This is a genomic window from Pseudomonas sp. FeS53a (genome assembly GCF_000931385.1).
Classification (GTDB): domain Bacteria; phylum Pseudomonadota; class Gammaproteobacteria; order Pseudomonadales; family Pseudomonadaceae; genus Metapseudomonas; species Metapseudomonas otitidis.
This window is the reverse complement of record NZ_JYFT01000005.1, coordinates 55,580-110,468: the sequence shown is the minus strand read 5'-3', so window position 1 is coordinate 110,468 and position 54,889 is coordinate 55,580. Positions and strand designations below refer to the sequence as shown.

The 54,889-nt window shown below is 67.3% G+C and carries 54 protein-coding genes, 1 pseudogene and 1 riboswitch (1 of these 56 only partly in view); of the genes and pseudogenes, 34 read left to right on the top strand and 21 right to left on the bottom strand.

Annotated features, from left to right (window positions below):
- The first annotated feature begins 75 nt into the window (after positions 1–75).
- Positions 76–546 (top strand): Lrp/AsnC family transcriptional regulator, encoded by a 471-nt coding sequence (locus SZ55_RS01995; protein WP_044400452.1) that lies wholly within the window; start codon positions 76–78, stop codon positions 544–546.
- Positions 547–561: 15 nt separating this feature from the next.
- Here the strand turns inward: SZ55_RS01995 and SZ55_RS01990 are convergent, their stop codons facing one another.
- Positions 562–1,179 (bottom strand): alpha/beta family hydrolase, encoded by a 618-nt coding sequence (locus SZ55_RS01990; RefSeq protein ID WP_044400450.1) that lies wholly within the window; start codon positions 1,177–1,179, stop codon positions 562–564.
- 112 nt (positions 1,180–1,291) lie between these two features.
- Between SZ55_RS01990 and ccoN (SZ55_RS01985) the strand changes: the two genes are divergently transcribed.
- From ccoN (SZ55_RS01985) to hemN, 14 genes are all read left to right on the top strand, one after another.
- The gene (gene ccoN / locus SZ55_RS01985; protein ID WP_044400448.1) at positions 1,292–2,716 is read left to right on the top strand and encodes a cytochrome-c oxidase, cbb3-type subunit I; all 1,425 of its coding nucleotides are present in this window, start codon (positions 1,292–1,294) and stop codon (positions 2,714–2,716) included.
- A gap of 11 nt (positions 2,717–2,727) precedes the next feature.
- On the top strand, positions 2,728–3,339 hold the full coding sequence (gene ccoO / locus SZ55_RS01980) for a cytochrome-c oxidase, cbb3-type subunit II (RefSeq protein ID WP_044400446.1): 612 nt from the start codon (positions 2,728–2,730) through the stop codon (positions 3,337–3,339).
- Positions 3,340–3,342: 3 nt separating this feature from the next.
- Entirely contained in the window at positions 3,343–3,525 is a 183-nt protein-coding gene (locus SZ55_RS01975) for a CcoQ/FixQ family Cbb3-type cytochrome c oxidase assembly chaperone (RefSeq protein WP_044400444.1), read from the top strand.
- Positions 3,522–4,460: a cytochrome-c oxidase, cbb3-type subunit III gene (gene ccoP, locus SZ55_RS01970; protein WP_044400442.1), complete on the top strand. Its 939-nt coding sequence runs from the start codon at positions 3,522–3,524 to the stop codon at positions 4,458–4,460. The genes SZ55_RS01975 and ccoP (SZ55_RS01970) overlap by 4 nt, the downstream gene beginning before the upstream one ends.
- 436 nt (positions 4,461–4,896) lie before the next feature.
- The gene (gene ccoN, locus SZ55_RS01965) at positions 4,897–6,336 is read left to right on the top strand and encodes a cytochrome-c oxidase, cbb3-type subunit I (protein ID WP_044400440.1); all 1,440 of its coding nucleotides are present in this window, start codon (positions 4,897–4,899) and stop codon (positions 6,334–6,336) included.
- Entirely contained in the window at positions 6,336–6,947 is a 612-nt protein-coding gene (gene ccoO, locus SZ55_RS01960) for a cytochrome-c oxidase, cbb3-type subunit II (protein WP_044400438.1), read from the top strand. The genes ccoN (SZ55_RS01965) and ccoO (SZ55_RS01960) overlap by 1 nt, the downstream gene beginning before the upstream one ends.
- 5 nt (positions 6,948–6,952) lie before the next feature.
- Positions 6,953–7,141 (top strand): CcoQ/FixQ family Cbb3-type cytochrome c oxidase assembly chaperone, encoded by a 189-nt coding sequence (locus SZ55_RS01955; RefSeq protein WP_044400436.1) that lies wholly within the window; start codon positions 6,953–6,955, stop codon positions 7,139–7,141.
- The gene (gene ccoP, locus SZ55_RS01950) at positions 7,138–8,112 is read left to right on the top strand and encodes a cytochrome-c oxidase, cbb3-type subunit III (protein ID WP_044400434.1); all 975 of its coding nucleotides are present in this window, start codon (positions 7,138–7,140) and stop codon (positions 8,110–8,112) included. The genes SZ55_RS01955 and ccoP (SZ55_RS01950) overlap by 4 nt, the downstream gene beginning before the upstream one ends.
- A gap of 139 nt (positions 8,113–8,251) precedes the next feature.
- Positions 8,252–9,667, top strand: a complete 1,416-nt coding sequence (gene ccoG / locus SZ55_RS01945) for a cytochrome c oxidase accessory protein CcoG (RefSeq protein ID WP_044400433.1) — start codon at positions 8,252–8,254, stop codon at positions 9,665–9,667.
- Between the two features lie 12 nt (positions 9,668–9,679).
- On the top strand, positions 9,680–10,177 hold the full coding sequence (locus SZ55_RS01940; protein ID WP_044400431.1) for a FixH family protein: 498 nt from the start codon (positions 9,680–9,682) through the stop codon (positions 10,175–10,177).
- Positions 10,178–10,186: 9 nt separating this feature from the next.
- Entirely contained in the window at positions 10,187–12,586 is a 2,400-nt protein-coding gene (locus SZ55_RS01935) for a heavy metal translocating P-type ATPase (protein ID WP_044400429.1), read from the top strand.
- 46 nt (positions 12,587–12,632) lie between these two features.
- Positions 12,633–12,851: a cbb3-type cytochrome oxidase assembly protein CcoS gene (gene ccoS, locus SZ55_RS01930; RefSeq protein ID WP_044400426.1), complete on the top strand. Its 219-nt coding sequence runs from the start codon at positions 12,633–12,635 to the stop codon at positions 12,849–12,851.
- Positions 12,844–13,527, top strand: a complete 684-nt coding sequence (locus SZ55_RS01925) for a sulfite exporter TauE/SafE family protein (RefSeq protein WP_044400423.1) — start codon at positions 12,844–12,846, stop codon at positions 13,525–13,527. The genes ccoS and SZ55_RS01925 overlap by 8 nt, the downstream gene beginning before the upstream one ends.
- 123 nt (positions 13,528–13,650) lie before the next feature.
- Positions 13,651–15,033: an oxygen-independent coproporphyrinogen III oxidase gene (hemN, locus tag SZ55_RS01920; protein ID WP_044400420.1), complete on the top strand. Its 1,383-nt coding sequence runs from the start codon at positions 13,651–13,653 to the stop codon at positions 15,031–15,033.
- Positions 15,034–15,066: 33 nt separating this feature from the next.
- On the opposite strand, the gene SZ55_RS01915 is transcribed toward hemN, so the two are convergent.
- Entirely contained in the window at positions 15,067–15,555 is a 489-nt protein-coding gene (locus tag SZ55_RS01915; RefSeq protein ID WP_044400417.1) for a hypothetical protein, read from the bottom strand.
- 146 nt (positions 15,556–15,701) lie between these two features.
- On the opposite strand from SZ55_RS01915, the gene fnr reads away from it, so the two are divergent.
- The 3 genes from fnr to SZ55_RS01900 all read left to right on the top strand — a co-directional run bounded on the left by fnr (position 15,702) and on the right by SZ55_RS01900 (position 18,094).
- On the top strand, positions 15,702–16,436 hold the full coding sequence (gene fnr, locus SZ55_RS01910) for a fumarate/nitrate reduction transcriptional regulator Fnr (RefSeq protein ID WP_044400414.1): 735 nt from the start codon (positions 15,702–15,704) through the stop codon (positions 16,434–16,436).
- Between the two features lie 61 nt (positions 16,437–16,497).
- Entirely contained in the window at positions 16,498–17,046 is a 549-nt protein-coding gene (locus SZ55_RS01905; RefSeq protein WP_044400411.1) for an adenine phosphoribosyltransferase, read from the top strand.
- Between the two features lie 214 nt (positions 17,047–17,260).
- Positions 17,261–18,094, top strand: a complete 834-nt coding sequence (locus SZ55_RS01900; protein WP_044400408.1) for a metal-dependent hydrolase — start codon at positions 17,261–17,263, stop codon at positions 18,092–18,094.
- Between the two features lie 62 nt (positions 18,095–18,156).
- Here SZ55_RS01900 and SZ55_RS01895 read toward each other — a convergent pair whose 3' ends face one another.
- Positions 18,157–18,870, bottom strand: a complete 714-nt coding sequence (locus SZ55_RS01895; RefSeq protein ID WP_152644421.1) for a TetR family transcriptional regulator — start codon at positions 18,868–18,870, stop codon at positions 18,157–18,159.
- 112 nt (positions 18,871–18,982) lie between these two features.
- On the opposite strand from SZ55_RS01895, the gene SZ55_RS01890 reads away from it, so the two are divergent.
- Together SZ55_RS01890 and SZ55_RS01885 are read left to right on the top strand one after the other, a co-directional pair.
- On the top strand, positions 18,983–20,542 hold the full coding sequence (locus tag SZ55_RS01890; protein WP_044400405.1) for a flavin-containing monooxygenase: 1,560 nt from the start codon (positions 18,983–18,985) through the stop codon (positions 20,540–20,542).
- The gene (locus tag SZ55_RS01885; protein ID WP_044400402.1) at positions 20,539–21,429 is read left to right on the top strand and encodes an SDR family NAD(P)-dependent oxidoreductase; all 891 of its coding nucleotides are present in this window, start codon (positions 20,539–20,541) and stop codon (positions 21,427–21,429) included. Before SZ55_RS01890 ends, SZ55_RS01885 begins: the two co-directional genes overlap by 4 nt.
- 96 nt (positions 21,430–21,525) lie before the next feature.
- On the opposite strand, the gene tpx is transcribed toward SZ55_RS01885, so the two are convergent.
- Together tpx and SZ55_RS01875 are read right to left on the bottom strand one after the other, a co-directional pair.
- A complete protein-coding gene (tpx, locus tag SZ55_RS01880) occupies positions 21,526–22,023 on the bottom strand; it encodes a thiol peroxidase (protein ID WP_044400399.1) in 498 nt (165 codons plus the stop codon).
- Positions 22,024–22,147: 124 nt separating this feature from the next.
- Complete coding sequence (locus SZ55_RS01875; protein ID WP_044400397.1) at positions 22,148–22,894, bottom strand: spermidine synthase; 747 nt, start codon at positions 22,892–22,894, stop codon at positions 22,148–22,150.
- A 157-nt stretch (positions 22,895–23,051) separates the two neighbouring features.
- Between SZ55_RS01875 and SZ55_RS01870 the strand changes: the two genes are divergently transcribed.
- Positions 23,052–24,380 carry a flavin-containing monooxygenase gene (locus tag SZ55_RS01870; RefSeq protein ID WP_044400394.1) on the top strand — a complete coding sequence of 443 codons (1,329 nt, stop codon included), beginning with the start codon at positions 23,052–23,054 and terminating at the stop codon, positions 24,378–24,380.
- Positions 24,381–24,445: 65 nt separating this feature from the next.
- Positions 24,446–25,807 carry a class II 3-deoxy-7-phosphoheptulonate synthase gene (locus SZ55_RS01865; RefSeq protein ID WP_044400391.1) on the top strand — a complete coding sequence of 454 codons (1,362 nt, stop codon included), beginning with the start codon at positions 24,446–24,448 and terminating at the stop codon, positions 25,805–25,807.
- Positions 25,808–25,876: 69 nt separating this feature from the next.
- Here the strand turns inward: SZ55_RS01865 and pyrF are convergent, their stop codons facing one another.
- On the bottom strand, positions 25,877–26,575 hold the full coding sequence (gene pyrF / locus SZ55_RS01860) for an orotidine-5'-phosphate decarboxylase (protein ID WP_044400388.1): 699 nt from the start codon (positions 26,573–26,575) through the stop codon (positions 25,877–25,879).
- Between the two features lie 81 nt (positions 26,576–26,656).
- Positions 26,657–27,394, bottom strand: a complete 738-nt coding sequence (locus SZ55_RS01855) for a ZIP family metal transporter (RefSeq protein ID WP_044400385.1) — start codon at positions 27,392–27,394, stop codon at positions 26,657–26,659.
- Positions 27,395–27,681: 287 nt separating this feature from the next.
- On the opposite strand from SZ55_RS01855, the gene SZ55_RS01850 reads away from it, so the two are divergent.
- The 3 genes from SZ55_RS01850 to xopAW all read left to right on the top strand — a co-directional run bounded on the left by SZ55_RS01850 (position 27,682) and on the right by xopAW (position 30,407).
- Positions 27,682–28,431 carry a response regulator gene (locus tag SZ55_RS01850; RefSeq protein ID WP_044400382.1) on the top strand — a complete coding sequence of 250 codons (750 nt, stop codon included), beginning with the start codon at positions 27,682–27,684 and terminating at the stop codon, positions 28,429–28,431.
- Positions 28,428–29,462, top strand: coding sequence for an ATP-binding protein (locus SZ55_RS01845; protein ID WP_152644420.1), 1,035 nt, complete (start codon positions 28,428–28,430; stop codon positions 29,460–29,462). The genes SZ55_RS01850 and SZ55_RS01845 overlap by 4 nt, the downstream gene beginning before the upstream one ends.
- A 114-nt stretch (positions 29,463–29,576) precedes the next feature.
- A complete protein-coding gene (xopAW, locus tag SZ55_RS01840; RefSeq protein WP_044400376.1) occupies positions 29,577–30,407 on the top strand; it encodes a XopAW family type III secretion system calcium-binding effector in 831 nt (276 codons plus the stop codon).
- Positions 30,408–30,467: 60 nt separating this feature from the next.
- On the opposite strand, the gene SZ55_RS01835 is transcribed toward xopAW, so the two are convergent.
- The 9 genes from SZ55_RS01835 to SZ55_RS01795 all read right to left on the bottom strand — a co-directional run bounded on the left by SZ55_RS01835 (position 30,468) and on the right by SZ55_RS01795 (position 39,649).
- A complete protein-coding gene (locus SZ55_RS01835) occupies positions 30,468–32,021 on the bottom strand; it encodes a YdgA family protein (RefSeq protein WP_052807509.1) in 1,554 nt (517 codons plus the stop codon).
- Positions 32,022–32,169: 148 nt separating this feature from the next.
- Positions 32,170–33,231 (bottom strand): AI-2E family transporter, encoded by a 1,062-nt coding sequence (locus SZ55_RS01830; RefSeq protein WP_044400372.1) that lies wholly within the window; start codon positions 33,229–33,231, stop codon positions 32,170–32,172.
- Between the two features lie 73 nt (positions 33,232–33,304).
- Positions 33,305–34,111, bottom strand: a complete 807-nt coding sequence (locus SZ55_RS01825) for a DUF4892 domain-containing protein (protein ID WP_044400369.1) — start codon at positions 34,109–34,111, stop codon at positions 33,305–33,307.
- Between the two features lie 8 nt (positions 34,112–34,119).
- Positions 34,120–34,782 carry a glutathione S-transferase family protein gene (locus tag SZ55_RS01820; protein ID WP_044400367.1) on the bottom strand — a complete coding sequence of 221 codons (663 nt, stop codon included), beginning with the start codon at positions 34,780–34,782 and terminating at the stop codon, positions 34,120–34,122.
- A gap of 51 nt (positions 34,783–34,833) precedes the next feature.
- Positions 34,834–35,697 (bottom strand): alpha/beta fold hydrolase, encoded by an 864-nt coding sequence (locus tag SZ55_RS01815; protein ID WP_044400365.1) that lies wholly within the window; start codon positions 35,695–35,697, stop codon positions 34,834–34,836.
- The gene (locus SZ55_RS01810) at positions 35,694–36,503 is read right to left on the bottom strand and encodes an alpha/beta fold hydrolase (protein WP_044400362.1); all 810 of its coding nucleotides are present in this window, start codon (positions 36,501–36,503) and stop codon (positions 35,694–35,696) included. Before SZ55_RS01810 ends, SZ55_RS01815 begins: the two co-directional genes overlap by 4 nt.
- 108 nt (positions 36,504–36,611) lie before the next feature.
- On the bottom strand, positions 36,612–37,418 hold the full coding sequence (locus tag SZ55_RS01805; protein ID WP_044400359.1) for an AraC family transcriptional regulator: 807 nt from the start codon (positions 37,416–37,418) through the stop codon (positions 36,612–36,614).
- A gap of 57 nt (positions 37,419–37,475) precedes the next feature.
- Complete coding sequence (locus SZ55_RS01800; protein WP_044400356.1) at positions 37,476–38,102, bottom strand: LysE family translocator; 627 nt, start codon at positions 38,100–38,102, stop codon at positions 37,476–37,478.
- Positions 38,103–38,242: 140 nt separating this feature from the next.
- Positions 38,243–39,649 (bottom strand): purine-cytosine permease family protein, encoded by a 1,407-nt coding sequence (locus SZ55_RS01795; protein WP_044400353.1) that lies wholly within the window; start codon positions 39,647–39,649, stop codon positions 38,243–38,245.
- A gap of 320 nt (positions 39,650–39,969) precedes the next feature.
- Between SZ55_RS01795 and SZ55_RS01790 the strand changes: the two genes are divergently transcribed.
- On the top strand, positions 39,970–40,455 hold the full coding sequence (locus SZ55_RS01790; RefSeq protein WP_044400350.1) for a flavin reductase family protein: 486 nt from the start codon (positions 39,970–39,972) through the stop codon (positions 40,453–40,455).
- Between the two features lie 483 nt (positions 40,456–40,938).
- On the opposite strand, the gene SZ55_RS01785 is transcribed toward SZ55_RS01790, so the two are convergent.
- Positions 40,939–41,568, bottom strand: coding sequence for a class I SAM-dependent methyltransferase (locus SZ55_RS01785; protein ID WP_044400347.1), 630 nt, complete (start codon positions 41,566–41,568; stop codon positions 40,939–40,941).
- Between the two features lie 118 nt (positions 41,569–41,686).
- Positions 41,687–41,890, top strand: a riboswitch (cobalamin riboswitch).
- Positions 41,891–41,998: 108 nt separating this feature from the next.
- Here SZ55_RS01785 and SZ55_RS01780 point away from each other — a divergent pair.
- From SZ55_RS01780 to SZ55_RS01765, 4 genes are read left to right on the top strand one after another with little or no spacing between them, the layout of a single operon-like run.
- The gene (locus tag SZ55_RS01780; RefSeq protein ID WP_044400344.1) at positions 41,999–44,137 is read left to right on the top strand and encodes a TonB-dependent receptor; all 2,139 of its coding nucleotides are present in this window, start codon (positions 41,999–42,001) and stop codon (positions 44,135–44,137) included.
- Positions 44,138–44,147: 10 nt separating this feature from the next.
- On the top strand, positions 44,148–44,927 hold the full coding sequence (locus SZ55_RS01775; protein ID WP_044400340.1) for an ABC transporter ATP-binding protein: 780 nt from the start codon (positions 44,148–44,150) through the stop codon (positions 44,925–44,927).
- Positions 44,924–45,889, top strand: a complete 966-nt coding sequence (locus tag SZ55_RS01770) for an ABC transporter substrate-binding protein (protein WP_044400338.1) — start codon at positions 44,924–44,926, stop codon at positions 45,887–45,889. The genes SZ55_RS01775 and SZ55_RS01770 overlap by 4 nt, the downstream gene beginning before the upstream one ends.
- Positions 45,886–46,908 carry a FecCD family ABC transporter permease gene (locus tag SZ55_RS01765; protein WP_152644419.1) on the top strand — a complete coding sequence of 341 codons (1,023 nt, stop codon included), beginning with the start codon at positions 45,886–45,888 and terminating at the stop codon, positions 46,906–46,908. Before SZ55_RS01770 ends, SZ55_RS01765 begins: the two co-directional genes overlap by 4 nt.
- A 459-nt stretch (positions 46,909–47,367) precedes the next feature.
- Here the strand turns inward: SZ55_RS01765 and SZ55_RS01760 are convergent, their stop codons facing one another.
- Positions 47,368–48,642, bottom strand: a complete 1,275-nt coding sequence (locus SZ55_RS01760) for a CynX/NimT family MFS transporter (RefSeq protein ID WP_044400332.1) — start codon at positions 48,640–48,642, stop codon at positions 47,368–47,370.
- A gap of 29 nt (positions 48,643–48,671) precedes the next feature.
- Positions 48,672–49,322, bottom strand: coding sequence for a FadR/GntR family transcriptional regulator (locus SZ55_RS01755; protein ID WP_044400329.1), 651 nt, complete (start codon positions 49,320–49,322; stop codon positions 48,672–48,674).
- Positions 49,323–49,504: 182 nt separating this feature from the next.
- On the opposite strand from SZ55_RS01755, the gene SZ55_RS01750 reads away from it, so the two are divergent.
- A complete protein-coding gene (locus SZ55_RS01750) occupies positions 49,505–49,759 on the top strand; it encodes a hypothetical protein (RefSeq protein ID WP_044400326.1) in 255 nt (84 codons plus the stop codon).
- A gap of 5 nt (positions 49,760–49,764) precedes the next feature.
- On the opposite strand, the gene SZ55_RS01745 is transcribed toward SZ55_RS01750, so the two are convergent.
- Positions 49,765–50,733 (bottom strand): GlxA family transcriptional regulator, encoded by a 969-nt coding sequence (locus SZ55_RS01745; protein WP_044400324.1) that lies wholly within the window; start codon positions 50,731–50,733, stop codon positions 49,765–49,767.
- Between the two features lie 107 nt (positions 50,734–50,840).
- Between SZ55_RS01745 and SZ55_RS01740 the strand changes: the two genes are divergently transcribed.
- Positions 50,841–51,389: a thioesterase family protein gene (locus SZ55_RS01740; protein ID WP_044400321.1), complete on the top strand. Its 549-nt coding sequence runs from the start codon at positions 50,841–50,843 to the stop codon at positions 51,387–51,389.
- A 57-nt stretch (positions 51,390–51,446) separates the two neighbouring features.
- Here SZ55_RS01740 and SZ55_RS01735 read toward each other — a convergent pair whose 3' ends face one another.
- On the bottom strand, positions 51,447–52,073 hold the full coding sequence (locus SZ55_RS01735) for a TetR/AcrR family transcriptional regulator (RefSeq protein WP_044400317.1): 627 nt from the start codon (positions 52,071–52,073) through the stop codon (positions 51,447–51,449).
- A 463-nt stretch (positions 52,074–52,536) separates the two neighbouring features.
- Here SZ55_RS01735 and SZ55_RS01730 point away from each other — a divergent pair, with 463 nt between their 5' ends.
- Together SZ55_RS01730 and SZ55_RS28945 are read left to right on the top strand one after the other, a co-directional pair.
- The gene (locus SZ55_RS01730) at positions 52,537–54,159 is read left to right on the top strand and encodes a methyl-accepting chemotaxis protein (RefSeq protein WP_044400314.1); all 1,623 of its coding nucleotides are present in this window, start codon (positions 52,537–52,539) and stop codon (positions 54,157–54,159) included.
- 262 nt (positions 54,160–54,421) lie between these two features.
- Positions 54,422–54,889, top strand: a pseudogene (locus tag SZ55_RS28945) (PAS domain-containing protein) (its annotated part continues 345 nt past the right edge of the window); the annotation flags it as partial.

Genomic DNA, 54,889 nt, shown 5'->3' with positions numbered 1-54,889 from the left:
GCTATCTTTGCGACGCTTGCGTCATCCAGCCGCAGTAAATTCTATCAATCTTCATTTTCCTGAAATTTTATTCTCATGACCCTGGACAGCACCGATATCCGCATCCTCCACTGCCTGCAATACGACGGCCGGATCAGCAACCAGGAGCTGGCGGAACGGGTCTCGCTGTCACCGTCGGCCTGCCTGCGGCGTCTGCGCAACCTGGAGGACAGCGGCATCGTGCGGGGGTATCGACCGGTGCTGGACGCGGAGCGCCTGGGGGTGGAGCTGGAGGCGCTGGTGCATGTGTCCATGCGCCAGGACGAGGCGGACTGGCACGAGCGCTTCGTGGAGCAGCTGCAGGGCTGGCCGGAGGTGGTCAGCGCCTACATCGTGACCGGGGCGAGCAACTATGTGCTGCGGGTGCAGGCGCGCAACCTGAAGCAGTTCTCCGACTTCATCGTCACGCGCCTGAACCGGGCCCACGGGGTGACCGACATCCGTTCGGAAATCATCCTGCAGACGGTGAAGGAAGGCGGCGGCGCATTGGACCTGCTGCGCCGCTGACCCGCCCTACTCCGCTCACCCTTTGAGGAAGTGGGCGATCTGCTCGGCGGCAGCTTGAAGGTGCTCGGCGTGGGTATGACCGGACGCCTTGAGGGGCTTCAGGTCATGGTCCGCGGCTTCCAGCCAGTGCAGCTGGATGGCGTCGGAAAGGCAGTAGCCGGCGACGGTTTCGCGGTCGCCGAGGGCATCCCGCTCGCCCTGGACGATGAGGGTGCGGGTGCGCAGATCCGCCAGGTGCGCCACCCGGGGCTTCTCGGGTTTGCCGGCGGCGTAGAAGGGATAACCGAGGCAGACCAGGGCGTCGGCCTTCAGCTCATCAGCCAGCAGACTGGCCATCCTCCCGCCCATGGACTTGCCACCGATGGCCAATTGCCCCGTGACCTGCTGTCGCACCTGGGCATGCACATCCCGCCAGCAATCGAGCAATACGGCCTGCGGATTGGGGGGACGGCGACGCCCGTCTTCGCGCCTCGCAGCCATGTAGGGAAACTCGAAGCGCACGGTCGCAATGCCGCTCTGCGCAAGCCTCCGCGCCATTTCATCCATGAACGGACTGTCCATCGGCGCGCCTGCGCCGTGGGCCAGGATCAGGGTGCTATCAGTCGGGCCTGACGGCCTCTCCCACAGGAACATTCGGACTTCTCCGCTAGCTGTTGGCTGTTGATCCAGATCAATGGGGCAAAACAGGTGTTTAACCATGCTTTCGCGGCAATTCCTAAAAAACCGTGTACGGAAGCCCAAGCACATGAACACAGAAGTCAGTACCGCCTACAACTACAAGGTGGTCCGCCAGTTCGCCATCATGACGGTGGTCTGGGGAATCGTCGGGATGGGGCTCGGCGTTCTCATTGCCGCTCAGCTGGCCTGGCCGGAGCTCAATTTCAACCTTCCCTGGACCAGCTTTGGCCGCTTGCGCCCGCTGCACACCAACGCGGTGATCTTCGCCTTCGGTGGCTGCGCGCTGTTCGCGACCTCTTACTACGCCGTCCAGCGTACCTGCCAGACCCGCCTGGTGTCCGATGGCCTCGCGGCCTTCACCTTCTGGGGTTGGCAACTGGTGATCGTGCTCGCCGCGATCAGCCTGCCGATGGGCTGGACCAGCTCGAAGGAATACGCCGAGCTGGAATGGCCGATCGACCTGCTCATCACCGTCGTCTGGGTGGCCTACGCCATGGTGTTCTTCGGCACCGTGATGAAGCGCCGCACCAAGCACATCTACGTGGGCAACTGGTTCTTCGGCGGGTTCATCCTGACCGTGGCCATTCTGCACATCGTCAACAACCTGGAAATCCCGGTCACCCTGACCAAGTCCTACTCGCTGTATGCCGGTGCGACCGACGCCATGATCCAGTGGTGGTACGGCCACAACGCGGTGGGCTTCTTCCTGACCGCTGGCTTCCTGGGGATGATGTACTACTTCGTGCCGAAGCAGGCGGGCCGTCCGGTCTATTCCTATCGCCTGTCCATCGTGCACTTCTGGGCGCTGATCGCCGTCTACATCTGGGCCGGTCCGCACCACCTGCACTACACCGCGCTGCCGGACTGGGCCCAGTCCCTGGGCATGGTGATGTCCCTGATCCTGCTGGCTCCGAGCTGGGGCGGCATGATCAACGGCATGATGACCCTGTCGGGCGCCTGGCATAAGCTGCGCGACGATCCGATCCTGCGCTTCCTGGTGGTCTCCCTGGCCTTCTACGGCATGAGCACCTTCGAAGGCCCGATGATGGCCATCAAGACCGTCAACGCCCTCTCCCACTACACCGACTGGACCATCGGCCACGTACACGCCGGCGCCCTCGGCTGGGTTGCCATGGTGTCCATCGGCTCCCTGTACCACCTGATCCCGAAGGTGTTCGGTCGCGAGCAGATGCACAGCGTCGGCCTGATCAACGCGCACTTCTGGCTGGCCACCATCGGCACCGTGCTCTACATCGCCTCGATGTGGGTCAACGGCATCGCCCAGGGCCTGATGTGGCGTGCAGTCAACGAAGACGGCACCCTCACCTACTCCTTCGTCGAAGCGCTGGAAGCCAGCCACCCCGGCTTCGTGGTGCGCATGATCGGCGGCGCGATCTTCCTCTCCGGCATGCTGCTGATGGCCTACAACACCTACCGCACCGTCAAGGCCGCCAAGCCGGCCGAGTACGACGCCATCGCCCAGATCGCCTGAGGAGCCGATAGATGAAAAAGCATGAAGTCATCGAGAAGAACGTCGGCCTGATGGCGTTGTTCATGATCCTGGCCGTCAGCATCGGCGGCCTGGTTCAGATCGTCCCGCTGTTCTTCCAGGACGTGACCAACACCCCGGTCGAAGGCATGAAGCCCTACACCGCCCTGCAGCTGGAAGGCCGCGACATCTACATCCGCGAAGGCTGCGTCGGCTGCCACTCGCAGATGGTCCGTCCCTTCCGCGCCGAGACCGAGCGCTACGGCCACTACTCCGTTGCCGGTGAAAGCGTGTGGGACCACCCCTTCCTGTGGGGCTCCAAGCGGACCGGCCCGGACCTGGCCCGCGTAGGCGGCCGCTACTCCGACGACTGGCACCGTGCGCACCTGTACAACCCGCGCAACGTGGTGCCCGAGTCGAAGATGCCCGCCTACCCCTGGCTGGTCGAGCACACCCTGGACGGCAAGGACACCGCCGCCAAGCTCTCGGCCATGCGCACGCTGGGCGTTCCCTACACCGCAGAAGACATCGCCGGTGCCTCCGATGCCGTGAAGGGCAAGACCGAGATGGACGCCCTGGTGGCCTACCTGCAGGTGCTCGGCACCAGCCTGAAGAACAAGAGGTAAGTCATGGACATCGGAACGCTTCGCGGCCTGGGCACCCTGATGGTGCTGGTCGCGATGATCGGGGTTATCTGCTGGGCCTACAGCGGGCGCCGCAAGGCCGATTTCGACCAGGCCGCCCTGCTGCCCTTCGGCGACGACCTGCCAAGCCCGCAAGACCGGAATGATTCTAGGAGCACATTCGAATGAGCACTTTCTGGAGCTGGTACATCTCCCTGCTCACCCTGTTCACCCTGGTGGCGCTGCTCTGGCTGGTTTTCGCCACCCGCAAGGGCGAAGCCAAGGGCACGGTCGACAAGACCATGGGCCACAGCTTCGACGGCATCGAGGAGTACGACAACCCGCTGCCCAAGTGGTGGTTCATGCTGTTCGTCGGCACCATCATCTTCACCTTCGGCTACCTGGCGCTCTACCCGGGCCTGGGCAACTGGAAGGGCGTGCTGCCGGGCTATGACGACGGCTGGACCCAGGACAAGCAATGGCAGCGCGAAGTGGACAAGGCCAATGCGATGTACGGCCCGATCTTCGCCAAGTATTCGGCCATGCCGGTCGAAGCCGTTGCCCAGGATCCGCAGGCCCTGAAGATGGGCGGCCGCCTGTTCGCCACCTACTGCTCCATCTGCCACGGCTCGGACGCCAAGGGCGCCGTCGGCTTCCCGAACCTGGCCGACGACAGCTGGCGCTGGGGCGGCGACGCCGAGACCATCAAGACCACCATCCTCCACGGTCGCATGGCTGCCATGCCGGCCTGGGGCGAGGTACTCGGTGAGGATGGCGTCAAGAACGTGGCCGCCTATGTCCGCCAGGACCTGGCCGGCCTGAAGCTGCCGGAAGACGCCAAGGCCGACGTGGCCGCCGGCAAGGCCCTGTTCGCCAGCACCTGCGTGGCCTGCCACGGCCCCGAAGGCCATGGCACCCCGGCCATGGGCGCTCCGGACCTGACCAAGCCCGCCGCCTGGATCTACGGCTCCAGCCTGGCCCAACTGCAACAGACCATCCGTTACGGTCGTAACGGCCAGATGCCCGCCCAGGACCAGTACCTGGGTCAGGACAAGGTCCACATCCTGGCCGCCTACGTGTACAGCCTGTCCCGCAAGGGCGGCGACAAAGTCGCAGCGGAGTAACCCGAGACCGGCGACGCAAGGAGGCGTCGCCACACCGCCCGGCCCGAGAGGCGCCTGACGGAAGCCGCGCAAAGGCAGCCCGACGCAAGAAGGGCAAACCGGACACAGGGAGGTGTCCACCCCTCCTTATATATAGTGCGACGCGATGTCGCACCCGTTCCGACCAGTAGCCTTTCGCGAGTTGGACCTTGCACTAATATGGTCCGTAGTCGCCGCCCGGCATAACCACGAGGCGACTTTCCCCTCTCGAAAGCACTGGAACCGATCACTGGGAAACCACGGTCGGGACACCTGGCAAACAGGTTGGAAACCCTTTCCAGAGGGCTTGGAAAGCGGGTTTGTGACGGCATGTGTCGTTGCATTGCATACCCTCTTTCTCCATACTTGCCGCCGCTTTTTTGTCCCGAAAAACTCCATTAACCGTGGAACCCCTAGCATGAGCACAGCAATCAGTCAGACTGCTTATAACTATAAGGTGGTCCGCCAGTTCGCCATTATGACGGTGATCTGGGGGGTCATTGGGATGGGTCTAGGCGTGTTCATTGCCGCACAACTCGTGTGGCCGGAACTCAACCTGAACCTTCCGTGGACCAGCTTCGGCCGTCTGCGTCCCTTGCATACCAACGCGGTGATCTTCGCCTTCGGTGGTTGCGCCCTGTTCGCCACGTCCTACTACGTGGTACAGCGCACCTGCCAGACTCGCCTGATCTCCGACACTCTCGCCGCGTTCACCTTCTGGGGTTGGCAAGCGGTGATCGTGCTGGCGGTCATCACCCTGCCGCTGGGCTACACCTCCTCCAAGGAGTACGCCGAGCTGGAATGGCCGATCGACATCCTGCTGGCAGTGGTCTGGATCACCTACGCGCTCGTGTTCTTCGGCACCGTGATCAAGCGCAAGACCAAGCACATCTATGTCGGTAACTGGTTCTTCGGGGCCTTCATCCTGGTTACCGCGATGCTGCACATCGTCAACAGCATGGAAATCCCGGTCACCCTGACCAAATCCTACTCGCTGTATGCCGGTGCGACCGACGCCATGATCCAGTGGTGGTACGGCCACAACGCGGTGGGCTTCTTCCTGACCACCGGCTTCCTGGGGATGATGTACTACTTCGTTCCGAAGCAGGCCGAGCGTCCGATCTACTCCTACCGCCTGTCCATCGTGCACTTCTGGGCGCTGATCACCCTGTACATCTGGGCCGGTCCGCACCACCTGCACTACACCGCACTGCCGGACTGGGCGCAGTCCCTGGGCATGGCCATGTCCCTGATCCTGCTGGCTCCGAGCTGGGGCGGCATGATTAACGGCATGATGAGCCTGTCCGGTGCCTGGCATAAGCTGCGCTCCGACCCCATCCTGCGCTTCCTCGTGGTGTCCCTGGCGTTCTACGGCATGTCGACCTTCGAAGGCCCGATGATGGCCATCAAGACCGTCAACGCCCTCTCCCACTACACCGACTGGACCATCGGCCACGTACACGCTGGTGCCCTCGGCTGGGTGGCGATGATCTCCATCGGCTCGCTCTACCACCTGATCCCGAAGGTGTTCGGTCGCGAGCAGATGCACAGCGTCGGCCTGATCAACGCCCACTTCTGGCTGGCTACCATCGGTACCGTGCTGTACATCGCCTCCATGTGGGTCAACGGCATCACCCAGGGTCTGATGTGGCGCGCAGTCAACGAAGACGGCACCCTCACCTACTCCTTCGTCGAAGCCCTTGAGGCCAGCCACCCGGGCTACCTGGTGCGCATGATCGGCGGTGCCTTCTTCGTGACCGGCATGCTGCTGATGGCCTACAACACCTTCCGTACCGTACGCGCCGCCAAGCCGGCCGAGTACGATGCGGCTGCCCAGATTCCGCAAGGAGCTCACTAATGAAGCAACACGAATTAGTCGAGAAGAACGTCGGTCTGCTGGCACTGTTCATGGTGATCGCCGTTAGCATCGGCGGTCTCGTGCAGATCGTCCCGCTGTTCTTCCAGGACGTGACCAACACCCCGGTCGAAGGCATGAAGCCTCGCACCGCGCTGGAGCTGGAAGGCCGCGACATCTACATCCGCGAAGGCTGCGTTGGCTGCCACTCGCAGATGGTTCGCCCCTTCCGCGCCGAGACCGAGCGCTACGGCCACTACTCCGTTGCCGGTGAAAGCGTATGGGACCACCCCTTCCTGTGGGGCTCCAAGCGGACCGGCCCGGACCTGGCCCGCGTAGGCGGCCGCTACTCCGACGACTGGCACCGTGCGCACCTGTACAACCCGCGCAACGTAGTGCCCGAGTCGAAGATGCCTGCCTACCCCTGGCTGGTTGAGAACAAGCTCGACGGCAAAGACACCGCTGCCAAGATGCAAGCGCTTCGTACCCTCGGCGTCCCCTACACCGACGATGACATCGCCGGCGCACGTGACGCGGTCAAGGGCAAGACCGAGATGGACGCACTGGTGGCGTTCCTTCAGGGTCTGGGCACCTCGATCAAGAACAAACGGTAAGCACGATGGATATCCAGACTCTCCGCGGGCTGGGAACCATCCTGGTGTTCGTCGCCTTCATCGGCGTCGTCCTCTGGGCCTACAACGGCAAGCGCAAGAGCAGCTTCGACGAAGCTGCCAACTTGCCCTTCGCCGATGACAAGCCGGCGGACACCAAGCGCGACGACGAAGCTTCTAGGAGTAAGAGCGAATGACCACGTTCTGGAGTTGGTACGTAACCCTCCTGACCAGCGCCACCCTGGTGGCACTGGCGGTGCTGATCTTTGCCACCCGCAAGGGCCAGCGCCAGGAAACCACCGAAGAAACCCTCGGCCATGCCTTCGACGGCATCGAGGAATACGACAACCCGCTGCCCAAGTGGTGGTTCATGCTGTTCGTCGGCACCCTCGTGTTCGCCGTCGGCTACCTGGTCCTGTACCCGGGCATGGGCAACTGGAAAGGCATCTTCCCCGGCTATAACGAAGTTGCCGAAGGCAAGCCCTTCGCCAACGGCGAAAGCGGCTGGACCGGTGTCCACCAGTGGGAAAAGGAAATGGACAAGGCCGATCAGCAATACGGCCCGCTGTTCAAGAAATACGCCGCCATGCCCATCGAGGAAGTGGCCAAGGACGAGAAAGCCCTGAAAATGGGTGGTCGTCTCTTCGCCTCCAACTGCTCGGTGTGCCACGGCTCCGACGCCAAGGGCTCCTACGGCTTCCCGAACCTGACCGACGCCGACTGGCGCTGGGGTGGCGAGCCCGAAACCATCAAGGCCACCATCCTCGGTGGTCGTCACGGCGTGATGCCGGCCTGGGGCGAAGTGATCGGCGAGCAAGGCGTTCGTGACGTCGCTGCGTTCGTGCGCAAGACCCTGGATGGACGCGACCTGCCGAAGGACGCCAACGCCAACCCGGAAAACGGCAAAGCCATCTTTGCTGCCAACTGCGTGGCCTGCCACGGTCCGGAAGGCAAGGGCACCCCGGCCATGGGCGCTCCGAACCTGACCCACCCCAACGCGTTCATCTACGGCAGCAGCTTTGCCCAACTGCAGCAGACCATCCGCTATGGTCGCCAGGGCATGATGCCGGCGCAGGAAGAACACCTGGGCAACGACAAGGTCCACCTGCTGGCCGCCTACGTGTACAGTCTCTCCCACAAGGGTGCGACCGAAGCCGAAGGCAAATAAGCAGTACCTATGCCCGCCATGCGCGACGCACTGTCGCACATGGCGGGCAGCTATCAGGCGTACCATATGTGATGTGGCACTAAGATCCCGTTCGGCAAGCACTGATCGGGGCAAGCCAAACAGCCGTGGTACGAGATAGATGAGCGAACAGATCCCCGTCCAGAACATTACCCCTCCCCCGGCAAAAGGCGGTCAAAGCACCGACCTCTACGCCAGCCGCGAAAAGATCTACACCCGAGCCTTCACCGGCCTCTTCCGCAACCTGCGAATGGCAGGGGGCGCCTTCCTCTTCCTGCTCTACTTCGGCACCGTCTGGCTGACCTGGAACGACCGACAGGCCGTCTGGTGGAACCTGCCGGAACGCAAGTTCTACATCTTCGGCGCCACCTTCTGGCCCCAGGACTTCGTCCTCCTGTCCTGGCTGCTGATCATCTGCGCCTTCGGCCTGTTCTTCATCACCGTGTTCGCCGGCCGTGTCTGGTGCGGCTACACCTGCCCGCAGAGCGTGTGGACCTGGATCTTCATGTGGTGCGAGAAAGTCACCGAGGGTGACCGCAACCAGCGCATGAAGCTCGACAAGGCCCCCGCCAGCGCCAACAAATTCCTACGCAAGTCGGCCAAGCACAGCCTCTGGCTGCTGATCGGCTTCGTCACCGGCCTGACCTTCGTCGGCTACTTCACCCCCATCCGCGACCTGATGACCGACCTCTTCACCGGCAACGCGGACGGCTGGGCCTACTTCTGGGTCGGCTTCTTCACCCTGGCCACCTACGGCAACGCCGGGTGGTTGCGCGAGCAGGTGTGCATCTACATGTGCCCCTACGCCCGCTTCCAGAGCGTGATGTTCGACAAGGACACCCTGATCGTTTCCTACGACCCGCGTCGCGGCGAATCCCGCGGTCCGCGCAAGAAGAACGTCGACTACAAGGCCCAGGGCCTGGGCGACTGCATCGACTGCACCATGTGCGTGCAGGTCTGCCCCACCGGCATCGACATCCGTGACGGCCTGCAGATCGAGTGCATCGGCTGCGCCGCCTGCATCGACGCCTGCGACAGCATCATGGAGAAGATGAACTATCCCAAGGGGCTGATCAGCTACACCACTGAACACAACCTGAACGGCCAGCAGACGCACCTACTGCGTCCCCGCCTGATCGGTTACGCTGCCGCCCTCGTCGCGATGATCAGCCTGTTCGGCTATGCCGTCAGCGCTCGTTCCCTGGTGGAACTGGACGTCATCAAGGACCGGGTGCTCTATCGCGAAAACGAGCAAGGCCGCATCGAGAACGTCTACACCCTGAAGATCATGAACAAGGCCCAGAAGGACATCGACTTCGTGCTCGAAGCCGACGGCCTGGATGGCCTGGTCTACGAGGGCAAGCGCGAAGTGCGTGCCGAGGCAGGCGAAGTCCTGTCCGTACCGGTGGAACTGTCCATCGACCCGGACAAGCTGCCGTCCAGCACCAACACCATCGTCTTCCGCGTCCGCGCGGTGGATGACGCCAGCATCGAGAACGACGCCGACAGCCGCTTCATCGGCCCCAGCGTCCGCTAGAACGGGAATACCATGCAGTCCGAAGCCCCAAGCCCCTGGTACAAGCAACCCTGGCCGTGGTTCATCCTCGGCATCCTCGGCACCTCCGTGGTGCTGGGAACCACCATGCTGGTAGTCGCCATCAAGAACCCGCCGAGCCTGGTGGCAGACAACTACTACGAGGTCGGCAAGGGCATCAACACCTCCCTGGAGCGCGAGAACCTGGCCCAAAGCCTGGGCATGCGTGCCGAGGTCCGCTTCGACAACGGCAGCGGCGAGGTCGAGGTCCGCCTCGATGGCAAGAGCCAGCCCCAGCACCTGGTGCTCAGCCTCCTCTCCCCTACCCAGCCCGAGAAGGATCGCCGTGTCGTGCTCCAACCCAAGGCACCCGGTCTCTACACCGGGCACCTGGAAGACGACGTTGGCGGCCGCCGCTTCGTCGAGCTGATCGGTCAGGAAGACGGCCAGGACTGGCGCCTCTTCGAAGAGGAAAACCTTGAGGCGGGTGGCGTAACCCAGCTCGGCGAATAAGCCCCGCCCATGCCCGCCCCACTCAACTGCTACCACTGCGGCTTGCCGGTTCCCGCCGGCAGCCCTTACGAGGCCCTCGTGCTGGGAGAGACGAGGGCCATGTGCTGTCCAGGGTGCCAGGCCGTGGCCGAAACCATTGTCGCCGGCGGCCTGGAAAGCTACTACCGCCATCGCAGCGAGACCGCCGCCAACCCAGATGCCCTCCCCGGCGTCCTGCCGGACGAACTGGCCCTGTTTGACCGCGCGGACGTCCAGCAACCCTTCGTCCAGCACGAAGGCGAACTCAGCGAGACCAGCCTGCTCATCGAAGGCATCAGTTGCGCCGCCTGCGGCTGGCTGATCGAGAAGCACCTGCGGGGCCTGCCAGGCGTTGCCGAAGCGCGCCTCAACCTGTCCAACCACCGGCTCCAGGTGCGCTGGGCCGATAGCCAGATCCCCCTCAGCAGCCTGCTCAAGGAGCTGCGCCGCATCGGCTATGCCGGCCATCCCTACAAGGCCGATGAAGCCGCCGAGCGACTCGCCACCGAGAACCGCCGCGCCATGCGCCAACTGGGCGTCGCCGGCCTGCTGTGGATGCAGGTGATGATGGCCGCGATGGCCACCTGGCCCGAATTCAACATCGACCTGACGCCGGAGCTGGACAAGATCCTGCGCTGGGTCAGCCTGTTCCTCACCACGCCCATCGTCTTCTACTGCTGCGGCCAGTTTTTCCGCGGCGCGCTCAGGGACCTGCGCACCCGTCACCTGAGCATGGACGTCTCCGTGTCCCTCGCCATCGGCGGCGCCTACGTGGCCGGTATCTGGTCGACGGTCACCGGCACGGGCGAGCTGTACTACGACGCCGTGGGCATGTTCGCCCTCTTCCTCCTGGCCGGCCGCTACCTCGAACGCCGTGCCCGCGAGCGAACGGCCGCCGCCACCGCCCAACTGGTCAACCTGCTGCCCGCCTCCTGCCTGCGGCTGGATGACACCGGACAAGGCCAGCGCATCCTCCTCGACGAGTTGAAGCTGGGCGACCGCGTCCTGGTGCCTCCGGGCGCCCTGATGCCGGCCGACGGCGTGATCCTGGAAGGCCGCTCCAGCGTTGACGAATCCCTGCTCACCGGCGAGTACCTGCCCCTGCCGCGCAACCCGGGCGATGCCGTCACTGCCGGCACGCTCAACGTCGAAGGGCCACTGACCCTCGAAGTCCAGGCCCTGGGCGACAAGACCCGGCTGTCCGCCATCGTGCGCCTGCTGGAACGCGCCCAGGCCGACAAGCCGCGCCTCGCCGAACTGGCGGACAAGGTCGCCCAGTGGTTCCTCATCTTCGTCCTGCTGGCGGCCGCCGTAGTCGGGCTGATCTGGTGGGAAATCGACGCCTCCCGCGCCTTCTGGGTCGTGCTGTCGCTGCTGGTCGCCACCTGCCCCTGCGCCCTGGCCCTGGCCACACCCACCGCCCTCACAACCGCCACCGGCAGCCTGCACAAGCTCGGGCTCCTGCTGACCCGGGGCCATGTGCTGGAAGGGCTGAATCACATCGACACCGTGATCTTCGACAAGACCGGCACCCTCACCGAGGGCCGGCTGACCCTGAGCGCCATCCACCCCCTCGCGAGCCTGGACGGCGACGCCTGCCTGGCCCTGGCCGCTGCACTCGAGAACCGCTCCGAACACCCCATCGCCCGCGCCTTTGGCCGTGCGCCGGTGGCCGCCGACGAAGTGCGCAGCATCCCCGGCAAGGGGCTTGAAGGCCTCGTGGAGGGGCGTCGCCTGCGCATTGGCCAGGCCGACTTCGTCGCCGAACTTGGCGGCTGGGCAGCGCCCGCCATTCCCGGCCAGCAGGGCCAATGGCTGCTACTGGGCGATGACACCGGCCCACTGGCCTGGCTGGTGCTCGATGATCGCCTGCGCGATGACGCCCCGCTGCTGGTGGAGGCCTGCAAGGCCAAAGGCTGGCGGATCATGCTGCTGTCCGGCGACAGCTCACCGATGGTCGACGAGATCGCCCGCCAGCTCGGCATCGACGATGCACGCGGCGGCCTCAGCCCGGACGCCAAGCTGGCCGTGCTGCGGGACCTGCACCAGCAAGGCCGGCGTGTGCTGATGCTGGGCGACGGCGTCAACGACGTCCCCGTCCTCGCCGGTGCCGACATCAGCGTTGCCATGGGCAGCGCCACCGACCTGGCCAAGACCAGCGCGGATGCAGTGCTGCTCTCGAACCGGCTGGAAAGCCTGGTCCAGGCGCTGTCGGTCGCCTCGCGCACCCGCCGCATCATCATCCAGAACCTGGCCTGGGCGACGCTGTACAATGGCAGCGTCCTGCCATTTGCCGCACTGGGCTGGGTCACCCCGCTCTGGGCCGCCTTCGGCATGTCGGTCAGCTCACTGCTGGTCGTGATCAACGCCCTTCGGCTGGCGCGCACCTAGCGGCCAGCCCGGCATCCTCCGCCCTGACCTGACAACGAGACTCCCGATGCCTGCGCTCTACATCCTCATTCCCGTCGCCATCGGCCTGGTGGGCTTCGCCATCTGGCTGTTCTTCTGGGCAGTGGACAGCGGCCAGTACGACGACCTCGACGGCCCCGCCCACAGCATCCTCTTCGATGATGAAGACCCCAGCCACAAGGCAGGTATCGCAGAGGCGGACGAAGCCGAAAACGCCGAGCAGGACAAGGACCGCGACGGTGCCTGAACTCGCCCCACAACTGGTGTCGGCACTGATTCTCGGCCTGCTGGGCGGTGGTCACTGCATCGGCATGTGCGGCGGCCTGATGGGGGCTCTGACCCTGGCCATCCCACCGGAGCAGCGCGCCCGCCGACTGCGCCTGCTGCTGGCCTACAACCTCGGACGCATCCTCAGCTACGCCACGGCCGGCCTGCTCATCGGCCTGGCCGGCTGGGCCGTGGCCAACAGCCCGGCAGCACTGGCAATGCGCGTGGTGGCCGGCCTGCTGCTGGTGTGCATGGGCCTCTACCTGGCCGGCTGGTGGAGCGGCCTGACCCGCATCGAAGCACTGGGGCGCGGCCTCTGGCGCCACATCCAGCCCGTGGCGAGCCGCCTGCTGCCGGTCTCCACACTGCCCCGCGCCCTGCTGCTCGGCGCGCTCTGGGGCTGGCTGCCGTGCGGCCTGGTCTACAGCACCCTGCTCTGGTCGGCGAGCCAGGGTTCGGCCAGCGACAGCGCGCTGCTCATGCTCGCCTTCGGCCTCGGCACCTGGCCGGTGCTGCTGGCAACGGGCCTGGCCGCTGAACGCCTGACCGCCCTGCTGCGCAAGCGCGGTATCCGCATCGCCGGCGGGGTGCTGGTAATGCTGTTCGGCATCTGGACGTTTCCCGGTCCGCACCAGCACTGGTTGATGGGGCACTAAGCCCCCTGTAGAACCGCTCAACCCCATGCGGCGGGGCTCTGCGACAGCATGACTCAGATCAACAAGCCATGGCCGGGCGGCACCTAGACTCGCGCCACTGACTGCTGATCCTGGATTGCCCGCATGCTCGACGATATCCGCTGGGACTCCGGCCTGATCCGCCGCTACGACGCGGCAGGCCCCCGCTACACCTCCTACCCCACAGCCGTGCAATTCAACGATCGCATCGGCTCCTTCGACCTGCTGCACGCCCTGCGCGACAGCCGCAAGGCGCAGCGCCCGCTGTCGCTTTACGTCCACGTCCCGTTCTGCGCGAACATCTGCTACTACTGCGCCTGCAACAAGGTCATCACCAAGGACCGGGGCCGCGCCCTCCCCTACCTGGAGAAGCTCGAGCGCGAGATCGAACTCATCGCCTGCCACCTCGACCCGCAGCAACGGGTGGAACAACTGCACTTCGGCGGCGGCACCCCCACCTTTCTCAGCCATGACGAGCTGCGCCGCCTGATGGGCCATCTGCGCAAGCACTTCAACCTGCTGGACGACGACTCGGGTGACTACGGCATCGAGATCGACCCGCGCGAAGCCGACTGGTCCACCATGGGCCTGCTGCGTGAGCTGGGCTTCAACCGCGTCAGCCTGGGCGTGCAGGACCTCGACCCGTCCGTTCAGCTCGCGGTAAACCGCCTGCAGAGCCTGTCCGAGACACGCGGCATCATCGAAGCGGCCCGGACCCTGCAGTTCCGCTCGGTGAACATCGACCTGATCTACGGCCTGCCGCGACAGACTCCGGAGAGCTTCGCCCGCACCGTCGCAGAGGTGATCGCACTGCAACCCGACCGCCTCTCGGTCTTCAACTACGCCCACCTGCCGGAACGCTTCATGCCACAGCGGCGCATCCGCAGCGAAGAGCTGCCCAGCCCGGCCCACAAGCTGGAAATGCTCCAGGGCAGCATCGAGCAGCTGACCCGGGCCGGCTACCGCTACATCGGCATGGACCACTTCGCCCTGCCCGACGACGAACTCTCCATCGCCCAGGAGGACGGCCGCCTGCAACGCAATTTCCAGGGCTACACCACCCATGGCCACTGCGACCTCATCGGCCTGGGCGTCTCTGCCATCAGCCAGGTCGGCGACCTTTACTGCCAGAACGACAGCAACCTCAACACCTATCAGGAAACCCTCGGCGCCGATCAGCTGGCCACTCGCCGGGGCCTGTCATGCAATGAGGACGACCGCATCCGCCGCGCCGTGATCCAGCAACTGATCTGCGAGTTCGAACTGGACTTCGAGATGATCGAATCGCGCTACAACATCGAGTTCAGGGGGTACTTCGACGCCGTGTGGCCCCAGCTCGAAGCCATGGCGCGGGACGGACTGATCAGCCTCACCGATCGCCGCATCGACATCCAGCCCACCGGCCGACTGCTGGTGCGCTCGGTGTGCATGCTGTTCGACCACTACCTCACCCCGGAAACCACCCAGCGTTTCTCCCGGGTGATCTGAAGAAACCCGCCCCGAACGGGGCGGGCCTTTGACTCACTTCATGGCCAGGCTCATCGCCTTGACCGACTGCTCATCGCTGAGCTTCGACTCCTTCATTGCCTTGCGCAGGTTGACCAGCGCCGTGGTCAGCGCGGAGTTAAGGCTGGCCAATTCGCCACGCAGTTGTTGCTGACGCAGCTTGCGGGTTTCCTCGTCCAGGCTGCTGTCCGTCGCCACCTCCTGCAGCTCCTTCTGCTTCTCCTGCACCTGCTCCCGCAAGCGGCGGATCATCTTGAGGATCTGCTTGATGACATCCGGCAGGCCGCTCTCGTCGATGTCATCGTTCTTGCCCGTCCCTTCGGAACGCGCCACCCCTTCCTTGGAGAGGCTTACCTTCACACCGGGCTGCTCGGAAGCAGTGGCACTGCCGGCTGCCTTGGCCTCTTCCGTCTGGGCCGGGTCCTGCGCACCCTCGGCCTTGGCGCTACGGAGCGCCGTCGCATGCTGGCTGGAGAAGGGCCAGCCGGAAATGTCGATCCTCATGACATGCACTCCCTCGTAATCACGCCAGGTTTTCGGCACTGCACGGATGAACTTGAGTCGTTTCGCAGGAGGCGTTTTTCTGGCCCTCGGCCCCCGGCCTGCGTTACCCTTACGCCTTCTACGTGTTTGCCATGAAGGAAACCTGGATGTCCGAGATCATCAAGGCGCGCAACCTGCCCCAGGCCCACTGCAAGGACTGCAGCCTCGCCGCCCTGTGCCTGCCCCTTTCGCTGAACATGGAGGACATGGACTCGCTCGACGAAATCGTCAAGCGTGGCCGCCCCCTGAAGAAAGGCGACTTCCTGTTCCGCCAGGGCGACACCTTCGAGTCGGTATTCGCCGTGCGTTCCGGCGCCCTGAAGACCTTCGGCCTGACCGACTCGGGTGAAGAGCAGATCACCGGCTTCCACCTGCCCAGCGAACTGGTCGGCCTGTCCGGCATGGACACCGAGCTGTACCCGGTTTCCGCCCAGGCCCTGGAGACCACCTCGGTCTGCGAGATCCCCTTCGAGCGCCTCGACGAGCTGTCCGTCCAGCTGCCGCAACTGCGCCGCCAGCTGATGCGCGTGATGAGCCGCGAGATCCGCGACGACCAGCAGATGATGCTGCTGCTCTCCAAGAAGACCGCCGACGAGCGCATCGCCACCTTCCTGGTCAACCTGTCAGCCCGCTTCCGCGCCCGTGGTTTCTCGGCCAACCAGTTCCGCCTGGCCATGTCGCGCAACGAGATCGGCAACTACCTCGGCCTGGCGGTTGAGACCGTCTCCCGCGTGTTCACCCGCTTCCAGCAGGGCAACCTGATCGCCGCCGAAGGCAAGGAAGTCCACATCCTCGACCCCATCGAGCTCTGCGCCCTCGCCGGCGGCAGCATCGAAGGCTGATCCACCGTGCCGGCGCCCGTCGGCACGTTCTTCCTCTCCCCTCCTCCAGCAGGCTGTTGCGATGAACTTCGACGCCCTCGATATCAAGACCCTGATCCGTCCCGTGGTGGACTTCCCCAAGCCCGGCGTGGTGTTCCGCGACATCACCCCGCTCTTCCAGTCCCCACGCGGCCTGCGCCTGGTGGTGGATAGCTTCGTCCAGCGTTACGTGGAGGCGGACTTCAGCCACATCGGCGCCATGGACGCCCGGGGCTTCCTGATCGGTTCGATCGTCGCCTACGCCCTGAACAAGCCCCTGGTGCTGTTCCGCAAGCAAGGCAAGCTACCAGCCGATGTGCTCGCCGAGGGCTACCAGACCGAATACGGCGAAGCCTTCCTCGAAGTGCACGCCGACAGCCTGTGCGACGGCGACAAGGTCCTGATCTTCGATGACCTGATCGCCACCGGCGGCACCCTGCTCGCTGCCGCCAGCCTCGTACGCCGCATGGGCGCCAGGGTGGTAGAGGCCGCTGCCATCATCGACCTGCCGGAACTGGGCGGCTCCGAGCGCCTGCAGGACGCCGGCATTCCCACCTTCGCCCTCACCGCCTTCCGCCTCGACGAAAAGTAATCGCCCTCCGGGCCGTCCTCGCGCGGCCCGTCTTCCCACCTCCGCATCCCCTCCCCTACGGCTCAGCCCATCACGACCCGCCGAAAGTTGGTCCGCGCCAGCGGGCAAAACCTGCGTTAATCCTCAACAGTTACATCGATCAATGACACAGTCGAACGTGTCACCAAAAGCCAGACAACAACATGGGACGGCTCCCAATCGAGAGGATCCACGCATGACCACCGCAACCGCCAACCTGCCCAAGGCCAACTTCCCCGTCCGCCGCATGGACTTCAGCTTCGCCAGGACCCAGAAGTACTGGTGGAGCGGTGATCCCTTCATGAGCCACTTCATGAACAACCTGTCCTCGCTGTTCCCCTATGGCGAGAAGTTCTTCGTCGACAGCGTGCGCGCCGTCCGCGACCAGATCAGCGACCCGCAGCTGCAGAAGGACATCAGCGCCTTCATCGGCCAGGAGGCGATGCACTCCAAGGAGCATGCCACCTACAACGATTACGCCGCCGAGCACGGCATCGATCTGGAGCGCCTGGAGTTGCGCATCAAGGTACTGCTCGAGTGGGTCACCCGCTTTACCACCAAGAAGCATCGCCTCGCCATAACCTGCGCCCTGGAGCATTTCACCGCCACCATGGCCGAGCAGTTGCTGCGCCGCGAGGACCTCAGCACCCAGATGGACGACACCCGGATGTACCAGCTGTGGATGTGGCACGCCGTCGAAGAGAACGAACACAAGGCCGTGTGCTACGACGCCTACATGGCGGTCGGTGGCGGCTACTTCGAGCGCGTCATCACCATGGCACTCACCAGCGTGATGTTCATCGGCGTGATCGGCGCCTTCCAGTTCCACCTGCTGCGCAAGGACGGCCAACTGTTCAACCTGCGCAGCTGGGCCCGCGGCCTGAAGACCCTGTTCGGCCCACGCACCGGCTACTTCCCGCGCATGATCAAGCCCTACCTGGACTACTACCGTCCTGGCTTCCACCCCTTCGACCACGAAACCAAGGCCCTGGAAAGCCGCTGGAAGGAACGCCTCGGCTTCACCGGCTGAGCCACCGTCCGCCCATGAAAAAGCCCGGCATCGCCGGGCTTTTTCGTCTCAGCGCAAGCCACTCAGAGACCCATCGCCTCCAGGCTCTGCAACACCGCTGCACCGGTGAACAAGTAGAGAATCTGCTCCTCCGCCTCCTGGCGAATCTCCGCCTGCCGCTCGGGCTCGCCGATGAAATCCAGGGACATCTGAAACAGGTTGCGACTGATCAGGCTGGAGACCCGCCGCACCACCCCCTCGCTCACCTGGGCCGGCAGCAGGCGGAACTCGATGATGTCCTCGGCCATGTCCTCGGCGAACTCGTCCATCACCTGCCGCAGCGCCTCGCGCAGTACCGGCGAGGCACCGTGCAATTCGCGCACACCGATGATGAAGGCCTCGGCGTGCCCCGCCACGAAATCGAAGAACAGATCCACCGTCTCGTGACAGACCCGCCGCCCCCGCCCCATGTCGATGCCCAGCAACTGTGGCGATGCCGGCCCGCTCGCCTGCACCGCACGCTCCGCGGCCTCGCGGCGCAGGTCGCGCAGAGGTTGGCGCAGCTCGCTGGAAATGCTGCGGATGATCGCCAGCCCCAGGTCATCCACGTCCTTGAAGTGGCGATAGAAGGTGTTGGGGTTGAGCCCCGCCTCGCGCGCCAGCTCGCGCAGGCCCAGGCTGCTCAGGCTGCGGCTCTGGGACGACAGCCGCAGCGCCGCCTCCATCAGCAGGCGCTTGCCGGGGGCGGGAGGGGGGCGATCCGGAGCCAGCTGCTCCTCATCGACCACTGAATCCATGTCTGGCCCTACCTTAGGTTGGTTGTCCGGGAATGGCTTGCTGGCGAGTATACAGATGTCTACATTGGTATACAGCTGTATACGCGAAAACAATCATAACAGGAGCCTCTCCATGAACGCGCCCGTCACGCCCACACCCCCTGCCCGTCACTGCAAGATCGCCATCATCGGCTCCGGCTTCTCCGGCCTCGGCATGGCCATCCGCCTCAAGCAGACCGGCGAGAACGACTTCCTCATGTTCGAGAAAGAGGCCGGCGTCGGCGGCACCTGGCGGGTCAACAACTACCCGGGCTGCGGTTGCGACGTGCAATCCCACCTCTATTCCTTCTCCTTCGAGCCGAACCCGGAATGGACACGCATGTTCGCCAAGCAGGGCGAGATCAAGGCCTACCTGGAGCGCTGCTGGGAGAAGTACCGCCTGCAGGACAAGACCCTGCTGGAAACCGAGATCAAGCGCCTGGCCTGGAGTGACGAGCAGGAGATCTGGCGGATCGAAGACGCTGCCGGCAACCACTACACCGCACAGTTCGTGGTGTCCGGCATGGGCGCCCTGTCCACCCCCTCCATTCCCCACCTGCCGGGCATGGAGAACTTCACCGGCAAGAGCTTCCACTCCCAGCAGTGGGACCACGACTACGACCTCACCGGCAAGCGTGTCGCCGTGATAGGCACCGGCGCCTCCGCCATCCAGTTCGTCCCGCAGATCCAGAAACAGGTCGCCCACCTCGACCTCTACCAGCGCACCGCCCCCTGGGTGATGCCCAAGCCGGACCGCGCCATCAGCGAGCGCGAGCGTAACCGCTTCCGCAGCTTCCCCCTGGCGCAGAAGCTCTGGCGCGGCCTCATCTACACCGTGCTGGAAAGCCGCGTGGTCGGCTTCGCCCTGACCCCCAAGGTGATGAAGCTCGCCGAGCTGTATGCCAAGCACTACATCAAGCGCAAGATCAACGACCCCGCCCTGCGCGCCAAGGTCACGCCCGACTACACCATGGGCTGCAAGCGCGTGCTCATCTCCAACGACTACTACCCGGCCCTCAACCAGCCGAACGTCGACGTCATCACCGACGGCATCCAGGAGATCCGCGCCAACAGCATCGTCACCCGTGACGGCCAGGAGCGCACCGTGGACGCCATCATCTACGGCACCGGCTTCACCCCCAGCGACCCGCTGCCACGCGGCGTGGTGTTCGGCCGGGGCGGCGTCGACCTGCTCGACACCTGGCCGCAAGGTCCGGAGGCCTACAAGGGCACCCTCACCGCCGGCTTCCCCAACCTGTTCTTCCTCATGGGCCCCAACACCGGCCTTGGCCACAACTCCATGGTCTACATGATCGAATCGCAGATTCACTACGTGCTCGGCGCCCTCGACCTGCTCAAGACCCGCCACCTGCAGAGCCTGGAGGTCAAGCGCGACGTCCAGGACCGCTTCAACGGCAAGCTCCAGGGCAGCCTCGGCAACACCGTGTGGAACGCCGGCGGCTGCATGAGCTGGTACATCCACCCGGTCAGCGGCCGCAACTGCACTGTCTGGCCCGGCTTCACCTGGCGCTTCCGCCTGCTGACCCGCAACTTCGACCCCGCCGCCTACCACTTCAGCCGGCAACAGCCGGTCCACGCCGGCCAGGGGCCCCTGGCCTTCCAGAACGCCGCCCCGCAGGAGGTGACCGCATGAAGTCCTTCGAGAACAAAGTGGCCGCCATCACCGGCGCCGGCTCCGGCATCGGCCGCGCCCTGGCCTACGCCCTCGCCCGCCAGGGCTGCCACCTGGCCCTGTCCGACGTGAATGTCGAAGGCCTGGCGGAAACCGCAGAGCAGGCCCGCAAGCTCGGCGTCACCGTCACCCACACCCTGGTCAACGTCGCCGACCGCGAAGCCATGCACGCCTGGGCCGACCAGGTGGTGCTCGACCATGGCCGCGTCAACCTGATCTTCAACAACGCCGGCGTCGCCCACGCCGGCACCGTCGAAGGCAGCGACTACGCCGAGTACGAATGGATCATGAACATTAATTTCTGGGGCGTGATGCACGGCACCAAGGCCTTCCTGCCGCACATCAAGGCCACCGGCGAAGGCCACGTGGTCAACGTCTCCAGCGTGTTCGGCCTGTTCGCCCAGCCGGGCATGAGCGCCTACAACGCCACCAAGTTCGCCGTGCGCGGCTTCACCGAAGCCCTGCGCCAGGAGCTGGACATGGAAGGCTGCGGCGTCTCCGCCAGCTGCGTGCACCCCGGTGGCATCAAGACCAACATCGCCAAGACCGCGCGCATGAACGCCAGCCTCGCCCGCGTCACCGGCCAGGAGGCCGACCAGGCCCGCAAGCAGTTCAACGACCAGCTGCTGCGCACCACCCCCGACAAGGCCGCCTCGGTGATCCTGCGCGGCGTGCTGCGCGACAGCCGACGCATCCTCATCGGCGCCGACGCCTGGGCCCTGGACGGCATGCAGCGCCTGCTGCCGACCCTCTACCAGCGCCTGGTCACCACCTCCATGCGCCTGGCCGCCCGCTTCGCCCCCAAGCCCCGCAACCGCGAACGGGAGGCGCAGAACCTGGCTGACTGATGCCCCACGGCTGCCGGGGCAGCAATGCCCCGAACGCCAAGCGAGCACCCACAAAAAAGGGAGGCCCCAGGCCTCCCTTCTTCATTCACCGCACGCTCAGAGGGCGGCGATGGCAGCCGCGTAGTTCGGCTCGTCGGCGATCTCGGCGACCAGCTCGCTGTGCAGCACCTTGTCGTTCTCGTCCAGCACCACCACGGCGCGGGCGGCGACGCCGGCCAGGGGGCCGCTGGAGATGGCCACGCCATAGTCCTTGAGGAACTGGGCGCCGCGCATGGTGGACAGGTTGATCACGTTCTCCAGGCCTTCGGCACCGCAGAAGCGGCTCTGGGCGAACGGCAGGTCAGCGGAAATGCACAGCACCACGGTGTTGGCCAGCTTGCTGGCTTCCGCGTTGAACTTGCGCACGGAGGTGGCGCAGGTCGGGGTGTCCACGCTCGGGAAGATGTTCAGCACCTTGCGCTTGCCGGCCAGGCTGGCCAGGGTCACGTCGGCCAGGTTGCTGCCAACCAGGCTGAACGCCGGCGCCTGGGCGCCCTTGGCCGGCAGTTGGCCGTCGACGGAAACCGGGTTGCCCTTGAGGGTTACTTGAGCCATTTGGATTGTCCTTCTTAGTGATGGGTTGTACGGCACAGCAAGTTGGAGGCCGCAGGATAATGAATTCCGACCGGCAAGTCAGACTTTCGATCACCCACGGCCATGGCGCTGGCTCCCACGCGGCTCAGGTGGCCTCGCGGAGCACGTCCAGCAGCGGTTGCAGGGAGTAGCCCAGGCGCGGCGCCAGGGCTTCGGCGCGGGCACGAAGGGCCGCCTGGTCGAGGCGCTGGTCCAGATCGGCCGGGATGATCAGCACCACATTGCCCTCCTTCACCGGGCACTCCCAGTAGTGACGGTGGAACAGCCCGCGCAGCAGCGCAGCCCCCAGCGGGCGGCCATCGTCACCGGCCCACTGGTTGATCACCAGCCAGCCGCCCGGGTTGAGGCGCTTCTGGCAGTCCTCCAGGAAGCGCCAGGCCAGGTGGCCGACGCCCGGGCCGGTGTCGGTGTAGAGGTCGACGAAGATCAGGTCGGCCGTCTCGGTCGTCGGCAGCAGCTCCAGGGCATCGCCGATCCGCACCGTCAGGCGCGGGTCGTCGTCCAGCCCCAGGTACTCCATGGCCAGGCGCGGCACGTCCGGGCGCAGCTCCACCACTTCCACGTCGTCCAGCGGCAGGAACTTCATGCACGCCTGGGTCAGGGTGCCGGCGCCCAGGCCGAGGAACAGCGCGCTCTCCGGCGCCTCGTGGCACAGCGCCCCCACCAGCATGGCGCGGGTGTAGTCGTACTCCAGCCAACTGGGATCGGCGGTGAAGACACAGCTCTGCTCCACCGCCTCGCCGAATTCGAGGAAGCGGTAGTCGCCCACTTCCAGTACCCGGATCACGCCGAAGGCATCGTGCACCTCGGCGAGCAATCGCTCCTCGCGCATCCCCTCTCCCCACGCCCCGTGACAATTCGCACCAGGGTCGCGCCGCAACGGCGCCGTTTGCCATTGAAGCGAAGTGCACGCACCTCGCCATAATCCGTCCAGGCCAAGGCCCGGCAAAAAAGCCCGAGAAGAATACCAGCCAAGAGGTGCTTTCCCCATGTACGCCATCATCGGCGCCGGCCCCGCCGGCCTGAGCGCGGCCCGCCAGCTGCAACGCCACGGCATTCCCTTCGTCGGCTTCGAGCAGCACCAGGACGTCGGCGGGCTCTGGGACATCGAAAACCCCCACAGCACGCTCTACGAATCGGCGCACCTGATCTCCTCGAAGCGCACCACCGAGTTCAGCGAATTCCCCATGGCCGACGACGTGGCGCCCTACCCGCACCACCGCGAGATGCGCCGCTACTTCCATGACTACGCGCGGCACTTCGGCCTGCATGGGCACTACCAGTTCGGCACCACGGTGGAACGCATCGAGCCCCAGGGCGAAGGCTGGCGCGTATGCACCCGCCAGGCGGGCCAGGCACGGGAGTGGCAGGTGGACGGAGTGCTGATCGCCAGCGGCACACTGCACACCCCCAACCAGCCGCCGCTGCCGGGCCACTTCGCCGGCGAGCAGCTGCATTCGGCGCAGTACCGCTCGGCGGCGGTATTCGAGGGCAAGCGCGTGCTGGTGATCGGCTGCGGCAACTCTGCCTGCGACATCGCCGTGGACGCGGTGCACCGCGCCCGCTCGGTGGACCTCTCGGTACGCCGGGGCTACTACTTCCTGCCCAAATTCCTGCTCGGCCGGCCCATCGACACCTTCGGCGGCGCAGTGAAGCTGCCGCGCCCGCTCAAGCAACGCCTCGACTCCGCCCTGGTGCGCGCGCTGATCGGCAAGCCCTCGGACTACGGCCTGCCCGACCCGGACTACCGGCTCTACGAGGCACACCCTGTGGTGAACTCCCTGGTGCTGCACCACCTCGGCCATGGCGACATCCATGCGCGTCCCGACGTGCAGGCGGTCGAAGGCCACGGCGTCACCTTCAGCGACGGTCAGCGGGGCGAATACGACCTCATCCTGCAAGCCACCGGCTACCGCCTGGACTACCCCTTCATCAGCCGCGACGCGCTGAACTGGGGCGAGGACGCCGACGCGCCGGCGCTGTACCTGAACATCTTCCATCCCCGTTACGACAACCTGTTCATGCTCGGCATGGTCGAGGCCTCCGGCCTGGGCTGGCAGGGCCGCGCGGAGCAGGCCGAGCTGGTGGCCCTGTTCATCCGCCAGCGCCAGGCCGGCGCCGCCTCCGCCGAACACCTGGCCCGGACCAAGGCCGAGCGGGCCAGCCAGCGCGTGGACGGCGGCTACGCCTACCTGCCCCTGGCGCGCATGGCCTACTACGTACACAAGGACAGCTACCGCGCCACCCTGCGCCAGCACATCGACGCCCTGCGCCGCGACCTGGCCGATGCCCCGCAAGGGCGACACGCCCCGGCCTGATCGCGGGCCGGCGGGGCTTTCGGTTACCATTCGCCATCGCCCCGCCCGCCCCTTTCGAGCCCTCGATGAACGACACCTCGCGCCACGCCCCCTGGAGCCCGGACAGCTGGAGAACCCGGCCCATCCTGCAACAACCCGTCTACCCCGATGCCGCCCGCCTGGCCCAGGTCGAGCAGACCCTGGCCAGCTACCCGCCGCTGGTGTTCGCCGGCGAGGCCCGCGAACTGCGCCGGCAGTTCGCCGAGGTCACCGAAGGGCGCGCCTTCCTGCTGCAGGGTGGCGACTGCGCCGAGAGCTTCGCCGAGTTCTCCGCCGCGAAGATCCGCGACACCTTCAAGGTGCTGCTGCAGATGGCCATCGTCATGACCTTCGCCGCCGGCTGCCCGGTGGTGAAGGTGGGGCGCATGGCCGGCCAGTTCGCCAAGCCGCGCTCGGCCAATGACGAGACCATCGGTGGCGTCACCCTGCCCGCCTACCGGGGCGACATCGTCAACGGCATCGGCTTCGACGAAGCCAGCCGCATCCCCGACCCGGAACGCCTGCTGCAGGCCTACCACCAGTCCACCGCCAGCCTGAACCTGCTGCGCGCCTTCGCCCAGGGCGGCTTCGCCGATGTGCACCAGGTGCACCAGTGGAACCTCGACTTCATCGCCAACTCGGCGCTGACGGAGAAGTACAGCCAGCTCGCCGACCGCATCGACGAGACTCTCGCCTTCATGCGCGCCTGCGGCCTGGACAGCGCCCCGCAACTGCGCGAAGCGAGCTTCTTCACCGCCCACGAAGCACTGCTGCTGAACTACGAACAGGCCTTCGTGCGCCGCGACAGCCTCACCGGCGGCTGGTACGACTGCTCCGCCCACATGCTCTGGATCGGCGACCGCACCCGTCAGCTGGACGGTGCCCACGTCGAGTTCCTGCGCGGCGTCGGCAACCCCATCGGCGTCAAGGTCGGCCCGAGCATGCCGAGCGAAGACCTGATCCGCCTGATCGACATCCTCAACCCGGACAACGACCCGGGCCGCCTCAACCTCATCGTGCGCATGGGCGCCGAGAAGGTCGGCGAGCACCTGCCGCGGCTGATCCGCACCGTGCAGGCCGAAGGCCGCAAGGTGCTGTGGAGCTCGGATCCGATGCACGGCAACACCATCAAGGCCTCCAGCGGCTACAAGACCCGCGACTTCGCCATCATCCTTTCCGAGGTCAAGCAGTTCTTCCAGGTGCACCAGGCCGAAGGCAGCCATGCCGGCGGCATCCACATCGAGATGACCGGGCAGAACGTCACCGAGTGCATCGGCGGCGCCCGCCCCATCACCGAAGACGGCCTCTCCGACCGCTACCACACCCACTGCGACCCGCGCCTGAACGCCGACCAGTCCCTGGAACTGGCCTTCCTCATCGCCGAGACGCTGAAGCAGATCAGGCGGTAACGGCTGGCAGTCGCCCATGAAAAAGCCCGGCCTGAGCCGGGCTTTTTCACATCAGCGCCTCGCGCCGGCTCAGGCCAGCTCGGCCACCACGGCGGCCAGGGCCTGGGCCGGGTCGGCGGCCTGGCTGATGGGGCGGCCGATCACCAGGTAGTCGGAGCCGGCGTCCAGCGCCTGGCGCGGCGTGAGGATGCGACGCTGGTCGTCCTGGGCACTGCCCGCCGGGCGGATGCCGGGGGTGACCAGTTGCAGCGACGGGTGCGCCGCCTTGAGGGCCGGTGCCTCCTGGGCCGAGCAGACCAGGCCGTCCATGCCGGCCTTCTGCGCCAGGGCCGCCAGGCGCAGCACCTGCTCCTGGGGCTCGATGTCCAGGCCGATGCCGGCCAGGTCCTCGCGCTCCATGCTGGTCAGCACGGTGACGCCGATCAGCAGCGGGGTCGGGCCATTGAACTTGTCCAGGGTCTCGCGGCAGGCCGCCATCATGCGCAGGCCGCCGGAGCAGTGCACGTTGACCATCCACACGCCCATCTCGGCAGCGGCCTTGACGGCCATGGCGGTGGTGTTGGGGATGTCGTGGAACTTGAGGTCGAGGAACACCTCGAAGCCGCGCTCGCGCAGGGTGGCGACGATGTCCGAAGCGCAGCTGGTGAACAGCTCCTTGCCCACCTTCACCCGGCACAGCGTCGGGTCGAGCTGGTCGGCCAGCTTCAACGCGGCTTCGCGGGTGGGGAAATCGAGGGCGACGATGATGGGCGTCTGGCAGGCGGACATGGGCGGGCTCTCTGGCAAGTCAAAACGGCGCGCATTGTAGCGGAAGCCCACGCGCGCCGCTGCCCCGGTGATCGCAGCCCGCTAGAGGTGGTCGAGGGCAAAGGCAGTCATGAAACCGGCCAGGGTAATCAGCCCGGTCCAGGCGTGGGTGCTCTCGAAGGCTTCGGGAATCAGCGTGTCCACCAGCATGCAGAGCACCGCACCAGCGGAGAACACCAGGGCGAAGCCGAGCCAGACCGGCGGCAGGTCACTCATCAGCCCTGGCCCAGCCATGGCCGCCAGGCCCGACAGCAGCACGATGCTGCCCCACAGGCCGAACACGAACCCCGCGCCGCGCTGCTCCTCGCGCAGGCCGGCGGCACTGGCCAGGCCCTCCGGCAGGTTGGAGAGGAAGATCGCCACCAGCATCAGCAGGCTGACCTGCCCGCCATCCAGCAGGCCAAGCCCGAGACCGAGGGATTCGGGAATGCCGTCGAGGAAGGCGCCCACCGCGATCAACAGCGCCGCCATGGAACTGGCGCCGCCGTTGCGGGCGCGATGATGCGCCTCCCAGCGGTCCAGCCACTGGCTGGCCAGGACGAACAGCACGCCCCCCGCCACCATGCCGCCCAGGGTCGCACCCAGCCCGCCCAGGCGCTCGGCCTCGGGAATCTGCCCGAAGCACAGGGCGGCGATGAGCACCCCGCTGCCATAGGCCATGATCGATGCCGTCACCTTCGGCGGCAGGGTCACCCAGTAGCCGATGGCGGCGCCCAGCAACAGGCTGCTGGCGGCGAGCCAGCCCCAGAAGCCGGCGAGCAGGGTGGTTGAAAGCTCCATGGATCATCCTTCTATCGGAGTGCGGTAACGCGCGAGGCGCCCATAACTACCCCATCCGCCGCAGGAAAGCAGCCCACGGCGGAATGATTCGACCTCGCGAGCGGCGCCTTTCGTATCAAGCCCGATACAAAGCCGACACGCCCAGGACACGCCACTGCGCGAGCCTCACGCCGCGTTGGCCGGCCCACGCCCGGCGGAGTAGCATGAGCGCCAGCCGACCCAGCCCCGAGCCGACGCCCCTCCCGTAGCAACCGGGGCCCGGCGCCCCGCCAGATGGCAGCCCTTCCATGCACAACCCGCCCAACACCCCTGCCGAGACCCGCCGCTGGAGCACCCGCGCCCTGCTGGTGGACGACGACGTGCCGATCCGCGACCTGCTCTGCGACTACCTGGCCCGCTTCAACATCGAAGCGGTGGGCGTGGCCGACGGCCAGGCCATGCGCGAGACGCTGGCCGCCGAACCGTTCGACGTGGTGGTGCTGGACCTGATGCTGCCCGGTGAAGACGGCCTCTCCCTGTGCCGCTGGCTGCGCAGCGAGTCGGACATCCCGATCCTCATGCTCACCGCCCGCTGCGAACCCACCGACCGCATCATCGGCCTGGAACTGGGCGCCGATGACTACATGGCCAAGCCGTTCGAGCCCCGCGAACTGGTGGCGCGTATCCAGACCGTCCTGCGCCGCGTGCGCGACGACCGCGAAGGCCTGCGCGCCGACCAGCGCGCCAGCATCCGCTTCGACGCCTGGCGCCTCAACGGCGTGCTGCGCCAGCTGCATTCCCCCGAGGGGCTGGTGGTGCCACTGTCCAACGCCGAATTCCGCCTGCTCTGGGTGTTCCTCGAACGTCCGCGCCGGGTGCTCAGCCGCGAACAGCTGCTGGATGCCGCCCGGGGTCGTTCCATCGAGGCCTTCGACCGCAGCATCGACCTGCTGGTCTCGCGCCTGCGGCAGAAGCTCGGGGATGACCCCAAGTCCCCGCGCCTGATCAAGACCGTGCGCGGCGAAGGCTACCTGTTCGACGCCCGGGAGATCGGCTGATGCGCAAGGCCGACACGCTGTTCGCCCGGCTGTTCGGCCTGTTCCTCGCGGCCATCGTGCTCGCCCACCTGCTGGCCTTCCTCTGGTTCAGCCAGTACGGCAAGCCCCCCGGCCGCGATGGCCCGCCTCCTCCGCCGCCGCCCGGCGCCACCCACACCCAGGGCCCGCCGCCACGCCCACCGATGTTCGGCGGCCCCTGGGTGCCGCTGACCTTCCAGTTCGTCTGCCTGATCGGCGCCGCCTGGTACGGCGCACGCCTGCTGTCACGCCCCATTCGCCGCCTGGCCAACGCCGCCGACCGCCTCAGCGAAGACCTGGAAAGCCCCGCGCTCTCCGAAAGCGGCCCCTGGGAAACCCGCCAGGCCGCCCACGCCTTCAACCGCATGCAGGCGCGCATCCGCGAACAGGTGGCCCAACGCAGCCGCATGCTCGCGGCGGTGTCCCACGACCTGCGCACGCCCATTGCACGGGTCAAGTTGCGGGTCGAACAGGTGGAGGACGCTAACCTGCGCGGACGCATCGAACAGGACCTGGGCGAGATGATCGCCATGCTCGACGCCACCCTCAGCTACCTGCACCAGCAACGCGCCGACGAATCGCTGCAGATGTTCGACCTCCAGGCCCTGGTGGAATCCATGGCCGAGGATGCCCAGGACCGGGGCGCTGACGTGCGCGTCGAAGGCCGCTGCTCGCCCCTGCGCGCCCAGCCCATGGCCCTGCGCTCGTGCCTCAGCAACCTGGTGGAGAACGCCCTGCGCTACGCCGGCCACGCGGTCATCCGCCTGGAGGACAGCCCGACTGAAGTCCGTGTAAAGGTCAGCGACCACGGCCCCGGCATCGCCCCCGAGCAGCGCGAGGCGGTGTTCGAACCCTTCTTCCGCCTGGAAGGCTCGCGCAACCGCAGCTCCGGGGGCGTCGGCCTGGGGCTGACCATCGCCCGCGAAGCCGCGCGTCGCCAGGGCGGCGAGCTGACCCTGGGGGAAAACCCCGGCGGCGGTCTGCTGGCCACCCTGCGCATCCCCCGTCACTGACGCTGTCGCAACGCCGATACAAAGCGCACACACCGCCGACACGCCCGCCCCTGAGCCTGGGAGAACCGGAGGACCCTCTTCCGGTCGTGCCATCCCTCTCACAGGAGTGATCCCATGATCAGTGGCGTCAGTGGTTACTCGGGCTACAGCAGCTACGGCAGCTATGGCTCGACGCTCAGCGCGCGGAGCACCGCCAGCGGCAACGCCGGCAGTTGCGCCCCGAGCCAGGGCAACAAGGTGCAGGAAAAGCTCTTCAGCCTGCTGGACAGCAACGGCGACGGCAGCGTCGCCAAGGACGAGCTGAGCACGGCGCTGGACAGCGCCAAGGAAAGCGACAGCAGCCTCACCATCGACATCGATGACCTGTTCAGCCAGCTGGATGCCAACGGCGACGGCTCCATCAGCCAGGACGAGACCGCCGCCCTCGCCCCGCCACCTCCCCCGCCGGGCGGTGGTGGAGGCCCGATGGGCGCCGGTGGCGGCAAGCCGGAAGACCTGTTCGGCGAGCTGGATACCGACGGCAACGGCAGCATCAGCCAGGACGAGCTGACCAGCGCCCTGGGCGAGAACAGCGATGTGGACAGCAGCGACCTGTTCGCCGCCCTGGACAGCGACGACGACGGCAGCCTGAGCGTCGAGGAAAGCGCCGCCCTGGCGCCCCCACCGCCGCCCCCGCCAGGCGGCATGGGTGGCCCGCGCGGCGCGGGCGGCGACAGCGAGGAACTGTTCGGCCAACTGGATGCCGACGGCAATGGCAGCGTCAGCCAGGATGAGCTCAACGCGCTGTTCGGCCAGTCCGGCAGCCGTCCCAGCGACAGCAGCGCCACCAGCAGCAGCGACCAGGATGTCTACGCCAAGCTGGTGGCCTCCCTGCTCAAGCAGTACGAGAGCAGCACCACCGCCTACACCACCCGCGTGGGCAGCCAGCTGTCCACGGCGGCCTGAGCCGGCGACAAAAAAGGCCGGCCCCTTTCGGGAGCCGGCCTTCTGGCACTGCAGCGCGGGTTACTCCTGCGGAGCGGCCTCTTCGGCCTCGCCTTCACCCATGCCTTCCATACCCTCCATACCCTCCATACCTTCCATGCCGCCCATCTCGGGCTGGGCACCCAGGGCACCGCCCAGGCCGCCAGCCATGGCCATGGCCATGCCGGCGAACTCTTCCACGGTCATCTTCTTGCCATTGAAGTCCACCTGGCCGTCGGCGTAGTGCAGGCGGGAGCGGATGGTCTCGCCTTCCAGCGCCACCAGGTTGGTGGACAGCAGCATGCCGCTGGCCATCTCGGTGGTCATGGAGGCCTGCTGGGCGATCAGCTCCTGGTCTTCCTCGCCGTCCAGGGCGGCTTTCAGGCTGACGATGTCGCTGATCATCGGCTTGGACAGGCTCAGCTCCATGTCCAGGCCCGTGACGATCTCGCGGGCCACCTGGTCAGGCGCCTGCTCGAAGGAGCTGGGCTTGGCCAGTTGCACGCCCAGGCTCAGGCGGCTTTCGCCGTTGGCGGTCTTGAAGCTGAACTTGTCCAGGGCGATGGCCGGCTTGGCGTCGAGCATGCGCACCAGGTCGGCCTGGGCCTGCTTCTGCTGGGCTTCGTCGAGGGCATCCAGGTTGGGCTCGGCGCCGGCGCCGGCCTTTTCCACCACGCTGGCGTACAGCTCGGACAGGGACTTGAGCGCGGCGGCGTCGATGTTCTTCACGCTCCACACCATCTCGGTGTTGCCCACCGGCTTGTCCTTGTAGCGAACGCCGGCGGCGAAGGTCAGGCTGCCTTCGATGTTGCTGCCGTTGGCGCGGGTGTCCTGGCGCTGGGACAGGTCATCCAGGGTCACCGTCGGCTCGCCGTCGATGAGGATGCGGGTGGTCTTCAGCAGCAGGTCGCCCTTGCCGACGTACAGGCCGGACTCGGTGCGGGACTGGTCGCTGTCCAGGCTCAGGCCCTTCATTTCCACCTGCACCGGCTGGCCGGTTTCGGAGGTGGAGTCGAAGCGCAGGCTGTCCATGCTGCCCACGGCGGCCACACGCTCGCCACCGGCGCTGCTGCGCAGGTCCAGGCGAAGGCCGGAGAAGGCCAGGTGGGTCTTCTCATCGAGCTGGGTATCCAGCGGCTTGAGTTCGAGGCTGCCGGAAACGGCACGGTCGTAGCCGATGGCGGCGCTACCCACCAGCGGCGAGGCGCCCTTGGCGGCATCGAACCAGCCCTGCACCAGCGGGCTCGGGGCCAGCTCATAGGTGCTGGCGGCCATCACCGGGGCCAGCTCGAAGCGCTTGAGGCGGTTCAGCGGGAAGGGGCCGTGGTCGATGTGGTCGACGAACAGCAGCTCGGACTCGCCGATGACCAGGCGGTAATGGGCGGTGCTGCTGAACAGGCCCTGCTCCAGGGAGACCAGCTCGGCACGGGCGCTGACGCCCAGGGACGGTGCGGCCTGCTGCAGCTGCTCGTTGGCTTCCTTGATGGAGGTGTCCAGCACGCTGGGCAGTTGCTTGCCGGTGTACCAGGCGCCGGCGGTGCTGACGACGGCAACGGCAACGGCCGCGCCAATTACGATTCCTGCGGATTTCTTCATGGTCGACTCGCGGATGATCCTTGTAGTGGGGCTGCTTCCCTGCATCCGCAAGCGGTGCCATGGACCGGCGGGGCGGAAAAAAGCGGCACAAGGCTATCACCTCGCGCCGCTTTCCTGGCAGTTCCCCCGTGATTATGTGAGGTGGTGCTCAGCTCTCGGGGTCTCGCTCCGTGTGGGTCTGAGGCGCGCCGATCCAGTCGGAGATGAGGCTGTAGGCCACGGCCAGCAGGGTCGGCCCGAGGAAAAGGCCCATGAAGCCGAAGGCCAGGATGCCGCCGAACACCCCCAGCAGCACCACCACCAGCGGCAGATTGCCGCCCCGGCTGATCAGGTAGGGCTTGAGCACGTTGTCCACGCCGCTGATGACGAAGAAGCCCCAGATCGCCAGGAACACGCCATAACCGTACTCGCCGTGCCAGAACAGCCAAGCGGCGGCCGGCACCCAGACCAGCGGCGGTCCCATGGGAATGAGGCTGAGGGCGAAGGTCACCAGGCCCAGCACGATGGCCCCCGGCACGCCGGCGATCCAGAAGCCGATCAGCGCCAGCAGGCCCTGGGCAGCGGCGGTGCCGATCACGCCATTGACCACACGCTGTACCGTGCCCGCCACCAGCTCCAGGTAGTGCGGCGCACGGTCACCGATCAAGCGCTCCAGGGCCTGCTCGGCGAACAGCGCCATGCGCGGGCCGTCGCGGTAGAAGAAGAACACCAGCACCAGGCTCAGGGCCAGTTCCAGCATGCCGCCGCCGATCTGCGCGCTGCGTGCCAGCAGCCAGTTGCCGGCCTGCCCCATGTAGGGCTTGAGGCTGCTGAAAAAGGCCGCGCCCTGCTCGTCCACCCGCGCCCACAGGGCCACCAGGCGATCGCCCACCATGGGCAGCTCGCCCAGCCACTCTGGCGGCCGGGGCAGGCCCTCGACCTGCACGTTCTTGACGAACTCGGTGGCGTCGCGCACGTGGTCCGCGAGGTTGAAGCCCAGCCACACCAGCGGCACCGCCACCAGCACCATCCAGCCGGCACTGAGGATGGCGGCGGCCGTGGCGGTGCGGCCGTTCAGCAGGCGGGTCAGCAGGCGCATCAGCGGCCAGCTGGCGAAGGCCAGCACGGCGGCCCAGAACAGCGCCGACCAGAACGGCGCCAGCACCCAGATGCACGCAGCCAGCAAGGTGAGCAGGAGGATCTGCACCAGCAGGCGGTCGTTGTTCAGCATGAAGTCACTCCGATTGACGCGCGCGTGGCGCCGAGCCGGCGCCACGAACGAAGAAAAGCATGGACGGTGAAGCTCAGCGCAGCCACTCCAGGTGCAGGCCGGCCTCGCGGGACGTGCCCAGCTCCAGGCGAGCCGCACGCACGCCCTGCCCCACCAGCGCCTCGCGCCAGGCTTCCGCACCGGCCCCGCCGAGACTGACCCGCAGGGTGCTGTCCAGGTTCAATCCGCGGGCCAGCAACGTGGCCCAGGCCTCGCTGGGCACGGCCGGCAGCGTCGGCAGGTGCAGCTCGCCGCTGCTCTTCAGCTCGCGCAGCAGGGTCGCCGGCGTGGGTAGCAGCTCGCCCAGGGGGGCGGCGGCATCCAGTTGCTCGGCATGCAGGTAGGCGCGGCGGTTGCCACGGGTGATGGCGTACACCGCCAGCAGGCTGTCCTGGCTGGGCTCGACAAGGCGCACCAGCAGGTAGGCCTGCTGGTCGTCCGGCCCGTAGAGCCGGGCGTTGCCGAACACGGTGTTGGCCCACAGGCTGCTGGAGCCGCAGTCGCGGCCCTGGCACCAGTAGAGCGGGATGGCGCCTTTCTCCATCAGGTCGACGCGGGCGCGGTCGAAGGCCTCGGCCGAGCTGTGCCCGCTGGGCAGCTGATAGGTCACCGAGGTCTGCCGGCCCTGGGCATCCACCCGCTGTTCCATGCGCAGCTGGTTGCTGATGCGGCGGATCGGCCCCTGGGGGTAGAAGCGCTCCTGATCGGGCGCTTCCTTGAAGTCGACGATCTCGGCATGGGGGAAGCGCGGCAGCGCCGTGAGGTCATGGCTCTCGGGCAGGTCGGCGGCCTGCAGCGGGGCCGCCAGGGCCAGGCCCAGGCACAAGGGAAGAAAACGCATGGGCGACCTCAGCGCATCAGCATCGACTGGGCGGATTTCACCACGTTTTCAGCCGAGGCCTGGCGCGGCGGCACCGCCAGACCGCGCTGCACCGCCGGGCGCGACTCGATGGCGGCCAGCCAGCGCTGCAGGTGCGCGAGCCCCTCCACCGACACGCCGGCCCAGTCGTGCAGGCGCACCCAGGGAAAGGTGGCGATGTCGGCGATGCTGTAGTCGCCGGCCAGGTACTCCACCAGCGCCAGGCGCGAGTCGAGCACCTCGTAGAGGCGGCGGGTCTCGTGCTGGTAGCGGTCGATGGCCGGCTGGATGACTTCGGGGAAGTAGCGGAAGAAGGCGTTGGCCTGCCCCTGCATGGGGCCGACGCCGCCCATCTGGAACATCAGCCACTGCATCACCAGGGAACGGCCCTTGGGATCGGCGGGCATCAGCTGGCCGGTCTTCTCCGCCAGGTAGACGAGGATGGCGCCGGACTCGAAGACCGGGAAGTCACCGTTGTCGCGGTCGACGATGGCCGGGATGCGGCCATTGGGGTTGATCGCCAGGAAGTCCGGCGCCTTCTGCTCCTTGCGCTCGAAGGACAGTGCCGTCACCCGGTACGGCAGCCCCAGTTCCTCCAGGGCGATGGAGACCTTGTGGCCGTTGGGGGTGGCAGCGGTATAGAGGTCGATCATCCGGTCTCTCCTTGAAAATGGGGCCCAGCCTTCCCGCTTGCCCCATTCAAGTCAAGGCGCGGCGAAGAAGGGATTGAAACAGTCTGCTACGGCCTGGGCACCGGTCTCGTCGTTGAGGTGCAGGTGATGGCCGCCCGGCCGATGGTGCACCTCGAAGGGTAGCCCTTGCAGCAACTGCGCGATGCGCGGCTCGGCGGCCATCTGCCCGCCCTCGGCCAGCACCAGGCAGGTGGGGCACTGCACGGCACGGAGGAACTGCTGGGCATGGGCGAAGGTCAGGCGCATGGGCGATGGCAGGGTCAGGCGCATGTCGGTGCGCCAGGTGTAGCCGCCCGGCACCGGCATCAGGCCGCGTTCGGCCAGCAGCTCGGCAGCCTCGCGGCTCACCGCCACCACGCCCTTCATGCGGGCCTGCACGGCACGGTCGATGTCGGCGTAGACCGGCTTGCGCTTGCCCTGCAGGGCCAGCCGTGCCCGCAGCGCCTCGCCCAGGCGGGCCGGCGCGCCATCGGCTTCGCCGGTGTAGGGGATCAGGCCATCAATCAGCGCCAGGCGCTCCACCCGCTCCGGCAGCGATGCCGCCACCAGCATGGACACGATGGCCCCGAGGGAATGGCCCATCAGCGAGAAACGCGCCCAGCCCAGTTGCTCCGCCACATGCAGCACGTCCTCGGCGTACTCCCACATCTGGTAGCTGGAGCCGGCCGAGTAATGCCCGGAATGCCCGTGCCCGGCCAGGTCCAGGGCAACGATGCGCAGGCCCTTGAGCTTCGGTGCCAGGCGCGCATAGGTCATGGCGTTGTCCAGCCAGCCGTGCAGGGCCAGCACCGGCTGGCCATCCTCGGGGCCGAACAGGTGCGCGGCCAGTTCGACGTGGGGCAGGCTCAGGCGGATTTCTTTGACGTGCGCGCTCATGCGGACTCCTGGCGGGCGGCCTGGCCGTCCCAGCGCTTGAACAGGGTACGGAGCAGCGTCGCCGTGTCGTGCGGGCGCTCCAGCGGGAACATGTGGCCGCCCGGCAGCGACAGGTACTCCCCCTTCGGCACCCGGCGCACCAGGCGCGCGTGGTGCGGCATCACCACCCGGCTGTGGCGCCCGCGCACCACGGCCAGCGGCACCTGCAATTGCTGCGGCCGACCGGGGCTGCTGTGGGGCACGCTGCGGTAGATGCGGATCTCGGTCTCCGGGTCGAACTTCAGCCGCAGCCCGCCGGCCGTCTCGGTGAAGCCGTGGCGCACGTAGGCGTCCAGGCAGTCCGGGTCGAAGTGGCGGAACAGCGTCTTGCCGGCGAAGTAGCGGCGCGCCTCCTCCGGGTCGGCGAATTCCTCGCGACGCCCGAGGGTGCGCCCGGCGGGGGTGATGCGGTCGATGAAGCCGAAGCGCTTGGCGGCGCGGATGACCATCTTGTCGGCCAGGGTCAGCACCGGCGAATCGAGCATCGCCACCCCGCGGTACAGCTCCGGCCGGCGCAGGGCCGCGTGGTAGTGCAGCACCCCGCCGAGGGAATGGCCGACGCCCCAGACCGGCTCGGCCTGGGCCTCCAGGTGGTGGATGAGTTCGTCCACCAGGTTTTCCCAGTTGTCGTTCACCGGGAAGCGCGGATCGTGCCCATGCTGCTCCAGGTGCAGCACGCGGTAGTCCGGCGCCAGCGCATCGAACAGCTTGGCGTAGGTGGCGGACGGAAAGCCGTTGGCATGGGCGAAGAAAAGGGTCTGGGTCATGGCGGCGGCTCGTGGCGGAACTGCCGGGGATTTTCCGGCAGGCCACCCCACCCGGCAATGACTCTCACGCACGGTGATGACGGCGCTATGGCCAGGGGCAAGGTGGTTTCAGCCACGCCCGCGCAGGCGGGCCGGCGGTGCGCCGTAGGTGCGGCGGAACAGGCGGGAGAAATGCGCCTGGTCATAGAAGCCCAGGCGCAGCGCCACGTCCGACAGCGACTCCCCCGCCAGCACCAGCGGCAGGGCGCGGGCCAGACGCAACTGGGTCAGCCACTGCAGCGGCGGCAATCCGCAATGACGCTGGAAGCGCCGCAGCACCTGCCAGGGGCTCAGCCCGCAGAAGGCCGCCAGTTCCTCCAGGGAGGGCGGCGCATCCAGCCGGGACTCCAGCCACTCCCGCAGGCGCCGCCAGGTAGCCCCATCGAAGCCACCGGCCGGGTCCTCCACGCGCAGGCTCGAGCCCAGTTGCAGCAGGCAGGCTATGGCCTGCCACAGCGCTTGCTCCTGGGCCAGCCGCGAATCCCCGAGCAGGCTGTCATGGGCAGCCAGCAGGCGCGCCTGCAACGCCGGGTGGCGCAGGGTCGCGCCGAGCAGCCGGGGCGTGCCACGGCGGTCGTCGCTCAAGGCGCGGCTGGCCTGCTCCAACCAGTGCGGCTCGAAGGCCAGCACGCGAATGCGGTAGCCCTCCGCGTCCAGGCTGGCGCCGTCGTGGATCTGCTCCGGCGCCATCAGCAGCACATCGCCCTGCCCCGCCAGCTGGCGCTCGCCCTGGTAGACGAAGCGCTGCCGCCCCTCCAGCAGCAGGCCCACGTGGTACTCCAGGTGGAAATGCCGGGGGAAGGCGAAGCGGTGGTATTCGGCGTCGATCAGGCGGATGCCGGGCAAGCCGCCGACGATATGGCTGGTGCGTTCCATGCGCGCTACTCTAGCGCGCCGCCCCCTGTCCTGGCTTGGACGAAATTGCAGCCGCGCTCAATGCGCCGACGAGCCAGCCAGGCGCACACCGAAGGCGATCAGCACGCCCCCGGTGAGCCGGTCCAGCGCGCGGATCACCGCCGCTCGGCGCAGGAAACGCCCCAGCGGCACCGTGGCCGCGATGAGCACCGCGAACCAGATCAGCGTCAGCACCACGTGCAGCCCGGCGAGGAAGAAGGAATAGCCCGCCACGCTGGCGCCCGCCGGCACGAACTGCGGCAGGAAGGTGACGTAGAACACCCCGACCTTGGGGTTGAGCAGGTTGGTCAGGAAGCCCCGCCAGAACGCTGCCCCTTGGCCACCCGAGCCGGCATCCGCCTCCTCGTCCAGGGCCTGGCGCGGGCGCAGCAGCAGCCCGGCTCCCAGCCACAGCAGGTAGGCCGCCCCGGCCAGCTTGACCGCTGTGTAGGCCAGCTCCGAGGCCTGCAGCAGCGCCCCCAGCCCCAGGGACACCGCCGCGCCCCAGAGCAGGCAACCCAGGCCGATTCCCAGGGACGCCATCACCGCCGGGCGCCGGCCCTGGGCAGTGGCGGCACGCAACACGATGGCGGTGTCCACGCCGGGGGTGAGGGTCAGCAGGGTGGCGGCCGCGACGAAGGCGAGCAGCAGGGGCAGGTCGATCATGGTTCCGTGGCCTGGGCGGGAGTCGGAGGGCGGCTCGCCACTCTATGCCGGGCGGCGAGACGCGGTCAAAACGGCCCGCCCGGTACGACAACGCCGGCACCAGGCAGGGCCTGGCACCGGCGTGTCGAGGTTCGCCGGGCTCAGTCGGCCAGCGCGGCGCCGGCCAGGTTCGAAGCCGCGCTGCGGCTGCGGGTGGCCAGGCAGTAGTACAGCGGGCAGGTCACCACCAGGCCCACCAGCCAGGAGAGGTCGGCGCCCTCCACCAGGTTGGCGTAGGGGCCGGCGTAGAGCGACGTGTTGGCGAAGGGCAGCTGCACGATGATGCCGATGAAGTAGGCAATGATCGCGTGCGGGTTGAAGCGCCCGTAGATGCCGCCGTCCGGGCTGAAGATCGAAGCGATGTCGTAGCGGCCGCGCTTGATCAGGTAGAAGTCGATCAGGTTGATCGACGCCCAGGGCACAAGCACCAGCAGCAGCGCCAGCACCAGGCCGATGAACCGCGAGATGAAGTCGGCCGAGGCCCCCAGCGCCACCACGCAGCAGCCCGCGAGAATCACCGCCGACAGCGCCACGCGCACCGGGATGCTCGGCGTCCAGCGGCCGGCGAAGGTCTGGATCGAGGTAACGATGGACAGCACCGCGCCATAAAGATTGAGGGCGTTGTGGCTGATGATGTTGAGCAGGAACAGCACCATCAGGATCGGCCCCAGCCAGCCGGTGGCCTGCTTCACCGCCGCCATCGCCTCGGTACCCTCCGGGGTGGCCAGTGCCGCCACCAGGCCGAAGGCGAACGACAGGATGGTGCCCAGGGTCGCCCCCAGGTAGGTGGCCAGGAACGGCCGGGCGATGCCCACTTCCACCGGCAGGTAGCGGGAATAGTCCGAGGTGTAGGGCGAGAAGCTGATCTGCCAGATGATCCCCAGCGACAGGGTCGCGATCCACCCAGCGAGGTTGAAGCCGCCACGGGTGAAGAAATCCGCCGGCAGGTCATGGGCAAAGATGTAGGCGAAGCCGGCCAGCAACGCCGAGCCCATCACCCAGGTACCGATGCGGTTGAGGGTGTGGATGAAGCGGTAGCCGATCACCCCGATGGCGGTGGCGCTCAGCGCACCGATCAGGATGCTGGCCGGCACCGGGACCGAAGGGGCGATACCGACGATGGACTTACCCGCCAGGACGATGTTGGAAATGAAGAAGCCGACGTAGATCAGCGCGGCGAAGAACACGATCAGCAGGGCCCCGTAGCGTCCGAACTGGCCGCGGCTCTGCACCATCTGCGGAATCCCCAGCTGCGGCCCCTGGGCCGAGGCCAGGGCGATCACCACGCCACCGATCAGGTGCCCGAGGACGACCGCGAGCATCCCCCAGAACAGGTTGAGGTGGAACACCTGGACCACCATGGCGCCGGTAACGATGGGCAACGGCGCGATGTTGGTGCTGAACCACAGGGTGAACAGATCGCGCGCCTTCCCGTGGCGCTCCGCAAGGGGGACGTAGTCCACCGTGTGGTTTTCGATCAGGGGGTCTTGCCGGGACATCTGGGACATGGAAATGAACTCGAGTTTGTCTGTTCTTATCGTTGTTTGAAGCCAAACCGGAGGCGCTCTGCGTCGCCCCTCAGATGAACACCATATTATGGTATTCCAAACTTTTGACAAGCCTGAGCCGCTTTTCCACGACGCATCTGATCCGCCATCCTGACGCAACCCGAGGTCCCGCCGCCAGAACCAAAGCCCCGGTATTTGAGGCTTTCCGACGAAAGTAGAAGGCCGACGGAGCGCCCATGAAAGCGCTTGCAAATTGCGTATTACGGTATACCATCAGACCTAATTGATTCAGCCTGCCGTACACCACCGAGGTTCCACCGATGATCGATGCCGCCCTCTACAAGAAAGCCATGGCCTCCTTCCCGTCCGGGGTCACCGTGATCACCACCCTGGATGACGACGGACAGGTGGTCGGCCTCACCGCCAGCGCCTTCAGCTCGCTGTCCATGGACCCGGCCCTGGTGCTGTTCTGCCCCAACTACAGCTCCGACTCCTACCCGGTGCTGATCCGCAACAAGCGCTTCGCCATCCACGTCCTGTCCGACGCCCAGCAGAAGGAAGCCTATGCCTTCGCCCGCAAAGGCAAGGACAAGGCGCAAGGCATCGAATGGACCCTGAGCGAACGGGGCAACCCGCTGCTGGCCGGCGCCAGCGCGATCATCGAGTGCGAACTGTGGCGGGAGTACGAAGGCGGCGACCACGCCATCATGGTGGGCGCCGTGAAGAACCTGGTCCTGCCCCAGGAAGAGGCCGGCCCCCTGCTCTATTGCCACGGCAAGATGGGTGCCCTCCCCGCCCTGGCCTGACACCTGACTACCGTGCGTTCTTCAGCCCCCGCCATGGGGGCTTTTTTCGGCTATGCCCGACTCTTCCGCTGCCACGCTCCAGCACCTGCCACCACCTGGCGCTCCCTCTAGAGCGCACGACGAAATCGGCCCTGGCTCAGAGGGTGAGGCGGGGAATCTGCCCCTTCAGGAGGCCGAGCGCAGTCGTTGTGCAGGGGAGCGAGCGGCATGGATGCCGCGAGAGGCGCGCCAGGCCATGGATGGCCCATCGCGCCGGCCCCTGGAGCAACGATGGAGCGAGGGAAGTCCCGCGCAGCGGGACCCGGATGTAGGGGCGAGCCTTTTTGGTTTCTTTTTTGGCGATTGAAAAAAGAAACTCGCCCGGCAAGGCGAAACAGGTGACATCAATAGAACTCGATAATCAGCAACACGCTTTTGGGCATAGCTTTTCAGACGGTGCCCTGCCCAGGCATCTCTCGACAGCCCCCCGGCAATGGCCGTTGCTCAGGCCGGCTTCCGCCACACACTCGCCAGCCAGGGCTGCTGCTCGCGGGGCAGCCCCGCCGGCCGGTAATAGTGCTCCAGCGCCTGAAAGCCGGCCGCCTCCAGCAACTCACGCCAGCGCGCGTAGTCGTGCCAGGCGCCGTAGCGCTGGCCGTTCCAGCCTTCCTCGTTCTGCCCCCGTGGATTGGAGCTGAACAACACGCCACCCGGCCGCAGGGTGGCGTGCAACTGGCCGAGTACACGCGGCAACTCCTGCAGCGGCACATGGAACAGGCTGGCATTGGCGAACACCCCATCGAAGCGCTCGGCGGGCAGCTCCAGCGCCAGGAAATTCTGCTGCCACACCTCGCAACCGGCATCGGTGCGGGCCATCTCGACGAAGCGCGCCGTACCGTCCAGCCCCACCGGGCGGTGGCCGAGGCGGCGGAAGGTCTGCAGGTCGCGCCCCGGGCCGCAGCCGAAGTCGAGGATGTCGAACGGCCCGCCCGGCCCCAGGTGGCGCAGCAGCGCCTCGATGTTCTGGCTCACATCGTGGTCGCGGGTGCCCTCGCGGAAGCCCTCGGCATTGCGCTGGTAGTCATCCAGGGTGATGGCGCTGATGGCATCGAGATCGTGGGGTTCCAGGCTCATGGGGCCTCCGGGCAGTGAACGGCGGCGGGCATTCTACCGGCTGCGACGGGAACGGCCATGACCGGCCGACAGGGCGAATGATTCCCGACAACGGTTGACGCCACCCCGTGCCAGTGGTCAGATGCGCGCCGTTCCAGGTGTCTCACGCCGCCGCGCGTGAGGTGAAACGGGAAGCCGGTGCGTCCATCAGGACCAGTCCGGCGCTGCCCCCGCAACGGTAAGCGAGCGCTGCATTCGATACGCCACTGTGCCCACGGCATGGGAAGGCGAATGCGGCGTGATCCTCGCAAGCCCGGAGACCGGCCTGGAGCATCGATAGGCAAACCCGCGGTGGGCGGGCACGGGCCGGTTTCTCGCACGGGTGCACGCGCCCGCGCGCGCCTTTGCATTCCCTCCGGGCTCCATTCATTCCTGACGTGATAGGAACGACATGTCCCGTACCTTCAGCTCCAACGCTCCGGCGAGCGCCGCCTTCGGCCTGCTCGCGCTGTCCATTTCCTTCTCCCTGCACGCCGAAGACGGCACCCTGGCGCTACCGGCCACCGCCGTCACCGGCCAGGCGGACGACATCGCCATCCGCCTCGACACGCCCGTGCCCGCCGGCTCGCGCCTGGGCCTGTCCGCCCTGGAAACCCCGGCCAGCACCAGCGCCATCAGCGGTGACGAGGTGCGCGCACGCAACAACGCCACCGTGCAGGACGCCGTGACCCGCAGCCCCGGCATCACCCACATCGGCACTCCCGGCAACGGCGGCACCGCCCTCTCGGCCCGGGGCTTCACCGGCCACGCCTCGGTGATGCAGCTGTACGACGGCACGCGCTTCTACACCGGCATGGGCACCACCACCTTCCCCACCGACCCATGGATGGTCGAGCGCATCGACGTGATCCGTGGCCCGGCCTCGGTGCTCTACGGCGAAGGCGCCACGGGCGCGGTGATCAACGTGGTGCCGAAGAAGCCCTTCGACGGCGAGATCCGCAACCGCCTGCGCCTGGGCTACGGCTCCGACGACCGCCAGCAGATGGCCCTGGACAGCGGCGGCTCGCTCACCGACACCCTCAGCTACCGCCTCAACCTCAACCGCGAGGCCAGCCACGGCTGGATCGACCGGGGCGACTCGAAAAACCTCGGCCTCAGCGCCGCCCTGCGCTGGCAGGCCAGCGACGCCCTGGCCTTCACCCTCGCCCACGACCAGGGCGACCTGCAGCCGATGAACTATTTCGGCACCCCGCTGATCGACGGCCATCTGCGGGACAGCCTGAAAGACAAGAACTACAACCTGCACAACGCCGAGCTGCACTACAACGACCAGTGGACCCGGCTCGTCACCGACTGGACGCCCAGCGAAGGCTTCAGCGCCAGCAACCAGCTCTACCACATCAAGAGCCGCCGCTACTGGCGCAACGCCGAGGCCTACACCTGGGACGCCGGCCGGGGCCAGCTGGAGCGTGCCGAGCAGCTTCGCATCAAGCATGAACAGGAGCAGATCGGCGACCGCCAGACCTTCACCTTCGACCATTCGTTGTTCGGCCTCGACAGCCGCACCCTGGTGGGCGGCGAGTTCAACCGCATCCGCTTCGACCTGCTGAACAACGCGCCCTACACCGACATCGGCGGCGACTACGTCGACCCGTGGAACCCGGCCCCCGGCTACTACCAGAGCGCCTCGGCCTACCGCCCGCACTCGCGCAGCGAAACCCGCACCGCCGCCCTGTTCGCCGAGAACCGCACTCAACTGAGCGAGCGCTGGTCCGTGGTCACCGGCCTGCGCCGCGACCAGAACCACATCGACCGCACCGACCTGCGGGCCAACAGCCGCAGCGACCGCAGCATCCAGGGCGGCAACTGGCGCGCCGGCCTGGTGTTCGCCGCCACCCCGCAGCTGTCCTTCTACGGCCAGTACTCCACCAGCGAGGACGGCGTCAGCAACCTCATCACCCTCAGCCCCACCCAGCAGCAGATGGACCTGACCGAGTCGAAGCAGACCGAGTTCGGCCTCAAGCAGCAGTTCTGGGACGGGCGCGGCGAGTGGACCCTGGCCGCCTACCACATCGTCAAGAAGAAGCTGCTCTCCCGCGAATCGGTGACCCGCCCCACCCAGCAGATCGGCCAGCAGTCCTCCGACGGCCTGGAGGCGACCCTGGAACTGGCCCTGGAGCAGGGCTGGCACGTCTCGGCCAACGCCTCGCTGCTGCGCGCCGAATACGACGACTTCAACGAATCCGTCGGCGGCCAGCTCGTCTCCCGGTCCGGCAACCGCCCCACCGACGTGCCACGGCGCACCGCCAACCTCTGGGTGAGCAAGGCGCTCGGCCATGACCTGGACGCCGGCCTCGGCGCGCGCTACGTCGACGCCCGTTACACCGACGCCGCCAACACCGTCAACGTGCCCAGCTACACCGTGCTCGACGCCAACCTCGGCTGGCAGGTGCTGCCCGACACGCGCCTGGGGCTGGAGCTGAACAACCTGCTGGACCGCCGCTACGCCGTCACCCAGCAGAACGGCGGCCAGCAGTGGCTGCTGGGCCAGCCGCGTTCGTTCCTCGTCACCGCCGACTACAGCTTCTGAGGGTTACGCCATGTCCCGCCTGAACCTCCATGACCTGCACTGGGCCCCTGACGGCGCCCTCGCCGGCTGGTCCCTGGACGGTATCGGGCTGGACGTGGCGGAAGGCGAGTTCGTCGGCCTCATCGGCCCCAACGGCAGCGGCAAGAGCAGCCTGCTGCGCTGCATCTACCGCGCCGCCCGCCCCCACGGCGGCACGGTGCGGGTGGACGACGAGGACATCTGGCGCCAACCGCCGCGCTGGTGCGCACAGCGGGTCGCCGTGGTGCTGCAGGAGTTCCCCAGCGACTTCGGCCTCAGCGTCACCGAGGTCGCCGCCATGGGCCGCTCGCCCCACCAGGGGCCGTTCGACGGCGACACCGCCGCCGACCGCGCCCGGGTCAGCGAAGCGCTGCGCCAGGTGGCCCTGGAGGCCCAACGCGACACTCCGTTCGCCCGGCTCTCCGGCGGCGAAAAACAACGCGCCCTGCTGGCCCGCGCCCTGGTGCAAGACCCCGGCCTGCTGCTGCTCGACGAACCCACCAACCACCTCGACCCGCGCTACCAGCTGGAACTGCTGGCCCTGCTGCGCCGCCTGCGGCTGAGCACCCTGGCCAGCTTCCACGACCTCAACCTCGCCGCCGCCTTCTGCGACCGCCTGCTGGTGCTCGACGGCGGCCGCCTGGTGGCCAGCGGCACACCCGAAGCCGTGCTCACGCCGCAACGCCTGCTGGAGGTGTTCGGCACCCCCGCGCTGGTGGACCGCCACCCCATCGGCGGCCACCCGCGCATCACCTGGATCACCCCCACATGAAAAGCCGCTCCCTCGCCCTTGCCGCCCTGCTGCTCGCCGGCAGCGCCCAGGCCACCCAGTACCCGGTGACCATCACCAGCTGCAACCGCCAGGTGGTGTTCGAGCACGCCCCCACCCACGCCGTCAGCCAGGACGTGAACCTCACCGGCATGCTGATCGCCCTCGGCCTGCGCGAGCGCATGGCCGGCTACAGCGGCGTCAGCGGCTGGAAGACCCTGGACCCGAGCCTGCGCGAGGCCCTCGCCGGCCTGCCGGAACTGGCCCGCAAGTACCCCTCGGTGGAAACCCTGCTGGCCGCCGACACCGACTTCTTCTTCGCCGGCTGGAACTACGGCATGCACGTGGGTGGCGACGTCACCCCCGCCACCCTCGCACCGCTGGGCATCCCGGTGTACGAACTGAGCGAGTCCTGCGCCCACGTCATGCCCCGCGAGGCGGCCAGCCTCGATGACCTCTACCGCGACCTGGAGAACCTCGGCCGCATCTTCGACGTCGAGCCCCGCGCCCAGGCCCTGGTGACCGGCCTCAAGGCCCGCGTGGCGGCGGTGGGCGAACGCCTGGCCGGCGTCGCCGAGCGGCCCCGGGTGTTCCTCTACGACAGCGGCGAAGACCGCCCCTTCAGCAGCGGCCGCCTCGGCATGCCCCAGGCCCTGATCGAAGCCGCCGGCGGGCACAACCTGCTCAGCGACCTGGCCGCCAGCTGGACCCAGGTCAACTGGGAAACCGTGGTAGAGCGCGACCCGCAGGTGATCGTCATCGTCGACTACGGCGAGCGCAGCTGGCAGCAGAAGCGCGACTTCCTGCTGGCCCAGCCGGCCCTGGCCGGGGTCACCGCCATCCGCGAGCGGCGCTTTCTGGTGCTGCCCTACCTGGACGCCACGCCCTCGGTGGAGAACGCCGCCGCCATCGAAGCCCTCGCCGCCGGGTTGCACCCGCAGGTGTTCGCCGGGGTCGCCCGGTGAGGCCGTTGCGCTCGGCCGGCGCCTTCCGCCTGCTGCTGGCGGGGCTGGCCGCGTTGCTGGCCCTGTCGCTGGTGGCCGCCCTCGGCTTCGGCCCGGCGCGGCTGCCCCAGGAGCAGGTCTGGGCCATCGTCGGCGAGCGCCTGGGGCTGCTGCAGCGGGGCGACTGGAGCGACGGCCAGGCCAGCATCGTCTGGCTGATCCGCGCCCCACGGGTGCTGCTCGGCGCCCTGGTGGGCGCCGGCCTCGCCCTGGTGGGCAGCGCCCTGCAGGCCACCACCCGCAACCCGCTGGCCGACCCGCACCTGCTGGGCGTCAGCTCCGGCGCCGCCCTCGGCGCGGTGCTGGTGGTGCTCTACCTGGGCGAGTTCGCCGGCCACCTGAGCCTACCCCTGGCGGCCTTCGTCGGCGCCCTGGCGAGCACCGCCCTGGTGCTGGCCATCGCCAGCCGCCACGGCCGCCTGGAGAGCGACCGCCTGTTGCTGGCGGGCGTGGCGGTGTCCTTCCTGTGCATGGCGCTGGTCAACCTGCTGCTGTTCCTCGGTGACCCGCATGCCGCCAGCTCGGTGCTGTTCTGGATGCTCGGCGGGCTCGGCCTCGCCCGCTGGGAGCTGCTGACCCTGCCGGCCATCAGCCTGGCCCTCGGCCTGGCGCTGCTGATGGCCCAGGCGCGCGGCCTGAACGCCCTGATGAGCGGCGAAGACACCGCCGCCAGCCTCGGCTTCGAACCCCGCCGGGTGCGCCTCTGGGTGTTCCTCTGCGCCTCGCTGCTGACCGGCGTGCTGGTGGCCCTGAGCGGCGCCATCGGCTTCGTCGGACTGATGCTGCCGCACCTGGCGCGCCGCCTGGTGGGCGCCGAGCACCGCCGCCTGCTGCCCACCAGCGCCCTGCTCGGCGCGCTGTTCCTGGTCTGGGTGGACGTCGGCGCCCGCACCCTCGCCGCTCCCCAGGACCTGCCCATCGGCATCGCCACCGCCGCCATCGGCGGGCTGTTCTTCGTCGGCCTGCTGCGCCGCCGCTGACGCACCCTCCCCGTAGCCCGGACTTCAGGCCGGGAAGCGGCAGCACACAACCCTGGCTGAAGCCCAGGCTACGGACTGAGCCAACCCCACGTAGCCCGGACTTCAGTCCGGGAGCAGGCAGCACACCACCCTGGGCTGAAGCCCAGGCTACGACCTGCACCGCCCTCCACGTAGCCCGAACTTCAGCCCGGGAACTGGCAGCACGCAACCCTGGGCTGAAGCCCGGGCTACGGCCTGCCCCCCACGTAGCCCGGACTTCAGTCCGGGAGCAGGCAGCACACATCCCCGAGCTGAAACCCGGGCTACGACCTGAGCCGACCCCACGTAGCCCGGACTTCAGTCCGGGAGCAGGCGGCACACAATCCCGGGCTGAAGCACGGGCTGCGGACGGCACCCACATACCCGCAAACGACAACGCCGGCCCCGGGGCCGGGGCCGGCGTTGTCGTGGGTGCGGGTGTCAGAGGTGTTCGCTGCGGACATTCACCAGCAGGTTGCGCCCGGCCCCCAGGCCGAAGGCGGTGGCTGCCAGGCTGACGCCGACGAAGATGAAGCCCACCGCGCTCCAGCCGTGGGTCAGGTCGTGCACCACGCCCACCGCCAGCGGGCCCATGGCGGCCAGGGTGTAGCCCACGCCCTGGGCCATGCCGGAGAGGTTGGCGGCGACGTGGGCGTCCCGCGAGCGCAGGACGATCAGCGCCAACGCGATGCTGAAGGTGCCGCCCTGCCCCAGGCCGAGCACCACCGCCCAGCCCCAGATGCCGCCCAGGGGCGCATAGAGCATTCCCATCAGTCCCGCCAGGGTCATGCCCATCACCAGCACCACGGCCAGACGCTGGTCCCGCGCGCGGGTGGCCAGCCAGGGGGCGCCGAGGGCGCTGACTAACTGGGTCATCACCGAGCCGGACATCACCAGCCCGGCTTCCACGGCGGACAGCCCGCGGTCGATCAGGATCGACGGCAGCCAGCCGAACACGATGTAGGCCAGGGAGGACTGCAACCCCATGTACAGGGTCACCTGCCAGGCCAGCGGGTCACGCCAGAGGCCGCTCACCCGGTAGGCCTGGCGGCCGGCATGGGCGGACTGCCGCGCCTGGGGCAGCCACACCAGCGCCGCGAGGATCGCCGGCAGCGCCCAGAAGGCCAGGGCCGGTTGCCAGGCGCCGTCCAGCACACCGGCCAGGGGCACGGTGGCCCCGGCGGCCAGCGCTGCCCCCAGGCACAGGGCCATGGTGTAGACGCCGGTCATGAGCCCGGCGATGTGGGGGAAATCGCGCTTGACGATACCTGGCAGCAGCACGCCGATGATGCCGATGCTGGCACCGGCCATGACGCTGCCGAGGAACAGCCCGGCCAGGGGGAACAGGCTGCGCAGGACGATGCCGCCAGCCAGGACGAGGAGGATCAGCAGCACCGTGCGCTCGCTGCCCAGGCGCCGCGCCAGGATCGGCGCCAGCGGGGCGAACAGGCCGAGGCAGAGCACCGGCAGGGTGGTCAGCAGACCGGCCCCGGAGGCGGAGAGCCCGGTGGCCTCGCGCACCATATTGAGCATCGGCGCCAGGCTGGACAGCGCCGGGCGCAGGTTCAGGGCCACCAGCACCAGCCCCACCAGCAGCAGGGCGGCGCCTCCGGCGATGGCAGAGGGCGCGGGCTCGTCGTCGGCCTCGGCGTCGATCAGCAATTCCTCCGGCGGGCAGGCCGGCGGCGTGTGGGAGGGGGAATCGTGGGCAGGCATGGCAAGGCAACTCCAGGAAAGGGCAAACGTCAGATCAGCAACGCACGGTTGGCCGCAGCGGCGGCGTCCGCGTCTTGTCGTTCGATGGCGTCCAGCAACTCGCGGTGCAGGTCGAAGCACGGCTGCGCGCGGTCGGGATCGGAAATGGTGCGCTCCAGGCCCACGCGGATGACCTGGGAGAAGTAGCGGTACAGCTCGCTCAGCACCGGGTTGTGGGCGCTGTCCACCACCCGCTGGTGGAACACCAGGTCGTGGTCGATGTAGTCCTGCAGGTCTTCGTAGCTGGAGCGTGCGGCGGAGGCCGCCAGGGCTTCGCGCAGGGCGATGAGGTCTGCCTCGGTGCGGCGCAGGGCCGCCAGGCGCGAGGCCTCGATCTCGATCATGCCCCGCGCCTCGAGCGCCTGCTCCACCGAGCTGCGGGCCAGGGCCTGCATGGTGGACAGCGGGTCGGCGCAGGCGCGCACGTAGGTACCGTCGCCCTGGCGCACTTCCAGCACGCCGGAGAAGGTCAGCACCCGCACCGCTTCGCGCACGGTGTTGCGGCTGATGCCGATGATCTCCGCCAGCTCGGGTTCGGGCGGCAGGCGTTGGCCGAGCGGCCAGGTGCCGTCGTCGATGCGCTGGCGGATCTGCTCCAGGGCGATATCCACCAGGGAACGCTTGAGGGCCGGTGCGGACATGGCAGACATCCAATCATCCGATGAATTTCAGGGGTGCGCAGGCTAACGGCCCCAGGGCGGGTTCGCAACCCCGGATATCCTTGCGATCCAGGCAATACTCATTATCTACAACGGTGATTTTTCGCCTCCCGGGGGCATTGGTAGCCTGCTCAGCATCCCGTCACCACTGCCCCGGGGGCCTCATGAAACCCACTCACATCCTGGCGCTGGCCCTTGCCCTTGCGGCCCTCGTCCTCAGCGGTTGTGCCAGCCAGCCGGAACCGCGCCCCTACACCGACGCCGAGATCAAGCAGTTCTCCCTGGAGATGCTCAATCGCGCCGGGTTGCCCTACGAGGACTACGAGAAGGTCCGCCAGGCGCTGATGAACCCCAATCCGCGCGTTTCCAGCGCCCGTCGCGACTACGAGCCGGCCTTCATCCGCAGCACCGAGGGTTGAGCCCTTCAGGCCGGAACACCGCGTACCTGGAAGGTCTTGCGGTAGGCCGCCGGCGGCATGCCGATGCGCTGCTGGAACAGCCGGCGAAATGAATTGCTGTCCTCGTACCCCACCTGGAAGGTGATGCGTTCCAGGCTCAGCCGGGTGGTCTCCAGCAGGTGCTTGGCCTGCTCCAGGCGCAGGGTCTGCAGGTACGCCAGCGGCGAGTAGCCGGTGGCCTCCTTGAAGCGCCGCTTGAAGTTGCGCGTGCCGAAACCGAAGCGCTGCGCCAGTTCGTCGATCAACACCGGCTCGGTGTAGTGCGCCTCCAGCCAGTTCTGCACCTGCAGCACCTTGGCGTCCCCATGTCCCTTGGGCGTCGACCACATGACATAGGCCGACTGCCCGGTGCGCACGCTGTCGATCAGCAGGTAGCGGCCGCAGGTCTGCGCCAGCTCCAGGGAGGCGAAGCGCCGGACCACGTGCAGCAACAGGTCCATCGCCGCGCTGGCGCCGCCACTGGTCATCACGTTGCTGTCCTCGCAGAGGATCAGCGTCTCGTCCAGCAACACCTCGGGGTAGCGCCGCCGGAACAAGCCGGCAAAGGCCCAGTGGGTGGTGGCCCGCCGCCCTTCCAGCAACCCTGCCTCCGCCAGCAGGAAGGCCGCCGTGCACATCGAGGCCACCGTCGCGCCTTCGGCATGGCGGGCCTGCAGCCAGGGCACGTAGCGGTCGAAACCGGGCAAGGCCTCGCGCAGGGTGAAGATGAAGCCCGGCACCAGCACCAGGTCGGTCCGCTCGATGCTGCCCAGCGCCGCCTGCACCGCGACCCGATGCCCGCCGAGGGTGGTCACCTCCCCGCCATCCAGGGACACGCTCACCACCTCGAACGGCGGTTCGCCTTCAGCCAGCAGGTTGGCAGCGCGCAGCACCTCCAGGGCGAGGAAGGTGCTGGCGGCAGAACAGTAGTCGGTGACGAGCAGGGTGACGTGCATGGCGGTGCTCTTGCAGGTTTCGCATGGAATATGTCATTTGCGCACCTGTCCGAACAGGGGGCATGGCTCTAGATTGCGCGGGTCTTCCCCAATCGGTCCGACCTGCCATGAATCTCTGGTTCCGCCTGCTCCTTATGCTCCTCCGCCGCCCCTGGCGCAAAGCCGTCCACGGCCTCGACACCACCGTCATCCGCATGCGGGTCTGGCCGCTGGACCTGGACTTCAACCGTCACGTCAACAACGGCCGCTATTTCACCCTCGCCGACGTCGGGCGCATGGACTTCGTGCTGCGCAGCGGCGCCTTCCGGGTCGCCCTGCGCCACCGTGCGCTCCCGGTGGTGGGCGATATCTGGGGCAAGTTCCGCCGCGAGCTGCGGCTGTTCGAAGCCTTCGAGGTCCACACCCGCCTGCTGGGCTGGGACGAGAAGTGGACCTTCATGGAGCACCGCTTCGTCAAGGACGGCCGGGTGCTCGGCGTGGTGATCATGCGCGGCCTGTTCCGCAGCCCCAAGGGGCCGGTTGCCCCCGGTGAGTTCGTGCAGGAGCTGGGCGTTTCCGCCGAGTCCCCCACCCTGCCCGACTGGCTGGCGGACTGGTCCACCAGTTGCGATGGCCTCAGCCAAGGCCTGCGCCAGGAGGAAGGGCGGGAGGGCTGAGGCTCAACCCCGCGCCATGCAGCATGGCGAGGCGCTCCCCCGCCTCGCCACCCCCGCTCAGCCGCGCTGCACCAGCAGAGGCGCGAGCACCTGCTCGGCCAGGGTCCGCAGGTAGTCGTCGCTGATGGCGCCCTGGCTGAGAAAGTGGCGAATGTAGAGCGGCCCCACCAGCATCTCCACCACCACTTCCGGATCGACCTCCCCATGCAGCTCGCCCCGCGCCACGGCACGTTCAAAGACGGCCCGGTGGGCGGCGGCGCGCTTGCTCCAGTACAGCCGGATCAACGCGCGGTTGGCGCCCTCCCCGCTCAGGCTGAAGGCCTGGCCCACCAAGGTGGCTCCGAGGGGATCGCAGAGGAAGGCGCGGGTGCCCTGCAGCAGCAGGCTCACGTCCCCCATCAGTGAGCCGCTGTCGGGCACCGGCACCAACTGGTCCACGTAGCGATTGGCGGTGAAGGCGATCAGTTCGTTCACGTCCGGCCAGCGCCGGTACACCGAGGCCACGTGAACGCCGGCACGCTTGGCCACACGCGGGATGGAAAAGGCCACGGCGCCGTGCTCACGCAGCTCGTCCCGCGCGGCGGCCACGACCTGCTCCAGCACACGGGCACTGCGCCCGCCGGTGCGAATGCGCTTGGGAGGCGCACCAGGGGGCTCCTCGACATAGGGAGGGGGTTCTTTCATCGGGTGGTCCATTCGGTCTTCTCTGGGCAGCGGGTGAAGGGTGGTCCGGGGCGGGGTGGATTTCAAACAGCGGGCTCGGACCTGCCCCTGGCTTTTTCGGGCGCGCGGGCAGGCGCCCCGCCCCGCAGGGCCAGGCACCATGCTAGCCGGGTCCCGCTCAAACACTGCCGTGGGTCAAGGAAAGGCGAAGTAGCGTCAGGAAATGTCAGTAAAACAATGTGAGATATGTCGCACAAATTAAGGCGAATTCATATGCTTTACGCACAAGACCAACACCCCTAGGCGCTCTGTGAAGAGTTGTCAGACGCTCGGGCACCGCTACCCCGCCGCACAGACGGCAGCACAGGAACCTGTGCAGAAGGAGCCGCCGCTTCACTGAAATCCGTTCCATCCACAGGGCAGGCCGAAGGGGGCCAGAACGTGTCGCCCGACACACCACCTTTGCATTATCTGGGGAAACACCATGTGGATTAGACAAATACGGATCGGCCTTCGCTCGGCTCTCGCCTTCTCGACGCTGGGGCTGCTGCTGGTACTGCTGGGGCTGATTGCGCTGTACCAGATGAACCGAATGGATGACATGAGCGCCGAGGTCGACACCAACTGGCTGCCCTCGATCATGGCGGTCAATGACATGAGCGCCGCCAGCTCCCGTATCCGTGCCATGACCTTGCGCTACGCCATCGTCCAGGGCGACTTCCGTGGGACCACCCTGACCAGCCTGCAGAAGGCCGAGAGCGCCCTGGAGACGGCCGAGCGTCGGTACGAACCGATGATCGCCTCGCCCGACGAGCGCCGGCTGTATGACGCCTACAAGGTCGCCAGGGACCGCTACATGGAGCAGTCACGCCTGACCGTCTCCCAAACCCAGGCCGGCAACAGCGAGGAGGCACGCCACACCGTGGAGCAAAAGCTCGGTGACTACGCCGAACAACTGGCCAATGCCCTCGGTGAGCTGGCCCGCATCAACAGCGAAGGGGCCAAGCGCGCCTCCGCCGCAAGCGATGCCACCTTCGACAATGCCGTGACCCTGGTGATCGTGGTGATCGCCATCGCCGTGGTGCTGACCATCCTGCTGGCGGTGATCTTCACCCGCAGCATCATCCTCCCGTTGGCCCAGGCCGTGGACGTGGCGCGCGTGGTCGCCTCCGGCAACCTGACCCACCGCATCGAGGCCCAGGGCCAGGACGAGCCGGCCCACCTGCTGCGCTCCCTGCAAGAGATGCAGACCAGCCTGCGCAGCACCATCCAGCACATCGCCGACTCCTCCAGCCAACTCGCCTCGGCCTCGGAAGAACTGCACGCGGTGACCGAGGACTCTACCCGAGGCCTGCACCAGCAGAACACCGAGATCGAGCAGGCCGCCACCGCCGTCAACGAGATGACCACGGCCGTGGAAGAAGTGGCGCGCAACGCCGTCAGCACCTCGGAAGCCTCCAAGCAGGCCGACCACACCGCTCGCAGCGGCCGTGAGCAGGTGGGCCAGGCCGTCAACTCCATCGCCCAACTCGCCGGGGACGTGGCCAACACCTCCAGCAAGGTGGAAGAACTGGCCGACAACGTGCGCGACATCAGCCAGGTGCTGGCGGTGATCCGCTCCATTGCCGAGCAGACCAACCTGCTGGCGCTCAACGCCGCCATCGAGGCTGCCCGCGCGGGCGAGCAGGGTCGTGGCTTCGCCGTGGTGGCTGACGAAGTGCGGGCCCTGGCCCACCGCACCCAGCAGTCGACCCAGGAAATCGAGCAGATGATCAACACCATCCAGCAGGGCACCAGCCAGGCGGTCACCTCGATGCAGTCCAGCCGCGAGCGGGTCGACTTCACCCTGGAAGTCGCCCGCGCCGCCGGTGCCGCCCTGGACGAGATCGCCCTGGCCATCTCTTCCATCAACGAACGCAACCTGGTGATCGCCAGCGCCTCCGAGGAGCAGGCCCACGTGGCACGGGAAGTGGACCGCAACCTGGTGAACATCCGCGACCTCTCGCTGCAGACCTCCGCCGGCGCCGATCAGACCAGCGCCGCCAGCCAGGAGCTGTCGCGCCTGGCCATCGACCTCAACGGCGTGGTGCAACGCTTCCAGCTCTGAAGCCGCAACAAGGGGGGCGTGCAGCCCCCCGACAACCACCGGTCGGAAATTCAAGCCACCAATTTAATGGCGCCGGAAAAACGCCACCCAAGAGCTATACAAAGAGCAAGCTTGTACAACCCTGATGCAGGCCGCCCTCCCTCGCCGAGCGTGCCCGTCAATCCAGCCCCATCATTTGATCGGGGCCCAACTGACGGTTTCAGTGATGACCGACACGAGCCATTGAAGGCCCAGCAGGACGTTCTCGCTGAGGAAAAGTGACATGACGTCGTCTAGTTTTTCTCGGCGTATGCAACGCCAAGGAGAAGACAGCATGTGGCTCAACCGCAAGAAGGAACCCACTGAAGGCTTGGTCACAGAAGCGCTTGAGCTCGCTTCGATCCGCAGAGCCATGGCGATGATCGAATTCACACCCGACGGCATCATCCTCGATGCCAATCCCGCCTTCCTCGATGTGGTCGGCTACCGCCTCGACGAAGTGGTCGGGCAGCACCACCGCATGTTCTGCGCCCGCGAATTTGCCCATAGCAGCGCCTACCAGCAGTTCTGGGAGCGCCTGCGCAAGGGCGAGCGCTTCAGCGACCGCTTCGCCCGGCTGGCGCGCGACGGACGCGAAGTATGGCTGGAAGCCACCTACATGCCGATCCAGGACGCTTTCGGGCACACCCTCAAGGTGCTGAAGATCGCCACCGACATCACCGCCCAGGTGGAGGCCGAGCACCGCCACGAG

What these genes read in the sequence shown, in the direction of transcription:
- SZ55_RS01870 (WP_044400394.1), top strand. Translation starts at nt 23,052, where the DNA reads ATGTACGCCATCATCGGCGCCGGCCCCGCCGGCCTGAGCGCGGCCCGC.
- SZ55_RS01935 (WP_044400429.1), top strand. Translation starts at nt 10,187, where the DNA reads ATGCCCGCCCCACTCAACTGCTACCACTGCGGCTTGCCGGTTCCCGCC.
- ccoO (WP_044400438.1), top strand. Translation starts at nt 6,336, where the DNA reads ATGAAGCAACACGAATTAGTCGAGAAGAACGTCGGTCTGCTGGCACTG.
- SZ55_RS01975 (WP_044400444.1), top strand. Translation starts at nt 3,343, where the DNA reads ATGGACATCGGAACGCTTCGCGGCCTGGGCACCCTGATGGTGCTGGTC.
- SZ55_RS01875 (WP_044400397.1), bottom strand. Translation starts at nt 22,894, where the DNA reads ATGCGCGAGGAGCGATTGCTCGCCGAGGTGCACGATGCCTTCGGCGTG.
- SZ55_RS01750 (WP_044400326.1), top strand. Translation starts at nt 49,505, where the DNA reads ATGAAACCCACTCACATCCTGGCGCTGGCCCTTGCCCTTGCGGCCCTC.
- SZ55_RS01895 (WP_152644421.1), bottom strand. Translation starts at nt 18,870, where the DNA reads ATGGATTCAGTGGTCGATGAGGAGCAGCTGGCTCCGGATCGCCCCCCT.
- SZ55_RS01810 (WP_044400362.1), bottom strand. Translation starts at nt 36,503, where the DNA reads ATGACCCAGACCCTTTTCTTCGCCCATGCCAACGGCTTTCCGTCCGCC.
- ccoS (WP_044400426.1), top strand. Translation starts at nt 12,633, where the DNA reads ATGCCTGCGCTCTACATCCTCATTCCCGTCGCCATCGGCCTGGTGGGC.
- SZ55_RS01760 (WP_044400332.1), bottom strand. Translation starts at nt 48,642, where the DNA reads ATGCCTGCCCACGATTCCCCCTCCCACACGCCGCCGGCCTGCCCGCCG.
- SZ55_RS01775 (WP_044400340.1), top strand. Translation starts at nt 44,148, where the DNA reads ATGTCCCGCCTGAACCTCCATGACCTGCACTGGGCCCCTGACGGCGCC.
- SZ55_RS01805 (WP_044400359.1), bottom strand. Translation starts at nt 37,418, where the DNA reads ATGGAACGCACCAGCCATATCGTCGGCGGCTTGCCCGGCATCCGCCTG.
- SZ55_RS01735 (WP_044400317.1), bottom strand. Translation starts at nt 52,073, where the DNA reads ATGAAAGAACCCCCTCCCTATGTCGAGGAGCCCCCTGGTGCGCCTCCC.
- SZ55_RS01815 (WP_044400365.1), bottom strand. Translation starts at nt 35,697, where the DNA reads ATGAGCGCGCACGTCAAAGAAATCCGCCTGAGCCTGCCCCACGTCGAA.
- hemN (WP_044400420.1), top strand. Translation starts at nt 13,651, where the DNA reads ATGCTCGACGATATCCGCTGGGACTCCGGCCTGATCCGCCGCTACGAC.
- ccoO (WP_044400446.1), top strand. Translation starts at nt 2,728, where the DNA reads ATGAAAAAGCATGAAGTCATCGAGAAGAACGTCGGCCTGATGGCGTTG.
- xopAW (WP_044400376.1), top strand. Translation starts at nt 29,577, where the DNA reads ATGATCAGTGGCGTCAGTGGTTACTCGGGCTACAGCAGCTACGGCAGC.
- SZ55_RS01830 (WP_044400372.1), bottom strand. Translation starts at nt 33,231, where the DNA reads ATGCTGAACAACGACCGCCTGCTGGTGCAGATCCTCCTGCTCACCTTG.
- SZ55_RS01730 (WP_044400314.1), top strand. Translation starts at nt 52,537, where the DNA reads ATGTGGATTAGACAAATACGGATCGGCCTTCGCTCGGCTCTCGCCTTC.
- pyrF (WP_044400388.1), bottom strand. Translation starts at nt 26,575, where the DNA reads ATGTCCGCCTGCCAGACGCCCATCATCGTCGCCCTCGATTTCCCCACC.
- SZ55_RS01995 (WP_044400452.1), top strand. Translation starts at nt 76, where the DNA reads ATGACCCTGGACAGCACCGATATCCGCATCCTCCACTGCCTGCAATAC.
- SZ55_RS01795 (WP_044400353.1), bottom strand. Translation starts at nt 39,649, where the DNA reads ATGTCCCAGATGTCCCGGCAAGACCCCCTGATCGAAAACCACACGGTG.
- SZ55_RS01990 (WP_044400450.1), bottom strand. Translation starts at nt 1,179, where the DNA reads ATGTTCCTGTGGGAGAGGCCGTCAGGCCCGACTGATAGCACCCTGATC.
- SZ55_RS01835 (WP_052807509.1), bottom strand. Translation starts at nt 32,021, where the DNA reads ATGAAGAAATCCGCAGGAATCGTAATTGGCGCGGCCGTTGCCGTTGCC.
- SZ55_RS01885 (WP_044400402.1), top strand. Translation starts at nt 20,539, where the DNA reads ATGAAGTCCTTCGAGAACAAAGTGGCCGCCATCACCGGCGCCGGCTCC.
- SZ55_RS01900 (WP_044400408.1), top strand. Translation starts at nt 17,261, where the DNA reads ATGACCACCGCAACCGCCAACCTGCCCAAGGCCAACTTCCCCGTCCGC.
- SZ55_RS01825 (WP_044400369.1), bottom strand. Translation starts at nt 34,111, where the DNA reads ATGCGTTTTCTTCCCTTGTGCCTGGGCCTGGCCCTGGCGGCCCCGCTG.
- SZ55_RS01955 (WP_044400436.1), top strand. Translation starts at nt 6,953, where the DNA reads ATGGATATCCAGACTCTCCGCGGGCTGGGAACCATCCTGGTGTTCGTC.
- SZ55_RS01785 (WP_044400347.1), bottom strand. Translation starts at nt 41,568, where the DNA reads ATGAGCCTGGAACCCCACGATCTCGATGCCATCAGCGCCATCACCCTG.
- SZ55_RS01905 (WP_044400411.1), top strand. Translation starts at nt 16,498, where the DNA reads ATGAACTTCGACGCCCTCGATATCAAGACCCTGATCCGTCCCGTGGTG.
- SZ55_RS01740 (WP_044400321.1), top strand. Translation starts at nt 50,841, where the DNA reads ATGAATCTCTGGTTCCGCCTGCTCCTTATGCTCCTCCGCCGCCCCTGG.
- SZ55_RS01855 (WP_044400385.1), bottom strand. Translation starts at nt 27,394, where the DNA reads ATGGAGCTTTCAACCACCCTGCTCGCCGGCTTCTGGGGCTGGCTCGCC.
- SZ55_RS01745 (WP_044400324.1), bottom strand. Translation starts at nt 50,733, where the DNA reads ATGCACGTCACCCTGCTCGTCACCGACTACTGTTCTGCCGCCAGCACC.
- ccoG (WP_044400433.1), top strand. Translation starts at nt 8,252, where the DNA reads ATGAGCGAACAGATCCCCGTCCAGAACATTACCCCTCCCCCGGCAAAA.
- SZ55_RS01865 (WP_044400391.1), top strand. Translation starts at nt 24,446, where the DNA reads ATGAACGACACCTCGCGCCACGCCCCCTGGAGCCCGGACAGCTGGAGA.
- SZ55_RS01820 (WP_044400367.1), bottom strand. Translation starts at nt 34,782, where the DNA reads ATGATCGACCTCTATACCGCTGCCACCCCCAACGGCCACAAGGTCTCC.
- ccoN (WP_044400448.1), top strand. Translation starts at nt 1,292, where the DNA reads ATGAACACAGAAGTCAGTACCGCCTACAACTACAAGGTGGTCCGCCAG.
- ccoP (WP_044400434.1), top strand. Translation starts at nt 7,138, where the DNA reads ATGACCACGTTCTGGAGTTGGTACGTAACCCTCCTGACCAGCGCCACC.
- SZ55_RS01755 (WP_044400329.1), bottom strand. Translation starts at nt 49,322, where the DNA reads ATGTCCGCACCGGCCCTCAAGCGTTCCCTGGTGGATATCGCCCTGGAG.
- SZ55_RS01915 (WP_044400417.1), bottom strand. Translation starts at nt 15,555, where the DNA reads ATGAGGATCGACATTTCCGGCTGGCCCTTCTCCAGCCAGCATGCGACG.
- ccoP (WP_044400442.1), top strand. Translation starts at nt 3,522, where the DNA reads ATGAGCACTTTCTGGAGCTGGTACATCTCCCTGCTCACCCTGTTCACC.
- fnr (WP_044400414.1), top strand. Translation starts at nt 15,702, where the DNA reads ATGTCCGAGATCATCAAGGCGCGCAACCTGCCCCAGGCCCACTGCAAG.
- SZ55_RS01780 (WP_044400344.1), top strand. Translation starts at nt 41,999, where the DNA reads ATGTCCCGTACCTTCAGCTCCAACGCTCCGGCGAGCGCCGCCTTCGGC.
- SZ55_RS01850 (WP_044400382.1), top strand. Translation starts at nt 27,682, where the DNA reads ATGCACAACCCGCCCAACACCCCTGCCGAGACCCGCCGCTGGAGCACC.
- tpx (WP_044400399.1), bottom strand. Translation starts at nt 22,023, where the DNA reads ATGGCTCAAGTAACCCTCAAGGGCAACCCGGTTTCCGTCGACGGCCAA.
- SZ55_RS01790 (WP_044400350.1), top strand. Translation starts at nt 39,970, where the DNA reads ATGATCGATGCCGCCCTCTACAAGAAAGCCATGGCCTCCTTCCCGTCC.
- SZ55_RS01770 (WP_044400338.1), top strand. Translation starts at nt 44,924, where the DNA reads ATGAAAAGCCGCTCCCTCGCCCTTGCCGCCCTGCTGCTCGCCGGCAGC.
- ccoN (WP_044400440.1), top strand. Translation starts at nt 4,897, where the DNA reads ATGAGCACAGCAATCAGTCAGACTGCTTATAACTATAAGGTGGTCCGC.
- SZ55_RS01800 (WP_044400356.1), bottom strand. Translation starts at nt 38,102, where the DNA reads ATGATCGACCTGCCCCTGCTGCTCGCCTTCGTCGCGGCCGCCACCCTG.
- SZ55_RS01940 (WP_044400431.1), top strand. Translation starts at nt 9,680, where the DNA reads ATGCAGTCCGAAGCCCCAAGCCCCTGGTACAAGCAACCCTGGCCGTGG.
- SZ55_RS01890 (WP_044400405.1), top strand. Translation starts at nt 18,983, where the DNA reads ATGAACGCGCCCGTCACGCCCACACCCCCTGCCCGTCACTGCAAGATC.